Consider the following 56827-nt stretch of genomic DNA (forward strand, 5'->3'; position numbering starts at 1 on the left):
ACCATCCTTCTATTTTAATCAGATGGTCTCCGGGCTGAAGGTAAAGTATCGTTGTGTTCTGAGTTGAAGAAGTCGAAGGTGGAAGTGTAGTGTTAAGTGATCCATTAACAAAAACTTTGTATTGGTCAGGCGCTAGTCCAGAATTTAGCTTGGACCATGTTAGGACGATAGAATCATCCGGTTGAACAGTAGATGTAATTTCGATGGGGTTAACAATAATGGCTAGTGTTGACGCTGTATGAGTAGCTATAGCTAGTACCTTGCCTTTAGACAAAGCCTCCACAGTATAGATGTAGCCAGTACCTGAACGTAAACCAACATCAGAAAAACTAGTCTTCGTTCCTTCATAAACTTGTAAAGTGCCTCTATAAATAATGAATTTATCAGGAATCTTTTTTGAATTAACTAATTGGTAGCTCAAACTTATACTTTTATAGCTGCTAGAGGAGGTGATATTTAAGCTCGTGGTGTTGCTGGCAACCGGTTTTGCTGATGAGACTCCATTTAACATCGTAAATAAAGAAATGATTAATAATAATAAAACGCTAAAACTCTTTTTCAATTTCTCCAACACTCCCTAACTTTGTTTTACTTTTACTTTTAATTTGAAGGATACTTCCAATACGTATTCCCAATTTTTCGGCAGACCCTGCTGGCAGCTCTAAGGTTGAATGTGCTTTCTTTACAGGTTTCGTCATTTTCCAAGGCTGCAAACTATGATGCAGCTCCACAACTTCATTTCGTTCGTTCAGAAGAACGATGTCTAGTGGGAACTTCATAAAGAACATATGAGCCGCATTGCAAGGTACAATCCACAGACCTTCATTCATAATTGGATCCTTTCGAAACATTAATCCCTTGAATCTCTTGAAAAAAGAATCAGCCATTTCAATAGGATAAGGGATAGTAACAGTCCTTCCTTCCATATAAAAACTCCTTTCATAATTTTAGAATGATATCCTGTTCATTATATTAAAAGGGTTGTTCTTTTGAAAGAACAAAATAGTGAGAGAAAAGGAGATATAACGAGAAATAGATAGAGAAATATCTATGTTTTCATTAAAACGAACGAAAATGAACATTTTCAAATCTATTAGTTCGTTATATGATTGATGTAAGTTCTAAGTAAAGAACACCTAAAACCTAATAAATATGAGGAGGAAACAAAATGTTAAAAAAAATTAAAGGTTTATTTATTGAAGAAGAAGGTCAAGGATTATCGGAGTATGGGTTAATTATTGGGTTGGTTGCAATTGCTTGTGTAGTTGCGTTGGGAGCATTAGCAACTGATATTGGGGAACTTCTAGGTAGAGTGGGGGCGGCATTAGATAAAGCTAAATAAACTTATTTATAATATTCCCCTGCTTTTCATCTCTGAGAAGCAGGGGTTATTTATAAGAAAGGAGAAACTCAAAATGGCAAATATTATTTTAGTAATAGTCCTCTGTATTTGTTTTTATACTGATATTAAAACCCGCAAAATCTTCAATTATATTACATTTCCTACTATGCTTTTTGGCTTGTTTTATAACCTCTTAATTTCAGGCGTAGATGGATTACTATTCAGTGGAAAAGGCTTTCTAATTGGTTTAGCCCTTCTATTTATCCCTTATATGTTAGGTGGAATGGGTGCCGGTGATGTTAAACTAATGGCCGCTATTGGGGCATTAATGGGAACTAGCTTCATCTTTTATTCATTTATTTATACGGCCTTGATCGGTGGATTAATCGCATTATTGCTAATTATTAAAACAAAAGGAGTTATTAAAACAATTAAATCTTTCTCCTTTAATTTTACCAATGTAGTATTTTTAAAAAGTAGCCTGGGCTCAATTATTCTATCAAACGAAAAAATAAACAGTATCTCATTCCCTTATGGTGTTGCAATAGTATTAGGAACACTTTGCACATTGGTCTGGGGAGGATTTTAATGAAATCAGAAAGCGGCCAATCTCTCGTTGAATTTGCACTGGTTTTACCGTTACTAGTTGTATTATTGTTTGGAATTATAGATTTTGGGCGAATTTTTCATGCTTATTTAACAATTGATCATGCGGGAAGGGAAGCAGCGCGGGCAGCAAGTATTGGCAAAGATGAAACTAACATTAAAAATGTAGCTGTTACTCAGGGTACGAGCATAGGCTTAACATCAGGACAAGTAAATGTTGCTTCAGGGTCATCTGGAGCGGATGCAACTATAACGATAACTTATCCGATAAATTTTTTAACCCCCGTAATTGGGGATATTGTAGGTTCAATAACCTTAAAAGATACCACAGTAATGAGGGTGGAATAAATGAAGAGATTTTATAGATTGTTAAATCTGCGTGATGAAAGTGGTGGAGCATTAGTAATCGTAGCGATTGCAATGGTTGCTCTTCTAGGCTTCACAGCTTTAGCAATAGATGGCGGTACGCTTTACTTAGAAAAAAGCAAGCTGCAAAAAGCAATGGATGCTGCGGTACTTGCTGGAGCCCACAAACTCTTATTGGTAGATTCTAATGAAAGTGAAGATCAAGCAAAAGTGGTTGCAAAAGAAATATCACAAAAAAATGGTTACTCTCTCTCAGACACAGATATAGAAGCCAAACATAAAAAACATCTTAAAGCTACTAAAAAAGAAAATGTTTCATTAACTTTTGCAAAAGCAATTGGAATTAATACCGCCACTGTTTCGGCCTCGGCTAAAGCGATTGTTGCAGGCTCGCTAAAATCCACTCATGGAATAGCACCAATCGCCATTGAGAAAAGTGCAGTTCCTAATAAAACTACACTTACTTGCGGGGAAGAGGAAAATGAATCTGGAAAGAAAAGCCCGGGGAATTGCGGTTTTATTAGGATTGATGGTAGTGGGGCACCTTTTATAGAAGATGGAATAAAAAATGGGAGCAAAACGAATGTTTCCGAAGGTGATAAAGTATATCCAGAACCAGGGGTAATGAATGGGCCAGTTGATAAGGCAGTAGAATCATCAATTGACTCTATAATTAATAGTGATAAAGACAAACCACATTGTCAGTCTGCGTCTACAGCCGATAACAGCTGTAAAAGGGTAATCTATGTAGCTATTATTAATACATGGGATGGCATTAATGGTTCAAGTAAACCTGTTGAAATAATAGGTTTTGTCCCCTTTTGGGTAAAAGAATACGATAATAATGGTAAACATAAAAACATTAAAGGACAATTTATTACTGCCATAAATTCCGGAGAAACTGGTGGTTCCGAGTATGGATTATACGGCGTGAAGCTTGTGGAGTGATAAATTTTATTAGATTTAGGAGGCTCTTATGAACACTAAAAAAATCTGGATGATTTCATTAATATTAGGTTTATTGGTGACGGGTATTGTTTATATATCAATATTTGCAAAAGACAATATCACTGCTCCCGCTAGTGGTTCAGTTAGTCAGGATCAGAATGATACGAAAGATGGCGTTAAGTCTAAAGAAGAAATAGAAAAAGAAAAACAGGCTGAAAAGGAAAAAGCGCTATTAAGAGAGTTTGCTAATCCAATTGTAGATGTAAGCGCAGGGAAAAGGGCAATCTCGATAGGAGTAGATTTAGCACCAGGAGTTTCAGGGTACATAGCACCAAATTCAATGGTCGATGTAATCGCCTATGAAACAACAAAAGACGATGCAACTAAAAAAGAGTTTAAATCAGCCGTTTTAGTTCTTGAAAATGTAAAGGTCCTAACCTCTGGTAAATCATCAGACCCGAAGGAAAGCGCCCTTAACTATGAAACTGTAACCTTGGAGGTTTCGGTTGAAGAAGGCGTTGTGCTCAGTCTGGCTTCGAAAGATAAAGATGGTTTCTATTTAATGTTAAGAAATACTGAAGATACTGAAACTGGAAAAGCAGGGCTTAAGCATACACGAGAAGTAATCAAAGAGGAGAGTGCCGAGTAATGAAGATAAACTGGATTTATTTTTCTGATACTAATTCCTCTCCTAGTGAAATTAAGACGATTTTGGGAAAGGACAACATCGAGCTAATTACAACTTATCAATTGGAAAGGCTTCATAGTCTCCTAAGGGAGAATAATCAGTCTGTTCTATTTTTAAAAGCCAGTTCTTTGTATAACGTTTATGACCTATCTCAAGAAATTTCAGCACTTTATCCACATGCCTATATCATTCTGATTATGCCTGATAACATGGAGAACCTTAAAAAGGCCATGCAAATGGGGGCATCCGATACTTTGCGGTCTTCCATCGAAAATCAAGATCTCATGGAAGTCATTCAACATGCTCAGAAATTCATGGAGCACCGCTCGAAATTGGATCAAACTATTCTAATACCTCAAAAGGAAGAAAGCAGAGTATTTGCTATCTCCAGCCCAAAGGGTGGTGTTGGAAAAACATCTTTATCCATAAATCTCGCAGTCTCGTTTGCCAAGATGGGAAAGAAGGTTGCGATTCTGGATGGGAACCTTCAATTTGGTGATGTCGCGATGTACTGTAATTTAAAACCGAAAAGGACAATATATGAGTGGGTTAAAGAAGGCTATGGTCGAGATAATTATCCCATCAGCCAATATATGACAAGCTGTGAATACGGTATTTCAATCCTTGCTGCACCCCAGAGACCTGAATTTTTTGAAGGAATCACAGATCACCATATAAAGGCTGCCATCGAAGAAATGAAGAAGCAATTTGATATCGTCTTAATTGATATGTCGACTTATTTATCTGATATTCACTTACGTTGCCTTGATTTAGCAGACGAAATTCTGTTGATTACTACCAATGAACTTTCCGTTATGAGATTAACACAGCTTTATCTTGAAACTTTAGAGACTATTAATATAAAGGATAAGGTTAAGCTTATTTTGAATCGCTTTCAAAAGGGGCAAAGCCTTGAAGTGAAAAAAATCGAAGAAATCTTTGGAATAGATGTCTATCACACTTTTCCAGATCAATCCAATGTTGTAGTGGCTTCGATTAATGCTGGATATCCATATGTCCTATCCAATTCACGCAGCCATATAAGTAAGTCGGTCCTAAAGCTATCAGAGACCCTATTTGCAGAGAAAAATAATGAAATACAAGAAGTTAAAAAGGATAAACGTTGGTATCTACTGGGGAAGTGAGGCGAAGGAAATGTCATTATTTAAACGATTTATAGAAGAAAACACCGAAAAAATTCCTACAAAAACGTCCCAGGACATTCCTGTTATGGAGAAGTCACAAGAATTCTGGGATATTGAGGCAGACCTTCACAATTACCTATTGGAAGAATTGAAAAAATACCCTGGGCAAAATAAACAGCAGGAAAATGAAAAATTAGAGGAGTTAGCTGAAGAATTTTTTGAGCAAGAAGGTACAAGATTGACCTTTGAAGAGAAGAAAGATCTTCTCCATTATGTAAAAGACGAATTACTTGCATATGGACCGATTACCCCTTTGTTGGAGAATCCTTTAGTCAGTGAGGTTATGGTTAATAACTATAATGAAGTTTACTATGAGAAAAACGGTAAGGTTTTCCGCAGTAATGTCCATTTCATTGATAACCAGCATGTGATGAGGGTGATAGAAAGGATTGTTTCCCCAATTGGCCGACGTGTAGACGAAAGCTCACCAATGGTTGACGCCCGTCTTCCAGATGGCTCACGTGTGAATGCGATTATCCCTCCGCTTGCACTCAAGGGACCAAGTTTAACAATCAGAAAATTTTCTGAAAATCCATTTACGATTAATGATTTAACTAGTTTCAAGACCCTGGATGAAAAGATGGCGGAATTCCTTGAGATTTGTGTTAAATCCAAACTCAATATTTTTATTAGCGGTGGTACTGGGTCGGGTAAAACCTCAACATTAAACGTATTATCATCCTTTATTCCCAATGATGAGCGGATTGTAACCATTGAGGATGCAGCAGAACTGAAGCTAGTGCAGGAGCATATTGTTGCGCTTGAATCGCGTCCACCAAACATTGAGGGGAAGGGGCAAATTACCATCCGTGATTTAGTTCGTAATGCGCTACGGATGCGTCCTGACCGTATTGTTGTTGGTGAGGTGCGGGGAGCAGAGGCGTTGGATATGCTTCAGGCAATGAACACGGGCCATGACGGCAGTTTGAGTACAGGGCACGCCAATTCTCCACGAGATATTCTTTCCCGTTTAGAAACAATGGTATTAATGGCAGGATATGAACTTCCTGTAAAAGCAATTCGTGAACAGATTGCAAACGCTATTAACTTAATCGTCCACCAATCTCGGCTGAAGGATGGAACGAGGAAAATTACCCATATTACGGAAGTACTTGGGTTGGAAGGGGAAACTATTGTTCTTCAGGACCTATTTGTTTTTAAGGAAGAACGTGTTTTAGAGGATGGTCGAATTAATGGTAAATTCATGAGTACGGGGATTCGGCCAAAGTTCACAGAGCAACTTGAGCTAAATGGTTTTAAGCTTCCTTCATCATGGTTTATGGGGGAGTGGTAGAAGATGACAACAGTGATAACAGTTCTGCTGCTGTTTATTGCCGCTAGTGGCACCATTTTTCTTCTACTAGTTAGTTATGCTGAAAAACGAAGAATCAAACAGCGGATTACTCAATTTTTCCCTTATCATGAGAAACCAGAAGTACCGAGCGAATCTGTGAAGAAAACATCTGTCAGTAACAAGTTAGTTAATAAAATATCAGCTATCTTTAAGAATGTCCAATTTAATGAAGGTACAGAAAAGTTATTGCTCGAAGCAGGAAGCAAACTGAAACCAGAAGATTTTTTTGCTATTAGGCTTCTCTCTGCTGCAGGCATAGGTTTAGTAGGATTAATTATCGGTCTGCCGTGGTATTTTAATACCCTTGTAGTAATCATTGGCTTTGCACTCCCAAAAATCTTCTTGAAACGAAAGAGAAAAAAACGCTTGGCATTTGTAAACTATCAACTGATTGAAGTGTTAGGAATGATGGCAAACTCAATGCGCGCAGGCTTCAGCTTTATGCAGGCGATGCAGCTGGTTGGAAAAGAGATTCCCGATCCGCTTGGACCTGAATTTGAACGAGTAATCCGCCAAGCGGGTTTAGGTGTTCCCTTGGAGGATGTTTTCGAAGAAATGGAGAAGCGCTTGCCAAATAAAGAACTAGAAGTGGTCATCCGGGCTATCCTTGCTCAGAGAAGGAGCGGAGGCAACTTAGCTGAATTGCTCGAGACAATGGAAGAGACCATTAGGGGAAGAGTTCGGATCTTAGAAGAATTGAACACATTAACCGCACAGGGCAGGATGTCTTCGTGGATCATTACTTTATTGCCTGTGGGGCTAGGTTTATATTTAGCGTTAGTAAACCGTGAATATTTTTCACCTATGCTTGAGCATCCGCTAGGGTGGATGATGATGTTTGTAGCCTCAGTTTCAATCATCATCGGCTGGGTAGTGATTCAGAAAATCATCCGAATCGAGGTGTAATATGCTTGATGTTATTTTATTATTTTTATTAGCAGGTTTTGTAACTTCACTCATAGCAGCAATTTTGCTAACCATTTTTAAAAAGCAAATAGCTTTGAATGAACGGGTAAATAACTATTTTGCTGAAAACCTAAGAAAGCAAGAAGAAGAATACTTAGAGGACAAAAATAAAAAAAGTATAAAAACAACCATGGAGACGTATTGGAGCAAAGGAACCGTAATATTAAACAAAAGGGTTTCAGCAGCCGAAAGAAAAAAATTGGATATGCTACTAAGGGATGCTGGCTATCCATTTAAAACGGCGATTGATTTTAGGTTGTTCCAAATTGTCCTTAGCATTGGATTATGTATACCTATCTTTTTCTTTATTCTCCCGAGTTCTGATAACAAAATGTTAACTTGGATATTAATGTTAACTGTTGCGTTACTTGGGTTTCGACTCCCAATATTTTATCTCGGAAAGAAAAAGACCGCTAGAATCAAAGCCATTAATGTCTCAATGCCAGATTTCTTTGATACCGTAAATCTATTGCTGGAGGCTGGAATGGGCTTAGATCTAGCTTTGCTTGAAGTATCCAAAAAAATTAAAGGACCACTAGCTGATGAGTTCTTTCAAACATTAGAAGATATGAAGCTAGGAAAATCGAGAAGAGAAGCCTTTTATGCCCTTCGAAAGCGTGTGCCATCTGATTCCTTCCAAAGCATTATTACCTCACTAATCCAGGCAGATCAACTCGGTATAGGGATGGCAAAGGTTTTAGGGAATTTGACACTCAGAATTCGAGAACAGCGACGAGAAGCAGCCCGTGAACAGGCGATGAAAGCACCAGTAAAAATGCTATTTCCAATGGTATTTTTCATTTTCCCGTCATTATTTATTGTAATTTTAGGACCGTTGGCAATTACGCTGATCACAAAAGGACTAGGCGGCTGAGTTGGGAGTGATTTGATGGATGGAAGTATACTTAAAATATTGAGAATAGAAAAAGGATTATCTTTAAGCAAACTTAGTGAACAAACGGGTATTTCAAAATCATACTTAAGTTTAATCGAACGGAATATTCAAAGTAACCCAAGTTTAGAGATACTTGAAAAATTAGCAGAAACGCTTGATGTTGCAGTGGAGGAATTAGTTCGGAGAGAAAAAGAGGAGAAACCATTATTATGTAATGGGTCCTTACAAATAAAAAGTAAACTCAAGTTGGAGATTGAATTGTCTGACGATCAATTAACGTCTGAGAAAATAAATCAAATCAAGCAATTAATTGAGGCACTGCATTCTGAATAAAAGTCCGCTCCTAAACAGGGAGCGGATTATTTTATATAGTGAGAGACAGTATCCATTCATGCACCATTGATAGTATGGAAAGGAATGATAAACTGACGATACTTGAAAGGAAAGACTTAAAACGTCTACTGTGAACAAACGGAAAAAGAAAGGAGAATAATAGACCAAACCATCCGATGATAGAAAAGGCAATAAAACAATCAAGAATTAAATGAGATGGTTGTCCTAAATAGAAGAGTCCGCCCAAAAAGACACTCACCAACAGTGGGACTACAAAATCTATGCTGCTGCTTACTACTGATTTACTCTCATAATCAAGCGACTTTTTCGAGAGCAGAGGATATATAAAATAGGGCAAGACGAGACCAAAGGAAATGCCGGTCACCAAACGGCGCAGATTATTCGATTCGAAAAGGTGTGAATAGGAACCAAGTCCATCGATTATTAATGGAATAAGCAATAATAAGAGAAGAAAGCTTATTTTTACAGTAGGTATCGTAATGCACTGCTTCCTTTTTGTAAAATGCAAATAAGTGAATGTAGAAAAAATACCAATATAAATGCCAGTATCCCTAGCACACACAGCAAGTGCCTCTCCGGAAACAAGGAGCGATCGTTCCTCCAATTGATGACATATAGCTCTCCCAAAAAAATGAACTAATTCATGCAGCAAACAAATCACTCCAATTTAGTAGGAACCCAATTCAAAAAGATGAATTGGGTTCTCTCTGGTTAATACGTCATAAATGCCGGGACGATCGACAAGGCAGAAGCGGCAAACCAACAAATACAACTCAGTACAATGGAAACAATACCAACGATTAAACAGGTTTTCCCGATAGCTTTCTTGCCTAAATCTTGATCATTCATCCAAACAATTCCGAGGATAATGCCCACTACAGGTATAATAAAGGACAAAATGTATAAAAGTGCTCTTTGACCTCCCGACAACTAAATCCCCTCCGTTTAAAAAAATGCCATACATATTAAATTCCATGCTCTTTGAATATGTATGATTGGGAGAAGGAGATTTTGCCTGTCTATGTATGAAATTTACTCAAAGTTTCCTGTTACTAAAGTCTGCATTTTTTTCATAAAAGATTGAGACTTAAAAGTAACAATCATGTACTTATTTGTTATAATAAAATTAATACATCGTACTTTAAGACATAAAAATGGGGTTTGGTAAATTCATATGATAAATAAACTAATACAAAGCAGCGGTTTTAAAAGAATTTCTATTTTTGTCTTACTCGCATTAGTTCTATATGCATTAAAAGATATGATCAACTTAATTCTATTTACGTTTATTTTCACCTTTTTAATGGATCGGTTAGTAATATTCTTGAACCGAAAGATACCACTTAATCGAAAATTACTTGTGGTTGCTTCGTATTCCACTATTGTAGGTCTTCTCTCCTACGGTCTTGTGAAGTATTTACCAATGATTGTTGGTGAAATAACGGCATTAATTAAACAAATTACAGCATTCTATACCCAAAAGCATGACAATATCATTTTAAATTATTTGGTTAGCAGACTTGAGGAAATCCAAATTTCGAATTATTTGGAGAGAGGCTTTACCTTTTTAATTGCCTATTTTACAGATATTAGTACCTTTGGTTTGCAAATCCTTATTGCTCTTTTAATGAGCTTATTTTACTTATTAGAAAAACCTCGTTTGATAGAATTTACGAAAAAGTTTAAAACAAGTAAAGTTGCTTCAATCTATGCAGAAATAGAATTCTTTTCACTAAAATTTGTCGGTACGTTTGGGAAGGTAATCGAAGCGCAATTAATTATTGCGGTCGTTAACTGTATTCTGACTACCATTGCATTATGGATTTTTGGCTTCCCGCAATTGGGCGGACTGTCCATCATGATTCTATTCTTAGGATTGATTCCTGTTGCAGGGGTAATTATTTCTTTAATTCCACTCGTTATCATAGGGTATAGCATCGGCGGAATTATGACTGTGTTATATGTATTTATTGCCATTATGATTATCCATGCAATCGAAGCCTATATTTTGAATCCAAATTTAATGTCATCTAAAACAAATTTACCGGTTTTCTATACATTCCTAGTATTAATCTTTTCAGAACATTTCTTCGGGGTTTGGGGCTTAATCATTGGTATTCCAGTCTTTGTTTTCATTTTGGATGTTTTAGAAGTAACAGATCATAAGAAAGTTTAGAAGGTGATGATAATGAGCGAATGCAAACTGGATCATTCACAGGAAGATGTTAGAAACAAGTATGAATCGCAAGAGGCATTTCTTCCTGAAGACATGAAGCTATTATTTGAACAATTTTTCGCCAAGGAACATACACAAGATTTATTAAATGAAGTGTTTCATCTGCTAAAGAAATATGACCTTGCTACCGAAGAAGAGAGAGATGAGAGAAATCACCGATTATATTTTGTTTTGAAAAACGTTTAACAGCTTAAACCTCCAGCAATGGGGGTTTTTTGCTTTGGAAAAATCTGTCTTAATAGGAAAGCGGCTATGTTCATGAAAATCCCTTTTTTTGAAAATAGTAAAGATAACTAAAAATGAAGGGGAAAGAAGGGGTACAATGGGAGAATTATTTAGATTATTAAGAAAAGGTAATAAATCTGCATTGGTTGCTGCGATTGTTAACACGATCATTTCTATTGCTAAAGGTGTTGCATATACGTTTACTGGAAACGTAGCAATGTTTGCTGAAACGATGCATAGTCTGGGCGATGCCGCAAACCAGTTTTTTGTTTTTGTAGGATCTGCCTTAAGCAAAAAGTCACCAACCAATCGCTTCCCAAATGGCTTTGGCCGATTGGTAAACTTAGTCCTATTGGGCGCTGTACTGATTGTTGGTATTATGGCTTTTGAAACCATCCAAGAAGGGTATCATCATATTCTTCACCCTGCTGAATCCGAAGGGTTCTTAATTAATGTAGGTGTTCTCGCATTTGCCCTCATACTGGAGTTATATGTTCTTTATAAGGCAATGAAGGAAGTCATGCATGAAGTTGGTGAACCAGCAAGTGGCCCAAGTGTGTTTTTTAAGAGTTTTGCCCACCTAGGCAGGGCTAAGCCAGCAACAAAATTAGTGTTCCTGGAAGATTTAGTCGCAACAAGCGGGGGCTTACTCGCGATTTTAGCTGTAGTGATTTCTCATTTTACACATATCCATTGGATCGAAGGAGCTGCTTCGATTCTCATTGGTTTAATGATGTTCTTCGTTGTCGGCCGAGTCTTTTTGGATAACGCTGCGGGTGTTCTTGGCAGGGCAGATGAGGAAATGGAAGAAAAGATAGGACAATTAGTGATGTCTGACCCTGATGTTAAGGATATCCAAGATCTTGCTGTCATTAAAGAAGGGGAAGATTTGCATGTGGAATTGGAAATTGAAATTGATCCAAGTCTTACGATAGCGGCTGCAGATGATATCAAAGACCGTCTACAGGAGAAAATTATGGCAGAAAAAGGCGTAGTTGATGTCACGATTGAGTTTGATGAAGAAGATGGAGTAATGACGTGGAACAATGATTCTACGGTGAAAAAATAAAGATAGGCTAGCTAAAATAGCAGCCTATCTTTATTCCCATGGTTTTTCAGTTGTAAAGTAACTCGCAAGTTCTTTACTGTTTTTTCGGTGCTCTTTCCGTTTTTCGGCTCTATCCTTACCTGTTTCAAACAGCTTTTTTTCCTCTTCTGTTTCTGGAATAATACCTGGAACTTTTGTTGGTTTACCATCATCATCCAACGCTACAAAGGTTAAAAAAGCGGTAGCAGCAATTTTTCGATTACCTGTTATTAGATTTTCTGCAATCACTTTGACGAAAACCTCCATTGAACTCGTTCCTGTATAGGTAACGAAAGATTCAATACATACAGAGTCCTGCTGAGTGATCGGACTTAAAAAATCAACAGAATCTGTCGAGGCGGTAACAACTTCTTTCCTTGCGTGTCGGACAGCGGAAATCGAGGCAACCATGTCCATATCACTCATTAACTTGCCCCCGAATAGGGTATTATGATTGTTTACATCATTCGGAAAAATTCTGCCTGTCCGAACGACTCGTGATTCATTACATGTTTTTGCGTCCATTTTTTCCTCCATGACCTAAGATAAATGTATTTTAAACTAGAATTATAATACATAATCATGTAAATGAAAAAGAATAGAGTTTAGAAATAGAGCGAACAATAAGTAATTATGATAAATTACATATATGATACATAGGATGGAGGTTAAATGACTATGCAAAAAGAAATTATGCAGACATTAAATGTGAAACCTGAGATTAATCCAAAAGAAGAGATTCAAACTCGAATCCAATTTCTAAAAAACTATTTGTTAAAAACAAAGGCGAAAGGGTATGTGCTGGGGATTAGCGGTGGACAGGATTCAACGCTTGCTGGACGACTCGTTCAATTAGCAGTCGAAGAACTTCGTCAAGAAGGAAACAATGCAGTATTTATTGCTGTACGTTTACCTTATGGAGTTCAGCAGGATGAAGAGGATGCAAAACGTGCTCTAAACTTCATCCGTGCAGACCGCGAGTATGTATTTAACATTCAAGGTGCGGTGGATGCATTTCAAGCTGAATATAATTCGGTTACGAATGAAGAGCCATTAAGTGATTACCACAAAGGAAATGTGAAGGCAAGAATGAGAATGATTGCGCAATATGCGTTTGGCGGTATGGAAGGCCTGCTTGTCATCGGTACAGACCATGCAGCTGAAGCTGTTACAGGTTTTTATACTAAATATGGTGACGGCGGAGCGGATGTCCTGCCATTAAGCGGATTAACGAAACGCCAAGGCAAAGCTTTGTTAAAAGAACTAGGTGCAGAGGAGAGGCTTTATTTAAAAGTACCTACTGCTGATTTACTCGATAAAAAGCCAGGACAAGCGGATGAGACGGAATTAGGCATTACATATGATGAGCTTGATGATTACCTCGAAGGAAAACCTGTTTCAAAAGACGTAGCTGAAAAAATTGAACAGCGTTATAAGGCAACAGAACATAAGCGTCAGCTGCCAGCCTCTATGTTTGATCAATGGTGGAAGTAAAGAGAAGGGAGTCACCCTTCTTTTTTTTGGCTCAGTTATATCTGGTTATTTCACTGAGCTTGAAAATAAAAGGAAAAAATCCGGCTAAATTAGTGAATACCCATATTTTCATAATAATAAAGGAGGTTTTTCCGTTTATAGTAGCTGAATCTATGAATTTTGACTAAATTAGAGCAGTTAATCGAAATATCTCCGCTAATAACATCTTCTTAGGCTCCACTATATACATTAGCAGGAAATTCTCCGCCTATGCATTCTCAAACCTATACACCAAAATCAACAATCAATAATTACATAGCCTTCTTTTTTAAAAATTCATAAAAATGATACAATTCATCCGATTATTTTTGCAGGCTGGTTTTATAATTATAGATAAAACCATTGCAAAAAGGGTGTGGAAAATATGAGAGCAAACATGACGGAAACGAAATTTCTTATCTATACTGTAGGTGCCATTTTACTATTAATGATGGTTCGTATTTTCCTGTCACAAATGTATACCATCTATGATCAAAAAAACTATGTAGGCATACATTCCCTGTTAGAAATTGTTTGTATAGCGATATCAGTAACTATATTTCTTTATGGTTTAAAAAAGTTTGGTACAACGAGATCCATTCGTATGCTGCTATTGGCATTTACCTTTTTTGTAGTAGGAATGTTTGATTTATTCCACACTCTGTCATTTAAAGGAATGCCTTTTTTTATTACAGCTAGTTCCGTTCAAAAAGCAACCTGGTTTTGGATTATAGGAAGGGTCATTCAGTCGATTTTAATGCTCTCCCTCATACTCATTCCAGAGAGAAAAATAAAAAGGGATTATCGAATCGTATCATTGATTGTAGGGTTTGGCCTGACTAGTATTATTGGGTATATAATCCTTGCATTTGAAAAGGATCTTCCCCTGCTGGTGATTGAAGGAAAAGGGACTACTTTATTAAAGAATGGTTTGGAATATGGTGTAAGCTTCATATTATTTATCTCGTTAACGGTCTCCCTCTATCAGTATTATCTAGAAAAACAAAACGATAACTTATACTTTGCATTGGCCTTTGTCTTCTTACTATTAACAGAATTAATTTTTACCATTTATCAAAGTGTTTTTGATTTAGATAATTTCCTAGGACACATTTATAAAGTTTTTGGTTTTTACTTTATATTGAAGGGCTTTTACTTCACTGAATTTATTCACACCAACGAACAAGAAGTTGAACAGAAATCCATGTCTGATTATCCCGGATTATTCTTTCGGTTAGAGAAGCAAGACAACCAGTATGTTTGTAAAGCCATAGATGGTGAATTGTTGCAGCGAATTTGTTATCACCAAGAAAAAGTCATTGGAAGACCGATATCGGAAATCCTTCCATCCGCGGATGATTCTATAAATAATTATTGTCATTTATCGAAGAAGCTTCAAGAAGGTTTTACCTTTGAAATGGTTTTTCAAGATAAGGAATTGTTAATTTCAATAAGATCTTCTGTTGACGAAAACGGTCAAGAGGTTATACTAGGAACGGCCATAGACTTGACGGGAGTATTTCCGCGAAGGGTCAATCCAAAGCAAAAAAGGCTAGATGAAAATATAAATTTCAAAAAAGTAATGTAATCAACTTAGGATTACCTTGCTTTTTTTTGTTTAAAATAATAATTTGAGATAATTTTTCCATTGACTGTGCGGTATGGGACTCTTATTATTATTACGTTACTATAATAATTATTCGTATTAATCCGCATTACTCGATAGGAGGGTACATCGTGGGGATTTCAAATAAATTAGGCTTTTGGGTATTAACGGCACTTGTCGTTGGAAATATGGTCGGTTCAGGTATTTTTATGCTTCCACGCTCGTTATCGGAGGCAGCAAGCCCAGGCGGAGTTCTGTTAGCTTGGCTTCTTACTGGAATTGGTGTACTAATGATTGCACTTGTTTTCGGCAACTTGGCTATTCGGAAACCGAATTTAACAGGCGGCCCGCAAATTTATGCGAAGGAGCTTTTTAAACCAGATTCGGAGGCCTCTGTACTTTCAGGTTTTATGGCGTCATGGGGTTACTGGATTGGAAACTTAGCCGGAAATGTGGCGATTATTACAACGTTTGCTGGATATTTATCAACGTTTTTTCCGATTTTAACAAGTCAGGCTGATTGGTTCACTATTGGCGGTTTCACGCTTAAGGTTGGAAATGGGTTAACATTTATCGTTTGTACTGTTCTCTTATGGGGTACCCATTTTATTATTTTACGCGGTTTAGAAAGTGCGGGAAAATTAAATTTCGCAGCAACTGCTGCAAAGGTTACTGGGTTTTTGCTATTTATCGTTGTTGGACTCTTTACTTTTGATCAAACAAATATCATGCCGATGGTAGATACAAGAATTAGTGATTCCGGTCAAACAATTCATTTAATGTCACAAGTTAACAATGCAGCATTGGTGACACTTTGGGCATTCCTTGGAGTCGAATCTGCTGTAGTGTTTGCATCACGTGCTAAGAGGAAAATCGATGTAAAACGGGCGACGATTGTCGGGCTATTTATCGCGCTAGGTATCTATATTGGGATCAGCACACTCGTAATGGGCATGCTAGATCAAAACACACTTATCCATTCTGATAAACCATTAATTGACGCAATTTCAGCTGTAATGGGACCAATTGGTGGAAAAGTTTTAGCGGCTATTGGTTTAGTCTGTTTATTTGGTTCCACGATTGGCTGGGTTATGTTAAGTGCTGAAGTACCATATCAGGCTGCAAAGCAAGGATTATTCCTTCCTGCTTTCTTAAAAGAAAACAAAAAAGGACTGCCAATCTTTTCGCTTGTGTTAACCAACGGCATTGCACAGATCTTTATCTTTTCTACTGTTTCGAAGTCAATTTCAGGAGCGTTTGATTTTATTATTACGATTGCAACTTTAGCTTATTTAGTACCTTATTTTATTGCTTCTGTTTATCAGTTGAAATTGGTTATTACAGGGGCATCCTACACGAATTCTAAATCAAGAATGATAGATGGAGTCATTGCAGCAATTGCTACCATCTACTCAGTTTGGGTCATTGTATCAGGAACATCTGACTTAAAGACCTTTGTACTAGGAATTGTGCTTTTATCAAGCGGAATATTCTTTTATTCACCGCTTAAGAAAAAACATGCTGCAGATCAACTAAAAAAAGAATTATTATCAGCTTAATATAAAAATGTAAAACACCTGTCTTTTGAACTTAAAGGTTCACTTTAAGTTTAACTGGCAGGTGTTTTACATTTTTTATGATTCTAATGGGAACGATAAAGTTATATTGTACTTGATTGCCCAGAACTATATAGGAGGTACTTGAATGAGAAAATTAACGTTTTTTTTCGTACTATTACTCAGCACATTTTTAATTCTTTCGGCATGTGGTAAAGATGACAAAGCAAAGGAAGATAAAAAAGAAGACAAAAAGACCGCAGAAAAAGCTGAGGACAAAGATCTATTAGCCAAAGTGAAGGATGATGGAAAACTGTTAATAGGAACAGAAGGTACATATGCTCCATTTACCTTTCATGATGAGAGCGGTAATCTTACCGGATTTGATGTTGAGATAGCAACAGAGGTTGCAAAACGATTAGGGGTAGAACCTGAGTTCAAAGAGACACAGTGGGACGCAATCTTTGCCGGGCTCGATGCCAAGCGATTTGACATGATTGCTAATCAGGTTGGAATCCGTCCTGACCGTCAGGAAAAATATGATTTCTCTGACCCATATACTACTTCAGCGGCAGTTCTGATTGTGCACAAAGAAAATAATGAAATAAAGAATTTTGAGGACATAAAAGGATTAAATGCTGCTCAATCTCTGACGAGTAATTATGGAGAAATGGCAAAAAAGTATGGTGCTAATTTAGTTAGTGTGGAAGGATTTACCCAATCGGTTGAACTCCTTGCTTCTAAACGTGTTGACGTAACGATTAATGATCGAATTTCGTATTTAGATTATACAAAGCATAGACCAGAGGCACCAATAAAAGTTGCTGCGACAAGTGAAGATGCTTCAGCCAGCGGGCTTATGTTTAGAAAAGGCAGCGATACGCTCGTAGCCGAAGTAAATAAAGCTTTAACAGAAATGGTTGAAGACGGCACATACAAAAAAATCTCAGAGAAATGGTTTGGTGAAGATGTACTTAAATAGTATTTTTGCTGATCCAGAGCGAACCGCACGATTAATGGACATAGCACAAAGTTCCTTTCTGCCCCTTCTGAAAGGGGCTATTTTTTATACCATTCCGTTAACCATCATTACGTTTATTGTGGGTTTGGTTTTAGCTATTTTAACTGCCTTGGCTAGAATCTCACATGTGAAGGTCTTTCAAATCATTGCAAGGGTCTATGTTTCTGCGATTCGCGGAACCCCTTTATTAGTACAGCTTTTCATTATTTTTTATGGTCTTCCGAATATCGGGATTATCATTGACTCCTATATCGCAGCCGTAATTGGTTTTTCTCTTAGTGTCGGGGCGTACACTTCTGAAATTATTCGTGCCGCGATTCTTTCCACCCCAAAAGGGCAGTGGGAGGCAGGCTATTCAATAGGAATGAGTTACCCCCAAGTGTTAAGAAGAATTATCCTGCCTCAGGCAGCAAGAGTATCGATTCCTCCACTTTCAAATTCGTTTATTAGTCTCGTGAAGGATACTTCCCTTGCATCCTTAGTGCTAGTATCTGAGATGTTTCGCAAAGCCCAAGAAATAGCTGCAAGCAATTATGAATTTTTATTGGTTTATTCGGAAGCTGCATTGATCTATTGGGCTATTTGCTTTATCCTTTCCATTTTTCAACAATACTTTGAAAAGAAACTCGATCGATACGTGTAATAGAAGGGAGGGCTATCTACGATGATTTCTATACAAGGATTGTACAAGCAATTCGGCAATTTAGAGGTTTTAAAAGGGATCAATTTAGAGGTGGAAAAAGGGAATGTAGTCGTAATTATAGGGCCATCCGGGTCTGGAAAAACCACCATGCTTCGCTGCTTAAATGTATTAGAAACTCCAACGAAAGGTGTCATTTCCATTGAGGGAAACACCCTCGATTTCTCAGGTACTGTACCGAAAAAAAACATTGCTGCCTTTCGCCGATTAACGGGTATGGTTTTTCAAAGCTATAACTTATTCCCTCATAAAACAGCACTAGAAAATGTGATGGAGGGTCCGCTAATCGTAAAGAATGAGAATAAGGATACAGCTCGAAAAAAGGCTCAAATATTATTAGAAAAGGTGGGGCTGGGGGATAAAATCGATTTTTATCCCGCACAGCTCTCAGGCGGGCAGCAGCAGCGGGTTGGCATTGCGAGGGCTTTAGCCATGGAGCCAAAGGTTATGCTGTTTGATGAACCGACTTCAGCACTAGACCCTGAGCTGGTGGGAGAAGTATTAAAGGTGATGAAGGACCTAGCAAACGAAGGTATGACGATGATGGTGGTTACACACGAAATGCGCTTTGCCAGAGAGGCGGCAAATGAGGTTATTTTTATGGATCAAGGGGTAGTAATTGAGAGAAATAATCCAGAAGAAATTTTCACCAATCCAAAAGAAGAGCGGACAAGGAAATTTTTAAATATGATTCAGTAAGGCTATGGCAAAAGTCATAGCCATTTTTATATTATTTAGGTAAAATTTTATTATAAAATTGTGAAACTTTTCCATAACTGGAACGTATTAAAGTTGCATACATAGGGAAGGGAGTGGTGCCGATGGAAGTATTCAATTTGCCATTAGAAACTATTTATCTATATGGGTTAATGGGTGCAGGTATTTTAACCATTTTATATGTGTTTTTTGCAGACGTCGTTCATTTTGACGGGCCAGATTATCTTAACCCCGTAATTATCCTGGCTTTTGTAACCCTTTTTTCCGCAAGCGGGTATTTATTTGAAAAGCTTTCCGAGGTTCATTACTTGGTAATCGCAGGAGTATCAGCCATTATAGCCTTTATCCTGGTTACTTTTTTAAATGTATTTGTTCTTATTCCATTATCGAATGCAGAGGAGTCACTCGTTTATAAAGAAAGTGATTTAAGAGGAAGGATTGGAACCGTGATTACCGCGATTCCGGCTGATGGGTATGGAGAAGTTTTAATTGAAAGTATAAGCGGCAGAATTGCCAAACCAGCAACTAGCTTTGATCGTATTCAGATTGATAACGGCACAAATGTGCTGGTTGTTGATATAAAAGATGGGGTACTTCAAGTAAGTTCCCAACAAGAAATAGAGACATATTTATAGGGAGGTTGGCTAGATGGAATTAGGTTTTTGGATTGTGATTGGGATTGTTGCTTTTATATTAATTGCTTTAATTGGTGTTTTTATTACGAAGTATCGAACAGCGGGGCCTGATGAGGCGCTGATTGTTACCGGCAGTTTCTTAGGAAACGGAAATGTTCATGTGGATGAATCAGGGAATAAAATTAAAATCATCCGCGGCGGCGGTAGTTTCATTTTACCAGTGTTTCAACAAGCAAAACCGCTTAGCTTGCTGTCTAGTAAGTTAGAAGTAACAACACCGGAAGTATATACAGAGCAGGGTGTCCCGGTCATGGCAGATGGTGTTGCCATTATAAAGATCGGCGGTTCGATTAGTGAGATTGCGACTGCTGCTGAACAGTTCCTTGGTAAAGCAAAGGATGATCGTGAAAATGAAGCAAAGGAAGTTCTTGAGGGTCACTTACGTTCTATCCTTGGTTCCATGACGGTGGAAGAAATTTATAAAAATCGTGATAAGTTCTCGCAAGAGGTTCAACGAGTTGCTTCACAGGACTTAGCAAAAATGGGATTAGTGATCGTTTCCTTTACGATAAGGGATGTTCGCGATAAAAACGGATACCTGGATTCCCTTGGTAAACCGCGTATTGCCCAGGTAAAACGGGATGCGGATATTGCTACAGCAGAAGCTGACAAAGAAACGAGAATTAAAAAAGCCGAAGCAGCAAAAGAAGCGAAGCGTTCTGAATTAGAACGGGCAACTGAAATCGCTGAGGCAGAGAAAGTAAATCAGCTAAAAGTTGCTGAGTTCCGTCGTGAACAAGATAGTGCGAAAGCGCGTGCTGACATGGCGTATGAATTGGAAAGTGCCAGGGCGAAGCAGGAAGTAACAGAGCAGGAAATGCAAGTTAAAATCATCGAAAGACAAAAGCAGATTGAACTCGAAGAAAAAGAAATTCTCCGCCGTGAACGTCAATACGATTCAGAAGTAAAGAAAAAGGCCGATGCGGATCGATACTCCGTGGAGCAGGCTGCAGCAGCGAATAAAGCAAAACAAATTGCAGAGGCTGAAGCGAATAAGTATCGTATCGAAGCAATGGCAAAAGCAGAAGCAGAACGCGTTCGCCTAGATGGTTTATCAAAAGCGGAAGCCCAAAAGGCGCAAGGTACGGCAGAGGCTGAAATCATTCGCTTGAAAGGTTTAGCAGAAGCAGAAGCGAAAGAAAAGATTGCAGAAGCATTCGAACAGTTCGGTCAAGCCGCCATCTTGGATATGATCATCAAAATGCTTCCTGAATATGCGAAGCAAGTGGCAAGCCCGCTATCTAATATCGATAAGATTACGGTGGTCGACACTGGGGGTTCCGGAGAGAATGGCGGTGCCAATAAGATTACCGGTTATGCTACAAACCTAATGGCTACTCTTCAAGAATCATTAAAGGCATCGAGCGGAATTGATGTTAAAGAATTAATCGAGAACTATTCCGGAAAAGGAAATGTAAAACGGAGTATTGAGGAATTAACAGATTCTATTAAAAAGACTGATAGCTAAACAAAAAGGTCCTTATCAATTTCTGATAAGGACTTTTTTGTGCAAAAAAATAGGATTCCTCAACGCTTGAGGGAACCCATATGTAAAAAAGAGAGATTAAAATTTGGGAAGCAAGAAGGTTCATTACCTTAGGTGATGAATAGCTCTTTCATTGCTACAGGTACATCTTATCGAGAAATATTGTAGATGTTATGAAGAACTTGTGATGAATTTGTGAAGATGAAAAAAGCGATTCCCCGACATGATATATTATAGCTAAGGGGAGTGAGAACGATGAAAATACTGCTTGTTGATGATGAAAAAAGAATCATAGAAGTTCTCGAAGCCTACCTCGAGAGAGAGGGCTATGAAATTCATTGTGCTGATAACGGTATTGATGCCTTGAAAAAAGCGAAAACGATAAATCCAGATTTGATTATATTAGATTTAATGCTTCCGGATATTTCTGGTGAAGAAGTATGCCGCTTAGTAAGAAAAGAATCAGATGTTCCGATTCTGATGCTGACCGCGAAGTCTGCAGAGGATGACCGGATTAACGGGATTGTCATGGGGGCAGATGATTATTTAACGAAGCCATTTAGCCCGCGGGAAGTAGTGGTGCGCGTACAGGCGATCCTAAGAAGAGTAAAGAAAACAGAGAAAGTAGAACGAATTGAATTCAATAATAAACAGCTGGCCATAGACCTTAGTAAAAAGGAAGTAATAGTTAAAGGGCAGGATGTTATTTTGACACCGATTGAATATAAGCTGTTAACCAATATGGCGCTAAATCCTGGAAGAGTATATAGCCGGATGGACTTACTCGAAAAAATCCAAGATGAAGGTATGTATTACGAAGGCTATGAGCGCAGTGTTGACACGCATATTAAAAACCTTCGAAAGAAAATTGAGTTGGATTCTAGGCAGCCAACGTTTATTCTCACCGTATTTGGGATGGGTTATAAATTTGGAGGGGTGCTAGATGTTTCAAACACTGCGGTCTAGAATTCTCTTTTATTTATTACTCAGCTCGCTGATTGGGATCCTCTTTGTCAGCTTTTTTATGCAGTGGGGATTTGAAGAGAGCTTTACGAAATATCTAGATCGTAATCGTGAAAAAAAGATTGATAGAATTATTACAGAAATTGAAAAGGGCTATCAGAAAAATGGCCATTTTACCAGGGACCCTGTTTTTGGTTTCCTCCACGAGCATGCGATGACCGATCAGCTATATTTCGATTTGTATGATAACCGTGGTCAATTACAAATGGGGACCTCTAATATTGTGGGCTATTTGAACAGCCTTGGATTGACTGAACCAGAACCGAATGATGAAGAGTGGCATTCTGCTTCCTATACGTTAAAAGCAGACAATAAAGTGATTGGTAAACTTGTTGCGATATACCCAATCGGCTTAATCGATGATGAGTATAATTTTTTACAAACCATTCAGTTATACATTTATGCAGCCGTTTGTTTAACGATACTGTTATCCATTCTTCTTAGTATGTTATTCTCGAAAAAAATAACGTCTAGCTTAAATAAAGTTTCCTTTGCAGCCAATGAGCTCCAGCAGCATAATCTTTCAATCCGAATTCCTCTGACGGGATTGCCAACAGAGGTAAAGCAGCTAGCGATATCCTTTAATAATTTAGCAGAATCGTTGGCAAAGGGGGAAATGTTAAGAAAGCAGTTTACTGGCGATTTAGCCCATGAGCTCCGGACACCGCTAGCTACGTTAAGAAGTCAAATTGAAGCCTACCAAGATGGGATTTGGGAGCCAACACCAGCACGATTACAATCCAGTCATGAAGAGCTAATGCGACTAGTGAGATTGGTAAATGAGCTTGAGAAGCTGCTTGCTGCCGAGAACCCACAAATTAAATTGGAAAAAGTAGAAGTAGAAGCTGGTAATGTGCTGGTTGCATTATGGGAAATGTTTGTACCTTTGTTTAAACAAAAGGGTGTCCATCTTCATATTGAAGAGCCTGATCTGGAACTCCTTTTCCCAGCCGACAAGGATCGTTTAATGCAGATTCTCTCAAACGTGTTAAACAATGCCCTTAAATATACACCAGAAGGTAAGAATGTAACCATATCAGTATTAACAGAAAAAGATGGGTATGTAGGCTTTAAGGTCGAAGATGAAGGTTCAGGGATGGCTGAGGAAGATATTCCTCATATATTTGAGCGCTTTTACCGCGGTGATAAATCGCGTGATCGAAAAACCGGCGGAGCTGGAATTGGGCTTTCCATTGTCAAAGCCTTAATGGAAGCACATAAAGGGATTATAAAAGTAAAAAGCAGAAAAAATAAAGGAACAAGCATTATCTTATGGTTTCCAGAAGACGAGGATTAAAAAAGAGCCGCTATCTCATGAGTGATAGCGGCTTTTGCTTGTTAGAATGTAAGGGATAAAATTTTTTCCATTCATTTAGGAAAGGAGAAGTCGCTGAATTGGGGTGTTCAAGGACTCTCTGGGTAGGGCCATACTGCTTAATTTCTCCATTGACAATAATCGCAAGTGAACTTGTTAGATAATTGATTTCCATTAAATCATGACTGACAAAGGCGGTTGTCGTTCCCGAGCCTTCAATAATTCCTTTGAAGTCATCCATTAATTTAATTTTGGTTGGAAAGTCTAATGCTGAAAAAGGTTCATCCAGAAAAAGTATTTCAGGCTCGACAATCATTGCTCTTGCAAGGTTTACACGCTGAGCCTCACCGCCTGAAAGGAAATGGACGTTTTTTTTCGCAAGGTGACTAATTTGAAACTGTTCCATCCATAATGTTACTTTGTCTTTTATGATCGCTTTGGGTACATTTCTTAACTTTAAACCAATTGCAATATTGTTAAAAACAGTTCCTTCTAGTAGCAGAGATTGCTGCAGGGCCACTGAGAATTTTCGCCGCAGTTCAAGGGAGGGAGTTCCATTGGGAACGACTTGCCCACGGTAGAGAATCTCACCACTACTTATTCGATCCAACAAAGCCACTACTTTAAGCAAGCTGCTTTTACCAGCACCATTAGGTCCCATCATCCCAAGGAATTCGCCTGCTTGGATTTGAAAATGTGGAATCGTTAGGATGGTTTTATTATGTGCCTGATAGGTAATGTTTTTAAGCTCAATTAATGGATTCATGATACTCGCTTCCTTTGCTGTAACATGGTTAACGCGGCAGTAATGAGTAACGCAACGGTCAATAAAATGAAAGAAATCGCAAGAGCAACATCAAAGTTACCTTTTGAAACTTCCATAACAATAGAAGTGGTTAGGATACGTGTATCTCCTTGGATATTTCCACCAACCATCATTGCAGCACCAACCTCCGCGATCACACGGCCAAAGCCTGCCATTATGGCAGCAACAATAGCAATTTTGGTTTGTTTGAAGAGTATCATAATGGTTTGTAGTTTCGTTGCACCGAGTGCTTTAATTTGCAAAAGCATTTTATCATTGATTTGTTGAAAAGCAGAGCTTGTTAAGCCTGTGACAATCGGTAAGGAAACCAATACTTGGGCCATAACAATGGCAGTCGGAGAATAGAGCAATTGTAAATGTCCGAGAGGCCCAGAACGCCACAAGAGCATGGTGATCCATAACCCAGCAACAACAGGAGGTAAGCCCATGCCGATATTAATGAAAACAAGTATTAGTTTTCTGCCTTTAAATCTTGTTAGACCTAGAAGCATTCCAAGGGGCAGGCCAATGATGGAACTAATAAGGATAGCCATAAAGCAGACTCTTAATGTTAACCAAGTGATCTCGAAAATCTCTGTATCACCGGTTAGAATCATTTCCACCGCTTTTTTCAGTCCATCGATAATAAGTTCCATCCGGCCTTCTCCTTCCACTTTCCCTAGGTTTATTCGGTATATTTAATAAATAATGACTGTCCAAATTCTTCTTTTCCAAAACTTTCAATGACGTCTTGAGTTTTAGAATCAACCATGAATTCAACAAATTTTTCTGCGTCTGTACTGTTTACCATGTCGTGTTTCTCAGGATTTACCTGCATAACATGGTAAATATTCATTAAATCAGTGCCGCCTTCAACGACAATTTTTAGGTTTGTTAAGTTTTTCTCCTGTGCAAGCCAAGTAGCCCGGTCGGTTAAAATATAGCCATTTTTTTCATTTGCAATTTGTAAGGAAGCACCCATTCCTTGTCCAGTGGAGATATAGGTGTCACCAGTTGGCTGGATATTCGCAGCTGTCCAAATTCCTAGTTCCTTTTTATGGGTACCAGAGTCATCACCGCGAGTAATAAAGTTTGATTTTACTTCAGTGATTTTTTGGAATGCTGCTTTCACGTCATCGCCACTTACGCCTGCAGGATTATCTTTCGGTCCTACTAAAATAAAATCATTGTACATCACGCGTTTACGATTGATGGCGTCACCACTTGTTACTAGTTCTTCCTCTGACTTTGGAGCATGGACTAGAAGGACATCAGCTTCCCCTTTTGTTCCCATCTCTAATGCTTGTCCGGTACCAACGGCAATGGTTTTTACTTTTACATTGTTTTCTTTTTCAAAGATTGGCAGCAATTCATCTAATAAGCCGCTATCCTGAGTGCTTGTAGTAGTGGCTAGGATTAATTCAGTAGGTTCTGCCTTCGGTTCTGACTTTTTCTCCTTAGCATCCGCTGAATCAGTGTTGCTATTTCCGCATGCGGATAGTATGAGAAGCATGAATACAACTAGTGTAGCAAAAAAACGATTCTTCAACATGAAATTTCCTCCATTTTGTTAGTTTGATAGATTACTTTGCCTAATTCTTCAATATCATATCCTTCTAATTCTGTTATACTGCTTTTAAAATGATCGGACTGAAGGTAATGAATCAATTTAACTAGATTTTCTTTGTTCTCGTTTGACAGTCGCAATACAAGATCAAATTGTTCCTTGGCGACTGGAATAAAATCCAATCCTAAATGACTAGCAGCTGAGTGAATCCCAAAGGCAACGTCCGCCACGCCTCTACTGATATAAGAAGCGGTTGATAAATGATTCCATTCTTCATTCTCGTAACCATTTATAGCAGCAGGGTCAATTCCCTGTTTGGATAGCATAGAGTCTAAAAGAAATCTTGTCCCCGCACCTTTTTGGCGATTAACAAATTGAATATCTTTTCTGGTAAGATCCTGAAAGTCCGAAATCCCTTTTGGATTTCCTTTTGCTATGATAAAGCCTTGTTCCCTTGAGGCAAAACGAACCACACAAATGGATTCGTGAACAAATAGCTGATTGATAAATGGGAGATTGTATTCTTGTGATGCTGGATCTAATAAATGGATGGCTGCAATATCGGTTTGGCCTCTATAGAGCATCATCAGACCTTCAAGACTTCCTATGTACGTCGGCTGAATCTGCAGGTGTAAATCCTTCGATGTTTGTTTTACAAAATGTTCTACTAAAAAGTCATGGCTCCCGGATAATCGAATTTGAATGGAAGCAGGGGGTTCAATCTGTTCCGCTTGTATTTTTTTTGCAGGTGCTTTTGTGCTTTCTTTATATCGTTCGATTTCTTCATATTCAATCCTCATTTTGTTGCCAACTTTAAACGCCTGAAGCTCACCTCGCTTAATCAGTTCATAAACCGTATGTTTCGAGATCTGGAACAATTGAGCTACCTCATCTGGTGTGTAAGCCTTTCCAATCATCCGTAATGCCTCCTTTCATTAGCAAAGTAAATATAATACAAATATACTATGGTTCCTGTGACTTTTGTTAAGTTTTGTTAAGTTTCGTTTAGTTTTATTTAGAATTGTCACTTTTTGTTCATGTTTTTTTGAAAAGTTCACACTTTCTTCATAAACTTCACTGATTGTTCATCTGTGAACAAAGCAGATTGATGTACTATATGAATAGATGAAAATTTATATAAAAAGGGATGAAGATGAGATGGCAAAACTTCTATATATTACTGTTAACCCCAAAAATGATATAAAGCTATCAAAGGGTATGCAGCTAGGTGAGGCTTTTTTAGAAGAGTTTAAAAAACAGAAGCCTGATGTTGAAATAGAACATATGCATTTATATGATATGGATATCCCTCAAATAGATATGGACTTACTGTATGCACGTGCAAAATTATCGTTTATGGGTAAAACCTTTGATGAGCTTACAGAGGGTGAGCAAAAACAAATTACGGCTATGCATGCATTGGCAGACCGCTTTATTGCAGCGGATTATTATGTGTTTGTTACACCAATTTGGAACTTTGGATCACCAGCCATTTTAAAAGCATTCCTTGATAATTTATTTATCGTGAACAAGACATTTATTAATACGCATGAAGGAGCAAAAGGGCTGCTAACAAACCGCAAAGCCCTTCATATCCAAACACGCGGCGGAATTTACTCCACGGGTCCAATGGTAGACTTTGAATTTGGAGACCGCTTCTTAACAAAAGTACTTGGATTCTTAGGTATGGAGGTCATGCCGACTGTATATGCAGAAGGTATGGATCACTTTCCAAAACAGGTACCAGAAATCATGGCGAAGGCTAAAGAACAAGTCATCGAAGCGGCTAGAGAAATGGCAAAGGAAACAGTTACAGTTTAATAGAATTAAAAATGCGGCTCGATTATCGAGCCGCATTTTTGTTGAGTTTCTTAGATATCAAATTGGGGGGGTTACAGCTCTTCTTGAGGACAAAACTCTAGCTGTGACGAGAAGATTTGTCCTCAATAGAGGGCCTTGAAGACAAATCTCCGGCTGTGAAAAGAAGATTTGTCCTCAATCGAGTGTCTTGAGGACAAAAATCCAGCTGGGACCAAGAGATTTGTCCCCAATCGGGTGTCTTGAGGACAAAACTTCGGCTACGACGAAAAGATTTGTCCTCAATCGAGTGCCTTGAGGACAAAACTCCGGCTGTGACGAGAAGATTTGTCCTCAATGGGGTGTCTTGAGGACAAAACTCCAGCTGGGATCAAGAGATTTGTCCTCAATCACCATCCAACAGAGGAATCCCTCCAATAAATAGAAGTTTCCCCTCTAAAACTTTCCTGTAAACTGAAAAAATAAAACCGCAAAACCTAGAACCCAGACATAAATGGCAAACGGTTTTAACGAGTGTTTCTTTAAAAATCCTATCATCCACTTTACTGCAACATATCCGAATAGTGCAGAGGAGGCGATCCCAACGATTAATGCAGATAGAGAAATTTCCTCTCCGGCCCCTCCGAATAAATCCATTGACTGCAGTACAACCGCACCGGCGATGGCAGGTGTAGATAAGAGAAAAGAAAAATAGGCTGCAGTTTCGCGGTCTAACTTCCTCCATAGCGCAGCCACAATCGTGAACCCAGAGCGGGAAATCGCAGGAAAAATGGCAGCGGCCTGAAAGGAGCCGATGATGAAAGCATCCGTATAACTAATATCATCCATTTTTTTATAGCCATTTTTTGCGGAATCAGCAATCCAGAGAAACAAACCGGTAACTAAGAACTCCCAGCCAATCGTAACACCTGTCTTCGAAATCTCCTCAAAGTAGTCTTTGAAAAGCAACCCTATCACGACAGCTGGAATGGTTCCGACAATCAACAGAAAGGTCAGCTTACTAAACGGATTTTTAATAATCTTAACAAATTCATCCTTATAGAAGACAAAAACGGCGATCAGGGTACCAATGTGCAGCATGGTATCAAGCAATAGACCAGCTTCTTGTAAACCAAATAAATTCCTTCCTAAATATAAATGTCCTGTAGAGCTTATTGGTAAAAATTCCGTTAATCCCTGGATAATTCCTAATATGAGTGCTTCTAATTTACTTAACATATCCAACCTCTCTTTCTGCACCATTAGCCTGTACATAGTAAAGATATGCAAGTCTCTCAACAAATAAGCAATAAATTTTTTGACCTGATTAAACTTGTCTGTTGTTGTCCGCTCCAAGCTAAATTTTTATATATTACTAAGGCAAAAATAGTGCAAAAGCAGTGAAATCTCCCATAAAATAGAAGTAAGAATTTTGGAGAGGAGCAGCACTTTTGAAAAATCACCATCTACTTTTCAATACATCCATCGGAGTAAAGAAACCAGAAAGTATAAGAAATAAACAGCAGGCATGCCCTTTTTGTGCACGAGAAGAGCTGACTGACCTTATTGAAGTGGATGGACCCATCATATTACTAAAAAATAAATATCCTGTTCTAGAAAATGCCTACCAAACGGTTCTAATTGAAACAGACGATTGTCATGGTGATTTATCTGTCTATGAGCTTCCCTTTCTCCATAGACTCTTACAGTTTGCGATCAGAAATTGGCTTGAATTAGATAGAACTGGAAAATATGAATCAGTTATTTTTTTCAAAAATCATGGTCCGTTGTCAGGGGGGACTATTGCCCATCCTCATATGCAGATAATTGGCTTAAATGATATTAACTATAAGGAAAACATATCTGAAGAAGTGTTTACGGGTATTATAATAGAAGAAAAAGATGGGGTAACGTTTACTCTTTCCACAAAACCAAAGGTAGGCTTTTATGAATTTAATATTCATATGGATGACTCAAGCTATAATGAAACCTTTGGTGTTTATCTTCAAAAAGCCGTGCATTACATTCTGAATAACTTCCCGTTTAAAGCAAGCAGCTATAATCTTTTTTTTCATCATTATAATAAAAGAATATACGTGAAAATTGTGCCTCGATTTGTCACTACGCCACTTTATATCGGCTATGGGATTCCCCAAGTACCAAGTAATTTACATTGGATGGCAGATGATTTAAAAAGTAAATACTTCACCAGTGGGAGCGCCTAACAATAGGAGCTTCCACTTTTTTGCATATGCATATGTAAATTCACCCATTCTTACTTTATAAGTTGTGCTTTGGGCATATAAAAAATATAATGAAATAATGTACAAGTTCCTTTTTGAGACTTTGACATAAAGGAGTGCGAATGATGACATCATCTAAAAATACAACTTCAAAACTTGATTATAGCCTTGTTTTTATCTTACTGTTATTGTTTTTGGCCAGCTGTTTATCGATTTATAGTGCGCAGGCCAGCGGTCAATATGAAAGTAACTTTCTTATAAAGCAGATTATCTTTTATGGAATTGGCTGCGGAATTATTGCTGCCGTTATTAGGCTGGACTCCGACCAGTTAAAAAAATTAACCTGGTATGCTTACGGAGTGGGAATATTTCTACTTATACTATTAATCATAGCGCCAGAAAGCATTGCACCTGTCATCAATGGGGCAAAAAACTGGTTTAAGGTTCCCGGAATCGGCTCACTTCAGCCGTCAGAGTTTGTCAAAATCTTTATTATTTTAGCGCTGGCCAAAGTAATTGAGGCCCATCACCTTAAAAACCCAGTTAAAACCATAGCCTCTGATTTTTGGTTATTAATAAAGCTGGGAGTCGTCACGATGGCACCATTAATATTAATTATTAAACAAGACTTAGGGACGTCGCTCGTATTCATAGCCATCCTATTAGGGATGATATTTATTTCTGGCATAACATGGAAATTATTAGTACCAATCTTTTCAGTTGGAACGGCACTTATTTCAGTTATTTTTTATTTTGTATTGTTAAAGCCTGAGGTTCTTGAAAAATATTTAGGTGTGAAGCAGTATCAATTTAGCCGTATCTACTCTTGGCTCGACCCTTATAACTTCCAAAGCTCAGCAGGATACCAGCTGACACGATCACTCTTAGCGATTGGCTCAGGACAAACTGGAGGTAAGGGATACGGGAATAGGGAAGTATATCTCCCTGAAAGCCATACCGATTTTATCTTTAGTGTCGTTGGAGAAGAGTATGGTTTTATTGGTGCCAGTGTACTAGTAAGTTTATTTTTCTTGTTGATTTATCATATCACCAAGGTTGGAATGGAAACGAAGAACAATTTTTATACGTATATTTGCGTGGGAGTAATTAGTATGATTACCTTCCATGTATTCCAAAATATCGGGATGACGATTGGAGTGCTGCCGATTACGGGTATTCCATTGCCATTCATCAGCTATGGGGGAAGTTCTTTAATGGGGAATATGCTTGGGCTGGGATTAATCTTCTCCATACGCTACCACTATAAAAAATACATGTTTTCAACAAATGCATAAACAAAAAAAAACGCGGGGATTAATATCCTCGCGTTTTTCTATATTATTTCTTTAAAAAGATCTTTTCAACATCATCAAGCATGAGGTTTGCAGCAAGTACACCGCCGGCTGTATTCCAGATGGTATCACTAACTTTGTGTACTTCCCCTTTTTTGGCTACTTCAAGGTTCTTGAACAGCGGGTCAGCAATCCATTCTTTTTCTAACTCAGAACCTTTCCCGTCTCCAGTCTCATAAGTGAAGTAGAAAAGGATATCTCCATCCATGGCTGGAATGCGTTCCTTTGTTACGTTTCTTTCTGCAAAATCGTCAACATTTTGGCTTTCCGGACGAGCAAATCCAAGGTCCCCTAAAATAACACCAGAGAATGTATCTTTATGATAAATACGAACCTCACCGGCCATAAAGCGAACCATTGAAACCTTCATGTTTAATTTGTCGCCAAGCTGTTCTTTTAAATCAGCAACTCGCGTATTGTACTTATCTAATACTTCTTTCCCTTTTTCTTCTTTATTTAATGCTTTCGCATAAAGTTCAAAGTTTACCTTCCAGTCTCCTCGAAGTGTTTCCGCGAAAACTGTCGGTGCAATCGCGTTCAGTTGATCATAAATTTTTTCTTGGCGCATTTTATTACCTATGATTAAATCTGGTTTTAGTGCAGCAATCGCTTCAACATTGACTTCACTCTCAACACCAACCACTTGGGTGTCCTTTAATTGATCAGCAATATGATCATACCAAGGGTCACCTGTAAAGGATTTTACTGCACCAACAGGAGTAACTCCCATTGCTAAGAGGGCTTCGGTACCTTCGTTTGTTAAAATCACAACACGTTCAGGGGTACCTTTAATCGTTGTAGATCCCATTGCATGCTCGACCGTATAGCTTGTTTCCTCTTTTGGTTTTTCCGTTTCTTTCTTTTCCGTTGTCTTCTCCTCGGTACCACCACACGCAGCTAATAACAAAAGTGCGATGATTGAAAAAAGAGTAAATAGTGGTCTTAATCTTTTCATGCGAATATGTATCCTCCTTATTTTCTAATTGTTAATGATAATCATTTTCAATGACAACCTAATAATAAAATGGATATTGAACGTTGTCAACGCTTTATTTTAAAATGAAATCCTTCATTTATTGACAATCTTGTAAACGTATGTCCAAATAACTGAAAATGGTTATCATCCTCATTGACAATCATTATCAATGGGATATAAACTTAAAGATAGAAAACGCATTTATACTATAAATATGGTTAGAAAGGTCTTCAAAAAATGCTTTTAAAAAATAGCGCATTAAGGTGGGTGGGATTACTAACCTCCGTACTTTTACTATTGTTCTTCATGTGTGCCAGTATCGTTTTTGGTTATACAGAAACTACATTCCGTACGGCTATTAATGCCTTTACCCATTATAATGGCTCAAATGAACATATTATTATTCAAACTGTTAGACTTCCAAGAGCGCTCATAGCGGCTGCTGTTGGGGCAAGCCTAGCTATTGCTGGAGTTTTAATGCAGACATTAACCAAAAATCCGCTGGCGTCCCCAGGAATTTTTGGTATCAATGCAGGTGCGGGCTTTGTAGTAGTGGCAGCCGTCACTTTATTTTCTGTTTCAAGTTTGCAGGCATTTAGTGGTCTCGCCTTTTTAGGAGCAGCCATTGCTGCGATAAGTGTATACGCCATTGGCTCAGTCGGTCGGGAAGGTTTAACTCCGATGAAGTTGACTTTAGCTGGAGCAGCCATTGCGGCGATGTTTTCATCATTCACGCAAGGATTACTTGTCATCGACGAGGCAGCACTAGAGCAAGTGCTATTTTGGCTAGCCGGGTCTGTTGCTGGACGCAAGCTGGAGACGCTTGTTTCCGTGTTACCTTACCTCGGTATTGGTTGGATTGCCTCAATTATGATTGCCGGGAAGATGAATATCCTCTCCATGGGAGAAGACGTAGCAAAAGGACTTGGTCTAAAAACCGGATTTGTAAAAATTATGGTCGGCGTGATTGTTATTTTGCTTGCAGGCGGGGCAGTCTCTGTAGCAGGTCCAATTGGATTTGTTGGAATCGTTATTCCGCATATTACTAGGTCTATCATTGGAATTGACCATCGCTGGGTGATTCCATTGTCAGGTATCTTAGGTGCAATTTTGTTAGTAGCGGCAGATATTTCAGCACGATATGTTCTTATGCCCTCCGAGGTGCCAGTCGGGGTTATGACAGCTATCATCGGGACTCCATTCTTTATTTACATAGCAAGAAAGGGGTTCAATGCACGATGAGTAAATATAAAAATATTCGCTTTTTGAATGGGAAGATTTCTTTCTTGCTGGATCGGAAAGCATTGTTAACCACATTCACACTCTTTCTGGCGGCGTTTATTGTTTTTGTTGTCAGTACAGCTAGTGGAGAAATGAAAATAAATCCACTGACTGTTTTAAAAGTATTTACAGGCAGTGGACCTGAAATGGAAACACTAATCATAACATCATTTCGTCTGCCTAGAATTATTATCGCATTGATTGTTGGGATTTCCTTAGCCGTTGCTGGGGGTATCTTACAAGGAATGATCCGGAATCCCCTCGCTTCGCCTGATGTACTTGGTATTACAGGCGGAGCCAGTGCAGCAGTAGTAGCCTTTCTCGCTATATTCAGCGATGAAAGTAATGCTTTAACGGTCAGTATCGCATGGCTGCCATTAGCTGCATTCTTAGGTGCTGGCTTCGTGGCTTTTTTAGTTTACTTCTTGGCTTGGAAAAATGGGGTATCCCCTATAAGGTTAGTCCTAATTGGAATCGGGATTTCTACCTTAATGCAAGCAATAACGACGTTAATGATGATTATGGGCCCTATCTATCAGGCGAGTCAGGCAAACATTTGGATAACAGGTACGGTTTACGGGTCTAATTGGAAAAATGTCGGTACATTACTTCCATGGGCAGTGGTATTTCTTATTATCGCCTTTGCCGCTGCAAGAACCATTAACATACAAGAACTTGGTGACGAGATTGCCACAGGTTTAGGCAGTAAGATTCAAAGACAAAGGTTTTTGTTACTTATGATTAGTACAGCATTAATCGGCGGATCGGTTGCTTTCGCTGGTGGAATTGGTTTTGTTGGATTAATGGCACCGCATATGGCAAGAAGAATGGTGGGTTCTTCGTTTGGAGCATTACTGCCAGTTTCAGCATTAATAGGTGGAATTCTCGTAATGCTGGCAGATTTAATTGGAAGAACGATGTTTTCACCTTTGGAAATACCTGCAGGAGTTTTTACAGCGGGAATCGGTGCACCTTATTTTATATACCTGCTTTTTAAAACAAGAAATGCTTAATCGAAATAAAGCTTAAAGGGGCTGGGAAGATGAAGAGCGCGATTGAAACAAAAAATCTGTCACTTTCATACGGGGAGACACGAATTATTGATGAGTTAGATTTGAAAATTCCTCAAGGTGAAATTACCGTGTTTATTGGGGCAAATGGCTGTGGAAAGTCGACTCTGCTTCGTTCTATTGCCCGACTTCTTAAACCAACGTCTGGTGCTGTTATTTTAGAAGGAAAAGCAATTGCAAAGCTTTCCACAAAAGAGGTGGCAAAAAAGATGGCGATACTGCCACAGTCACCAACTGCACCTGAAGGGTTAACCGTCCTTCAGCTTGTAAAACAAGGGCGTTACCCGCATCAATCATGGCTAAAACAATGGTCAGAAGAAGATGAGAAAAAGGTCAATGAAGCTTTAAAGGCTACAAGACTAGAGGATTTGAAAGAGAGATCCGTTGATTCTCTTTCAGGCGGTCAAAGGCAGCGCGCTTGGATTGCCATGACCTTAGCTCAAGATACAGATGTCATTCTTTTAGATGAGCCCACAACCTATTTAGATATGACACATCAAATTGAAATTCTTGACCTGTTATTTGAACTTAATGAAAAAAGAAAAAGAACGGTGGTAATGGTCCTTCATGATCTTAATCTTGCATGCCGCTATGCACACAATATCGTTGCTCTAAAAGATCAGAAGGTTTATGACCAAGGAAAGCCAGAATATGTGGTCAACCGAAATCTTGTTAAAAATGTTTTTGGCATGGAATGTGAGGTAACAATGGATCCTCTATTTGGAACACCGCTTTGTATTCCTTATGGAAAAGGAAGACGGATCCTTCAAAAGGCGGCTGTGTCCCATGGGTAATATACTTCTAGAAAATGATCTAAGTGCATTACAGAAATATAGGCTCAAATCAATAACAGGCAAATCATTTAATGTGGCAAGTTTAATGGATAAAGCTTTTGCAATCGACTTTATGAGAAAACTAGCTCTTTCAATCGGTTCACCTTCTGAAAAAGCGGCAGCCTCCATATTTATAAAAAGATATGCATTTATTGCTGTTATTTCCCTTTTTGCTATGACGACCGCTAATAAGAAATTGAATCTGTCTTTGGACAATATTGATATGGAAGAAGCTGAACGTGTTACAGACTGGCTGCCAATGATTTCATTAAAGGATACATCCATCGAGGAATGGAATGGTCAGGACCGTGATGAATGGCGAAAAGATGTTTATCGGGACCTGTTTGCTCACAATATTTATCCACTGATTGAGCATTTTGAAAAAACGTTTAGGATATCAAAATTGATTCTGTGGGAAAATATCGCCGTTTATCTTTTCTGGCTTTACGAGACGGAGTTAAAAGATAGCGATGATCAAAACGTGAGAAGTGATTTCAATTACTTAATTAAGGAAGCAGAGGGTAACCTGTTCGGTGATTATCACCTTAATCCAATTCAAAAGTATTATTTTAAGAAGAACTCAGAAGAAGAGATAAGGATAAGAAAAACATGTTGTTTTACCTATCAGCTTGGGTCAAAACGCTGTAAAACATGTCCATGTACTTATAATACTAACAACGGAGTGTGCTTTGATGGAGAAAGTATTTGTGGAGCAGTTTCAAGCGCTACTTGAAAAATATAGTGACTTGCTCGTCGGTGACTCGAGCGAGGAGACAACGGAAAAGGTAAAAGCATGGGCTTTGTATACTCACATTGCGAAATCAATGCCAGCCTTAGCAAAGCACTGGAATGAACTTTATCCAGAAGCAAAGGAAGAAATGAAAACACTCATTAATGAAATCAAACAGTTGAATGAACAGCATAGACAATCTAAATAATATACATAAAGTTGAATATTTATTAATACATTTGGTCGCTTCGATTAACGAGGCGGCCTTTTTTATGCATGTTAAAAGAAAACGCTTTCTTTTAAAGATGCATAAAATATTCAAAAAATTAATAAAAATTGTTGTCAAAATTTAAAATCCGCAATATAATAAATTCAATGTTAGGTAAAGTGACATGAAAACGGGAGGAAAAATAACATGACAGAAGCTATTCTTTCAAATGTAGAAAATCAATCTGTAATTATCGAGCAAATAAAAGAAGAAATAGAGAAAAAGAATGTTGAACTTCTTCACTTACAGTTTGTAGATATAGAAGGAATCTTGAAGCACGTAACCGTAACAAGTGAGCAATTGGAAGATGTAGTTGAAGGAAAAATGATGTTTGATGGCTCCTCAATAAAAGGATTTTCACCGATTAATAAATCTGATTTATATTTACAGCCAGACTTAACAACATTCTCCGTTTTACCATGGACAGTCGAAGAGGGATATTCTGAAGCACGTTTTCTATGTTCCGTTAAAAATCCTGATGGATCATGGTTTGAAGGTGACACAAGAAATGTTTTAAAGAAAACAGTGGAACGTGCTGCGGATAAAGGATACACCATTTCAGTAGGTCCTGAGCTTGAATTTTTCCTATTTAAAACGGACGAAAATGGATATCCAACACAGGAACTTAGTGACAAGGCTGGATATTTTGAACCTTCACCTAAAGATCTAGGAGAGCGTGTTCGGTTAGAAATTTACCGTGCGTTAAAGGCGATGGGTTTCATCATTGAAGCATCTCACCATGAAGTTGCTGAGGGCCAGCACGAAATTAACTTTAAGTATGCTGATGCTCTAGGTGCAGCAGATTCTTCTACTACATATAAGTGGGTTGTAAAAACAATTGCAAAGAAATATGGACTGCATGCAACGTTTATGCCTAAACCGGTATTTGGGATAAATGGTTCTGGGATGCATGTCAACATGTCTTTCTTTAAAGGAAATGAAAATGTCTTCTTTGATCCGGCTGATGATTTGCAACTATCAAATGAGGCTTATCAATTTATTGCAGGACTACTCGAAAATGTAAAAAGTTTTACGGCTATCACAAATCCGCTTGTAAACTCTTATAAGCGTTTAGTGCCTGGATATGAGGCGCCTTGTTATATTGCATGGAGCGCTTCAAACCGTTCCGCATTGATTCGAATTCCGGCAAAAAAAGGGATGGCTACACGTGTCGAACTTAGATGTCCTGATCCATCAGCAAACCCATACTTAACCTTTGCTGTAATTGCCTCTGCTGGATTAGATGGAATTGAGAAAGGATTAGAAGTGCCTTTCCCAATTAATGAAGATATTTTCCATATGAACGAAGAGCGTCGTGGAGAATTGGGTATTGAAAGCCTTCCTGGCAGTTTAGCTGCAGCGGTGAAGGAACTTGAAAATGGAGAGATTGGACGTAATACATTAGGAAACCATGTTTATGATGAGTTTGTTTCTGCGAAGAAAGCAGAATGGGATAGTTATCGCACAGCTGTTCATGCGTGGGAAATTGAGAACTACCAAGCTAAGTTCTAATATAACGTATTTAAGCAGGCTGAATACATGCAGCCTGCTTTTTACATTTCTCAGCAAGTTATCTCAAGGGGGTTCTTATCGTTTAAACTGGTTATTTTGGCTGTTCACTTTGTCTTTTTGTGACCGTTCCCCGCCAGGACCTGCGTTCCCTTGAACGCTAGCAGCGCTTACGCCTGCTTTGGATGGGTTTTTCTTCATTTTACCCATGAATTATCACCTCGTTTTTAGGATGCCCAATTCGAATTTTTTATGTAGAAAGGATAGGAAAATTATTTTATAAAAAATTTAGTTTTTTCCGCTTTTATTTATTGCGCAAATTTTTGAAATATTCTATAGTAGTAGATAGCAGAACTCATTCAAATGTGAATTTTTTTTGACTAAAAAATGAATGAGTATTCATTCAAAGTTGTGAAGGGGGAGACAATGTTGAACCATCTAATTAAAAAAGCAGCTGTTTTAGGTTCCGGAGTCATGGGATCGGGGATTGCTGCCCATCTAGCAAATATCGGTATACCAACTTTATTATTGGATATTGTACCTCGGGAGTTAACGGACGACGAAATAGCAAAAGGGTTGACGTTAGAAGATAAACAGGTCCGTAATCGCATAAGCAGCCAATCAATCCAAAAATTATTAAAGCAAAAACCAGCTCCTCTAGCTTCCAAAAAGAATTTGGCACTCATCGAAGCGGGGAATTTAGAAGATGACCTAGTTCAATTAAAAGATGTGGACTGGGTAATCGAGGTTGTTGTTGAGAATTTAAATGTTAAGAAACAAGTATTTGAAAAAGTGGACCAATACAGAAAACCTGGAAGCATTATCAGCTCCAATACATCGGGAATATCTGTTGAAGCAATGGCAGAAGGAAGGTCAGAGGATTTTAAAAAGCATTTCCTTGGCACCCACTTCTTTAACCCGCCAAGATACTTAAAATTACTTGAAGTGATTCCTACACAATATACTAGCGAAGAAGTCATTTCATTCATGAAAATATTTGGTGAAGATGTTTTAGGAAAAGGTGTTGTTTTGGCAAAAGATACACCAAACTTTATTGCCAACCGCATTGGAACCTATGGTCTCCTTATCACTGTCCAAGAAATGTTAAAAGGGGGTTACAGTGTAGGGGAAGTTGATTCTGTAACCGGTCCATTAGTCGGCCGTCCTTCAAGTGCAACCTTCCGTACGCTAGATGTTGTCGGTTTAGATACATTTGCACATGTAGCGGGAAATGTTCATGAAAAAGTATCTGGTAAAGAAAAGGAAGTATTTGGAGTCCCTGCATTTATGAAAACAATGCTTGAGAAAGGATGGCTCGGAAGTAAATCTGGCCAAGGCTTCTTCTTGAAAAAAGGGAAAGAAATTCTTGAACTTGACCCTGGTACATTAGAATATATTCCTCGTAAAAAGCTTTCAACTGCAGCAACCGAAATGAGCAAACAGGAAAAAGGCACTGCGAATAAATTGAAAGCGCTTGTATATGCGAATGATCGCGCGGGTGAATTACTGTGGAACATCTTTAGTCCCGTTCTAGTATACTCTGCACAGCTTTTAGGAGAAATTGCCGACACGGTGGTCGACATTGATCGGGCGATGAAATGGGGCTTTGGCTGGGAAATGGGTCCTTTTGAAACTTGGGATGCAATTGGAGTAGAAAAATCAGTCGAAAAGATGAAGGAAAATGGATTGGAAATTCCTGCTTGGGTAACAGAAATGCTTGCTAAGGGGCATACATCATTCTATATAGAGGAAAATGGCGAACACTTCTTCTTTAATAATGGTGAATACCGTCTAGTGGAAAGTAATCCTAAAGCAATTGACTTGAAAAAAGTAAAGAAACAAAAAGGTGTTATTAAAAAGAATGGTGGTGCCAGCTTAATCGATTTAGGTGATGGTGTGGCCCTCCTTGAATTCCATTCCCAGAATAACGCAATTGGTCTTGATATTATTCAGATGATTAACTTTGCGATTGACGAAGTAGAGAAAAACTATAAAGGACTTGTAATTGGCAATCAGGGTAAAAACTTCTGTGTCGGCGCAAATCTCGCGATGATGTTGATGGAAGCACAGGATGACAATATCTATGAACTTGAAATGGTAGTCCGTCAGTTCCAGAATGCAATGATGAAGGTAAAATACAGCGCAAAACCAGTTGTAGCAGCACCTTTTGCAATGACACTTGGCGGTGGTGCCGAAGTTTGTTTACCTGCAGCGCACATTCAAGCGTCTGCTGAAACCTATATGGGACTTGTTGAAGTGGGTGTGGGACTGCTTCCTGGCGGCGGCGGAAACAAAGAACTGTATATTAAACATTTAGAAGGTTTGCCAAATGGTGTTCCATTTGATCTTCAAGCCGTTGCTATTAAAGTGTTTGAAACCATCGCTATGGCAAAAGTATCAACTTCTGGTGCAGAAGCACGTGAAAATAATTTCTTAGGAATAGCTGATGGCATTAGTGTAAACGGAGATCACCAATTGTATGACGCAAAGCAGGTCGTTCTTGCATTACATGAACAGGGTTATGTACAAAAAGCACGCAAAAAGGTACCGGTTGCCGGAGAGACAGGTTATGCGACCCTTTTATTAGGAGCACAATCTATGTTTTTATCTGGATATATTTCAGAACATGATTTGAAGATTGCAAAAAAAGTTGCCTATGTGATTGCTGGTGGAAAAGTACCTTACGGAACAGAAGTAGATGAGCAATATTTGTTGGATTTAGAAAGAGAGGCATTCTTAAGTTTAATAAGAGAAGGTAAAACACAACAGCGTATGCAGCACATGCTCGTAAAAGGAAAGCCTTTAAGAAACTAAAATAATAGATTGCAAATATAAGAGGAAAGAGAGGGAACGAAATGAGAGAAGCGGTAATCGTAGCAGGGGCTCGGACCCCGGTTGGTAAAGCGAAGAAAGGAACGCTTGCCCATGTTCGCCCTGATGATTTGGGAGCATTGGTTGTACAAGAAACACTAAAGCGTGCTGGAAATTATGAAGGGAATATTGATGATTTAGTCTTTGGCTGTGCAATGCCGGAAGCGGAGCAAGGGAATAACATGGCTCGTAATATTGGTGCTTTAGCGGGTCTGCCACACACTGTACCGGCGATTACGATTAATCGTTTTTGTTCATCTGGACTGCAGGCAATTGCTTATGCGGCTCAGGGAATTATGCTTGGACATACCGATACTGCAATTGCAGGTGGAGCAGAATCCATGAGTCTAATTCCAATGGCAGGACATGTGGTACGTCCAAACGTCAAATTAGCTGAAACTGCTCCACAATATTATATGGGAATGGGTCATACAGCAGAAGAAGTCGCCAAGAAATATGGTATTTCTCGTGAGGACCAGGACGCTTTTGCAGTTCGCAGTCATCAGAAAGCGGCAAAAGCCCTACAAGAAGGAAAATTTGCTGATGAAATCGTCCCTGTAGATGTTACCATTCGTTCAGTTGGAAAAGACAATAAGCTGACGGAAAGAACTCTCAAGTTTTCACAAGATGAAGGAGTCCGTCCAGATACAAACGTGCAATCGTTATCGAAGCTTCGTCCGGCATTCTCAGTAACAGGTTCTGTTACGGCAGGGAATGCTTCGCAAACAAGTGACGGGGCTGCGGCCTTAATGATCATGGACCGTGAAAAAGCCGAATCACTGGGATTAAAGCCATTAGCTAAATTTAGATCATTTGCCGTTGGAGGCGTACCGCCAGAAATTATGGGAGTAGGTCCTGTGGTGGCAGTACCTAAAGCAGTGAAATTAGCTGGATTAGAAATGTCTGATATTAACCTGTTTGAATTAAACGAAGCATTCGCATCACAGTCCCTTCAAGTTATTCGTGAGCTTGGGTTAGATGAAGAAAAAGTCAACGTAAATGGAGGCGCCATCGCCTTAGGTCATCCGTTAGGATGTACAGGAGCAAAACTCACTTTAACCCTTATCCATGAGTTAAAACGTCGACAGCAGCAATTTGGGGTAGTAACCATGTGTATCGGCGGCGGAATGGGCGCAGCAGGAGTGTTTGAACTTTTATAATAAAACGTTAAAAATTTATTGGTGATATAAGGACCACATTAATTGGAGCGGAAATTACGGCTAAAAATTTAGGGGGGAACAATAATGGCACAACAAACAGAAAAAATTATTAAGGGCGGAAGCTTTTTAATAGATGATATTTCCTATGACCGCATATTAACACCTGAGGATTTTAACGAAGAGCAATTAATGATTGCGAAAACAGCAGAAGACTTCATTGAAAAGGAAGTCCTTCCACAGTTAGAGCATCTCGAAAACCACGAATTTGATCGCACTGTAAAACTTTTAAAGCAAGCTGGTGATCTAGGGCTTTTAGCAGCAGATGTTCCTGAAGAGTATGACGGGCTAGGTCTAGATAAAGTAACCTCATCACTTGTAACGGAAAAAATGTCAAAGGCTGGCGGCTTTTCATTATCATATGGAGCGCATGTCGGTATCGGCTCATTGCCAATCGTTCTATTCGGTAACGAAGAGCAGAAGAAAAAATATTTACCAGCCCTTGCTTCAGGTGAAAAGATTGCAGCATACGCGTTAACGGAGCCAGGTTCAGGTTCAGACGCTCTTGGTGCTAGAACAACGGCAAAATTAAATGCAGAAGGTACCCATTATATTCTTAACGGTGAAAAGCAATGGATTACCAATGCTGGTTTTGCGGATGTATTTGTTGTCTATACAAAAATTGATGGTGAACACTTTACTGCATTTATTGTTGAAAGAGATTTCCCTGGCGTTTCTACAGGGGCGGAAGAAAAGAAAATGGGTATTAAGAGCTCCTCAACACGTACCCTTATTCTAGAAGATGTACCTGTTCCTGTTGAAAACCTATTAGGGGAATATGGAAAAGGGCATGTCATCGCGTTTAATATCTTAAACATCGGGCGCTATAAATTAGCTGTTGGAGGTGTCGGCGGTTCTAAAAATGCATTTGAGCTGGCTGTTAAATATGCAAATGGCCGTAAACAATTTAACACACCGATCTCCCAATTCAATTTGACCAAAGAAAAATTTGGTACGATGGCTTCTAAGATCTATGCTGCAGAAAGCTCTGTTTACCGTACTATTGGGCTTTATGAAGATAATCAAGGAAAGCTTACAACAGAAGAGCAGAAAGACATTAAATTAGTAGCAAATTCTATCGCTGAATATGCGATTGAATGCTCTGTTAATAAATTCTTCTGTAGTGAAGTTTTAGATTATGTTGTTGATGAAGGTGTCCAAATTCATGGCGGATATGGCTTCATGCAAGAGTATACCATCGAAAGAGCATACCGTGATTCACGTATTAATCGTATTTTCGAAGGTACAAATGAAATTAACCGTCTACTAGTGCCCGGCACCTATATTAAGAAGGCGTTTAAAGGAGAACTTCCATTATTCCAAAAAGCCATGACGCTTCAAGAAGAAATCATGATGTTAATGCCTGAAGAGCCGGGTGATGAGCCACTTGCACAAGAGAAACATTTAGTAAGCAATGCGAAGAAAATTGGCTTGCTGGCTGCTGGGTTAGCTGCTCAAAAATTTGGTAAGGCTCTAGAGAAAGAGCAAGAAATCTTATCTAATATTGCAGATATTGTTTCTAATGCTTATGCAATGGAATCTGCACTGTTAAGAACCGAAAAAGCAATAGCCAAGACTGGTCTTGAGAAAAATAAACAAAAGCTTCTTTATACACAAATTTTCTGCCAAGAAGCTTTCAATGAAATTGAGCAGCATGCGAAAGAAACATTAGTTGCAACTGAACAAGGAGATACCCTTCGCATGCTCGTATCAGCACTTCGTAAGTTAACTCGCCATACGCCAATCAATGTTATCGGTAAGAAACGTGAAGCAGCGGATGTTCTGATTGAAGCAGAACGCTATATCGTTTAATTGACCAGCTTTAGGCTCCCAGTGACTTTACGGGAGCCTAAAGTTTTTCTATATGATAGGCAGGATTTTTGCAGAATTAGTCGAAAATTTAAACTGAAGCGTTTTTACTTTTAATCCCGTTATGTTACTATCAAAGTGACGATATATGTCATGAATGTTTTAGAGGAGGGTGGACCGTTGTCGCTTACTTTTTATTGGTATCCAAAATGTGGGACATGTCGAAATGCAAAGAAATGGTTAGATGCACATCATTTATCTTACAAAGAAATACATATTGTTGAAACTCCACCATCTCGCGCTGAACTTCAGGATATCTACGAAAAGAGCAACCTTGAGTTAAAGAAGTTCTTTAATACAAGCGGGCAAAAGTATCGTGAACTGGGTATTAAGGATAAAATACCCACTGCTTCTGAAGATGAGCTGCTAGATCTGTTAGCCTCAGATGGGATGTTAATCAAAAGACCATTAGTAACGGATGGAGAAAAAGTGACTGTTGGCTTTAAAGAAGATGAGTATGAGAAAATGTGGCTGTAAACACAAAAAAAGTAATTAGGGTAGTACCAATCAATATCGATAAACGATATTAGAAAATAATGGAGGGATTTTTAATGACTACACCAAAGGAATTGCGTTATTCTGAAGAACATGAATGGGTAAAAGTTGAAGGAGAAACAGTTCGAGTGGGTATCACCCACTTTGCTCAATCTGAATTAGGAGACATTGTTTTCGTTGAACTTCCTGAAGTGGGCGACGAAGTAACTGCTGATGAGCCATTTGGCAGCGTGGAATCCGTTAAGACAGTTTCGGAATTATATGCACCGGTAAGCGGAAAGGTTGTTGCCGTTAACGAAGATTTAAGTGACAGCCCTGAATTTGTAAATGAATCTCCATATGAAAAGGCATGGATGATTGTCGTTGAGCCTTCTGATAGCAGTGAAATGGAAAAACTTATGACAGCAGAACAATATGAAGCGATGATTAAAGAAGACTAATTTTCGGAACACCTTGTTACGCAAGGTGTTTTTTTTATGGGAAAAATTCGCACCTTGTATATTCTAAAACCAGGAGATACTATAATAAACTTTAAATAAAGGAGCTCTTGGAATGACATTGAAACAGCAAAAGGTTGATGTGACAGATAGAGTAGTTGGAAAAATGAAAAACGGTGAAATGGAATTATTTCTTGATAACACGTCCATCGGTAAAATACAGTTACCAGGGGATATGACTTTTCAGTTAGATCAACAATTTCAAGTAGAACAGCGAAAAATTTACCAAAATGTAACCGTTACGGAACAGCCGGACGCAAAATATACAGATTGTGATGATGGTGGATGGTGTTAAGCATAATCCTAAGCAAACACCTATTATCAAATAAACAATCATGGTATAGTTAATATATTCACACGTAATTAAATTTGTTGAATATGTTAACATCAAACAAATAATTCTCTTTCGTATAGGTGATGAATGATGAATGACACGTATGGTGATAAAGTTCTGATTGTTGAAGGAAAATCAGATAAGAAAAAGGTAAAGAGTATCCTGAAGGAACCGATGGAGATTGTCTGTACCAATGGAACAATCAGTATGACAAAATTGGATGAGTTAATTGATACACTCGAGGATAAAGAGGTTTATATCCTAGTGGACGCGGATGATGCAGGCGAAAAGCTTCGCAAGCAATTAAAAAGGGAATTCCCACAAGCTGAACATATTTATATAGACAGAATGTACCGTGAAGTAGCAACTGCACCAGTGTACCATCTTGCCACAGTCCTTTTAGGTGCAAATATCGATGTTCATTCTGAATTTTTAGAAATGGGTTAAAAAATGAACGATTGGAACCTAGATGAAATATCATCATTCTTAAATAGTCATTCATCTGGACTTATATACTTCTATACGCCTTTATGCGGTACTTGTCAGGTAGCGTCGAGAATGCTTCAAGTTATTGAAAATATGGTTGATGTAAAAATAGGGAAAATGAATCTGAACTTTTATCCGCAGCTGGCAGATAAGTTTCAAATTGAAAGTGTTCCCTGTCTGCTTTTTATTAAGAATGGAGAATTGGTTGAAATGATTTATGCATTCAACTCGGTTCCTTTCCTATATGAGAAAATTAAACAGTTGTTACTATAAAACAGATGCTGACGCGTCTGTTTTTTTAATTGTCATTTAAAGTAGAAATTTGTCGATGAGATTGTAAAGGAATCCGAGCCTGTTTACTTGAATATATAACAGAATGGAGTGTTAATCGGAGTGATGAAAAATGGAGGAAATGATACAGATTTTCATTTCTGCTATCAAGAAACGCGGTCACGTTCTCAAGTTAATAGAAAAATTAGATGGGCTAAAAATAAAGTTGGTATGTGATGGTCAAGAAAACTTCCTCGTTTTTCATGAGGGAGAGGTTACTTTATTCATTGATTATAACAGTAGGGCTGTTACATACGAAATCAGCGGTCAACGTGAGTCCATTTATGGCCTGCTTGAAGGAAAAGAGAAATTAAGAATTCTTATTAACAACGGACAGCTAAAAGTTAGAGCTCCATTTCGTACCATTTTACTTCTCGAATCAATCTTTTATTTAACCAAACCAGAGGAGCGCTATAAAAAATTTATTTCATAAAAATGAAGGAGTGTTAGTATGGGGGAAAATCAAAAGAATTATCGTTTCGAAACATTGAGTGTTCATGGAGGGTTAGCTCCAGATCCAGTAACAGGTGCACGAGCTGTACCTATTTACCAAAATAATGCCTATCAATTTAAAAATACTGAACATGCTGCAAATCTTTTTGCGTTGAAAGAGAGCGGATATATTTATACTCGGATCCACAACCCGACTACAACGGTTTTTGAAGAAAGAGTTGCCTTACTTGAAGGTGGAGTTGGCGCCCTAGCAGTTGCAAGCGGAATGGCTGCCATTACCTTGGCAATTTTAAATATTGCTGAAGCAGGAGATGAAATTGTTTCAGCTTCTAATTTATATGGTGGAACCTACAACCTATTTGCCGTTACTCTTCCGAAATATGGAATAAAGGTAAAGTTTGTAGATCCCGAAGATCCAGAAAATTTCCGTGCGGCTATCACGGATAAAACAAAAGCTGTGTTTGGCGAGACGATTGGTAATCCGTCTTTAAGAATTCTTGATATTGAAAAAGTAGCTGAAATTGCCCATGAAGCAGGAGTTCCATTAATTATTGATAACACTTTTGCTACGCCTTACCTTTGCAGACCGATAGAATATGGTGCTGATATTGTTATTCATTCTGCAACAAAATGGCTTTTGGGTAATGGAACAACAACAGGCGGAATTATTGTTGATGGAGGTAGGTTTGACTGGAATTCTCCGAAATTCCCCGGTTTTACTACTCCTGACCCAAGTTATCATGACTTCGTATATGCGGAAGCACTTGGTGCTGCAGCGTATATCGTTAAAGCACGCGTACAGTTATTACGTGACCTTGGACCTGCATTAAGCCCGCAAAATGCATTTCAATTCACCTTGGGTCTTGAAACACTTCACGTACGGATGAAAGAACATATTGCCAATACGAAAGAAGTTGTTGAATATTTAGTTAATCATCCCGCGGTAGAATGGGTATCATATCCAGGGCACAATTCTCATCCAGATCAAGATTTGGCAAATAAGTATCTGCCAAAAGGCGCAGGTTCTATGATTGTATTTGGAATAAAAGGTGGAAGAGAAGCAGGAGCAAAATTAATTGACTCTATTACACTATTTGCGCACGTAGCGAATGTAGGTGATGCAAAGAGCTTAATTATCCATCCAGCTAGCACCACTCATCAACAGTTGGATGCAGAAGGACTAAAGGCTGCAGGAGTTTCTGAGGACTTAATTCGACTCTCTATAGGCATTGAAAATGTAGAGGACCTAATTGAAGACCTGGAAGCAGCGATTGAGAAGGCTACGGGTGTTGCTTCTTTAAAGGCAAAAGCTTAATAAGTATTATCGAAATTTGTAGAAAATTCCGTTGACACCTTTTTTTATCCATGTTAAGATAATTTTTGTACTAAAATGATTGCTTTAATACATGAACGTATTAATTAAATACTGAATGATATACTCTTATCAAGAGAGGTGGAGGGATGTGCCCGATGAAGCCCGGCAACCGTCAATTTATTGAAATGGTGCCAATTCACACAAAGCGAATGCTTTGGAAGATGGGAGAAAGGTCTTTTATTTATAATGCCTTTCTGCCTATTGCAGAAAGGCTTTTTAATTTTTCTAATATAAGAATGTTTTTCTAAAAACAGTCAAACCCTATACTGAAGCGTTTTGCAATTATTATTTTATTGGATAAGAAGTAGGTGATGAAATGATTTCTATAAAAGATGTCCGAAAAGTTTTTCCTTCTAAACAGGGACAGTTAAAAGCTGTTGATGATGTAAATTTAGACGTTAAAGAGGGAGAAATTTTTGGAGTGATCGGATATAGTGGCGCTGGAAAAAGTACCTTAATCCGAATGCTGAATGGACTAGAGCTGCCGACAGAAGGATCTGTTACCGTTGCTGGCCGTGTTATTTCAAAAATCAAGGGCAGTGAACTTCGAAAAGCACGTCAAGAAATAAGTATGATATTTCAGCATTTTAATTTGCTTTGGTCAAGAACAGTTAGCGAGAATATCGCATTTCCTTTGGAAATAGCAGGTGTAGGCGGATCAGAAAGACAAAAAAGAGTAAAAGAGTTGATTCATTTAGTGGGTCTTGAAGGCCGAGAAAATGCTTACCCCTCCCAGCTAAGCGGAGGTCAAAAACAGCGTGTGGGAATTGCACGGGCACTGGCCAACAATCCAAAAGTACTTCTTTGCGATGAAGCAACTTCCGCCCTAGATCCTCAAACCACGGACTCTATATTGGATTTATTGGTAGATATCAATAAGAGGCTTGGATTAACAATTGTGTTGATTACTCATGAAATGCATGTCATTCGTAAAATATGTCATCGGGTCGCAGTTATGGAAAGTGGTAGAATTGTTGAGCTTGGACAGGTGTTAGAGGTATTTAAAAACCCTCAACAGCAGATTACGAAACGGTTTGTTCAACAAGTTACCGAGCCTGAAGAAACAAAAGAAACAGCTGAACATTTGTTAGAACGCTATCAATCAGGTAAAGTTGTTCAATTATCCTTTATTGGCGATTCAGTCGAGCAACCGTTAATCACGAATTTAATCCGTCAAAATAATGTTACAGTCAATATTTTGCAGGGGAAAATTTCGCAAACGCAAAGTGGTTCATATGGGACTCTCTTTATCCACCTTGATGGCAGTGAACAAGAGGTTAGCAAGGCAGTGGATTACATTCGCTCCCAGCAAGTCGGCGTGGAGGTGATTAGTAATGGCTAACTTTACAGAAATGGTAAAGTGGACTCAATTATTAGAAGCCACTCGTGAAACCCTTTATATGACTACTATCTCAGTCCTTATTACATTTATTTTAGGATTAGTACTAGGTCTGCTGTTATTTCTAACGGATAAAGGTAATTTGTGGGAAAACAGAGGTATAAATGTTCTTATTGCTGGATTTGTAAATATTTTTAGATCCATACCGTTCATTATCTTAATAGTATTATTAATTCCTTTTACTAAATTATTGGTTGGAACCATGCTGGGTGCAAATGCGGCGCTTCCTGCCTTAATTATTGGAGCAGCACCTTTTTACGCTAGAATGGTGGAAATTGCTCTTAGAGAAATCGATAAAGGTGTTATTGAAGCCTCACAATCAATGGGAGCAACACATAGCCAGATTATTTTTAAAGTATTAATTCCAGAATCTTTGCCTGCCTTAATATCAGGGCTAACCGTTACTGCTATTTCGTTAGTAAGTTTCACCGCAATGGCTGGGGTAATTGGAGCAGGGGGACTTGGTCATTTTGCCTACCTAGAAGGTTTTCAGCGCAATAGACCGCTCGTTACGTTAGTTGCAACAATTGCCATTTTAATTTTGGTTTTTATCATCCAATTTATTGGGGATTATTTTACAAAAAAAACAGATAAACGATAACAGGAGGAGTTAGATTATGAAAAAAGCATTTGGTTTAATTATCATTGCGTTAGTAGCACTTGCACTAACAGCTTGCGGTGGTGCTAAAGACGATACTGCTGATAAAGCAGGAGAAGATGGAAACAAAAAATTAGTTGTGGGTGCATCTGCTGTACCGCACGCTGAAGTGTTAGAGGCGGCAAAACCTTTATTAAAGGAAAAAGGGATTGACCTAGAAGTGCAAGTTTTTCAAGATTATATCCTGCCAAACGTAGCGTTAAGGGATAAAGAACTCGACGCAAACTATTTTCAAACACCAGGCTATTTAGAACTGCAAATGGAAGAAAATAAGGATTTTGATTTTGTAAGTGTAGGCGGAGTTCATAAGGAACCGATCGGTATTTATTCTAAGGAATACAAAAACCTTAATGACCTTCCAAAAGGCGCAAAAATTATTATGAGTGATTCACTAAGTGACCATGGACGTATCTTACCTATTTTTGAAAAAGAAGGATTAATTAAGCTTAAAGAAGGCGTTGGAGCAAATGCAAGAGTAGAGGATATTATTGAAAATCCCAAGGAGCTTGATTTCTCAACTCTAATTGAAGCAAAACTATTAGCTTCTTCTTTTGAAAGTGGTGAAGGAGATGCGGTCGTAATTAATACGAACTACGCATTAGAAGGCGGTATTGACATTGGAAAGTACGGAATCGCATTTGAGGGCGATGACGTTGTACCAGCAAACCTTGTAGTGGTTCGCTCAGAGGACAAAGACCGTGAGGAAATTAAAACCCTCGTAGAAGTTCTGCAATCAGATGAAATTAAAAAATTCCTCGAAGAAAAGTACCAAGGTGCTGTAATACCGGGTGAATAAGTTCTAGATTGAAAATTAGTCAAAAACGATACGAAGATAGATGGAGACCGGTGAAGATGTTTCACTGGTTTTCTTTTATCTATCACATTATATACATGAATCGAATGGGATAGGTAAAAATAGGTATCAAATATAATGTCGAAGTCTTGGCAAAATAGAGATAAATACGTTATAGTTTTATTCGTATGTGACTACATAAAGCGTTCACATTATGAATCAGTTTAGAATTATTATGTTACAAGTACATCTTGTCTGATTCTAATTCTCATTTGGAATGTATGGAGTGAAAATAAAATTTCTTTTTCCTTCATATAAAGTTATTACTGTTTATGAGTTGCTAACAGATTCTATTTGTTATAAGATTGTAATGAGAATAAAGTGAGAATAGAATTTTGGGCTAGTGTTTTAGGCTACAAGATACAAAACTATCTTTGCGGAGGTATATATATGGCTGGGTCAACATTAACGATCAAAGATTTACATGTAGAAATTGATGGGAAAGAAATTTTAAAAGGTGTAAACCTCGAGATAAAAGGTGGAGAAATTCACGCAATCATGGGACCAAATGGTACGGGTAAATCCACTTTATCTTCTGCTATCATGGGTCATCCGAAATATGAAGTAACTAGCGGTTCTATTATGTTAGATGATCAGAACGTCCTTGAAATGGAAGTAGATGAGCGCGCACGCGCAGGTCTATTTTTGGCTATGCAGTATCCAAGCGAAATTAACGGTGTAACAAATGCTGATTTCTTACGTTCTGCTTTAAATAGCCGTCTTGGCGAAGGAAATGAAATTTCACTTATGAAGTTCATTCGTAAAATGGATAAGCAAATGGAATTCCTTGAGATGGACCTCGACATGGCACAACGTTATCTAAATGAAGGATTTTCTGGTGGAGAGAAAAAGCGTAATGAAATCCTTCAATTAATGATGCTTGAGCCAAAAATCGCAATTTTAGATGAAATTGACTCTGGATTAGATATCGATGCATTAAAGGTTGTTTCAAAAGGTATTAATCAAATGCGCGGAGAAGGTTTTGGCTGTTTAGTCATTACTCACTATCAACGACTTTTAAATTATATCACTCCTGACTATGTGCACGTTATGATGCAGGGCCGTGTTGTAAAATCAGGCGGACCAGAACTAGCACAACGCTTAGAAGCAGAAGGATATGACTGGATCAAGCAAGAGCTCGGAATCGAAGATGAAACAGTTGGGCAAGAAGCGTAAGAGTTAGCGTTAGGAGGATAATCATGACAACAGAAACGAATTTATCATTTGATAAAGATTTTGTTCGTTCCTTTTCGAAAGAATTGAACGAACCTGCGTGGATGGAAGAATTGCGTGTGAAAGCATTAGAATTGAGTGAATCTCTTCCAATGCCAAGACCGGATAAAACCAAGATTGATAAGTGGAATTTCACTCAATTTGATACAACTACAGTAAAAAGTGAAACTTTTTCATCACTGGCTGAGCTTCCAGAGGAAGTAAAAGCTTTAATTGGTGACGAATCGACAACAAAAAATCTTTATATTCAACGAAATCATACCCCTGCTTACATTTCTTTAACCGAGGAATTAAAGGGTCAAGGCGTCATCTTTACAGATATCTTTACTGCAGTTCGTGAACATAGCGGTCTTGTACAAAAGTACTTGTTAACAGAAGCAGTAAAAACAGATGAACACCGTTTGATTGCCCTCCATGCAGCATTAATGAATGGTGGAGCATTCTTGTACATTCCTAAAAATGTTGAAGTTAAAGAACCAATTCATTCAATTTATTTACATGATTCTGCAGATGCAAACCTTGTAAACCATGTATTAGTTGTTGCTGATGATAATAGTGCGGTTACGTATGTAGAAAATTACCTGTCAACTTTAGAATCTGCTAATGGTGTCTTTAATATCGTAACAGAGGTCATCGCAAAAGCGGGTGCAAAAGTTCAGTATGGTGCTGTGGATACTCTTGCAAAAGGGATCACCACATATGTAAACCGTCGTGGATCAGCGGGAAGAGATGCACGAATTGAATGGGCACTTGGATTAATGAATGAAGGAAATACTATCTCTGAGAACACCACCAACTTAGTTGGGGATGGTGCCTATGGTGATACAAAAACAGTTGTTGTTGGACGTGGAGAACAGATTCAAAACTTTACAACAAAAGTTGTTCACTATGGGAAAAACAGTGAAGGTTATATTTTAAAACATGGTGTCATGAAAGATAGTGCTTCTTCTATTTTTAATGGAATTGGTCATATCTTACATGGTGCTTCTAAATCCAATGCAGAACAGGAATCTCGTGTGCTGATGTTGAGTGAAAAAGCTCGTGGAGATGCAAATCCAATTCTTCTCATTGATGAGGATGATGTAACAGCTGGTCACGCAGCTTCAGTAGGGCGTGTTGACCCTGTTCAACTTTATTATCTAATGAGCCGCGGTATTCCGAAAAAAGAAGCAGAACGTTTAGTTATTCATGGTTTCCTTGCTCCAGTTGTTAACCAGCTGCCGATAGAGGGAGTTAAGGAACAATTAACAGCTGTAATTGAAAGGAAAGTACGATAATGAATGTCCTTGATATTCGTCGTCAATTCCCTATTTTAGATCAGGAAGTAAATGGAAAACCACTCGTTTATCTTGATAGCTCTGCTACATCTCAAAAGCCTATCACGGTTATAGAGACAGTGGAGAGATATTATAAAGAAATCAATTCCAATGTTCATCGGGGTGTTCACACGCTTGGAACTAGAGCAACTGATGCCTATGAAGGAGCAAGGGAAAAGGTTCGTAAGTTTATTAATGCAAAATCAACCCAGGAAGTTATTTTTACTAGAGGTACCACAACTTCTATCAACACTGTTGCACAAAGTTATGCAGCTGCCAATTTAACTGCCGGTGATGAGATTGTTATTACGTATATGGAACATCATAGCAATATCATTCCTTGGCAGCAGGTCGCTAAAAGGACAGGAGCAGTGTTAAAGTACATCCCCCTTCAAGAAGACGGGACGATTTCACTTGAAGATGTTAAAGCAACGGTGACAGCTAATACACGTGTAGTTTCTGTTATGCAGGTATCGAATGTACTTGGTGTTATTAATCCTGTAAAAGAAATTGCCAAAATTGCTCATGAGAATGGTGCGATTATGGTAGTTGACGGGGCACAAAGTGCACCGCATATGAAAATCGATGTTCAAGATCTAGATTGTGATTTTCTAGCTTTTTCAGGACATAAGATGTGCGCACCAACTGGTATCGGCGTTCTTTATGGTAAAAAGCATTTGCTAGAAAACATGGAACCCATTGAATTCGGTGGAGAAATGATTGATTTTGTTCATTTACAGGAATCTACATGGAAAGAGCTCCCATGGAAGTTTGAGGCTGGTACTCCGATCATTGCTGGTGCAATCGGTCTAGGAGCTGCGATTGACTTTTTAAATGAAATTGGCTTAGAAAATATTGCAGAACATGAGCATAAGTTAGCTGCTTATGCGTTAGATAAAATGTCTTCTGTACCTGGAATGACGATCTATGGACCATTAGACGCTGCTAAACGTGCAGGTCTTGTTACCTTTAATATTGAGGATGTACATCCACATGATGTGGCGACTGTACTCGACGCAGAAGGAATTGCTGTTCGTGCCGGACATCATTGCGCACAGCCGTTGATGAAATGGCTGAAGGCTTCAGCAACTGCTCGTGCAAGCTTTTATTTATATAACACTGAAGACGATATTGATAAGCTTGTTGAAGGACTTGTTAAAACAAAGGAGTATTTCAGCGATGTCTTCTAATTTAGATGCACTTTACCGTCAAGTTATTATGGATCACTATAAAAAACCTCGTAACCGTGGTCTATTAGAGGATGGCAGTCATACCATCAATATGAACAACCCTACTTGTGGCGACAGAATCCAACTTACTTTTAAAGTGGAAGATGGTATTGTTAAGGATGTAGGATTTGAAGGCGAAGGCTGTTCTATATCCATGTCCTCTGCCTCAATGATGACACAAGCCATTAAGGGCAAGAAAGTAGAGGAAGCGATCAGGCTTTCAAAGATTTTTTCCGATATGATTCAGGGGAAAGAGTACGATGATGAAGTTGACCTAGGTGATATCGAAGCACTTCAGGGTGTCTCTAAATTCCCTGCCAGAATCAAATGTGCCACACTTGCATGGAAGGCAATGGAAAAAGGGTTGAATGAAGGGGAACAACAATAGAACGAACTAGGGAACTTTCCCTAGTTCGTTATGAAATGGAGGAATACGACGATGGCGAAGAAAATGCCGGAAATCGGTGATTATAAATACGGTTTTGCCGATAAGGACGTTTCCATATTCCGATCAAAACGTGGTCTAACAAGTGATATTGTTAAAGAAATATCAAAGCTTAAAAATGAACCACAATGGATGCTCGATTTCCGTTTAAAATCACTTGAACATTTTTATAACATGCCAATGCCTCAATGGGGCGGAGATTTAGGTTCATTGAATTTTGACGAAATCACTTATTATGTTAAACCATCTGAGAAATCGGAAAAATCATGGGATGAAGTCCCTGAAGAAATTAAAGCAACATTTGACAAACTTGGGATTCCTGAAGCAGAACAAAAGTACCTTGCAGGCGTATCTGCTCAATATGAATCTGAAGTTGTTTACCATAATATGAAGGAAGAACTTGAGGATTTAGGTATCGTCTTTAAAGACACTGATTCTGCTCTTAGAGAGAATGAGGATATCTTCCGTGAGCACTGGGCAAAGGTTATCCCGCCGACAGATAACAAATTTGCTGCCTTGAATTCAGCAGTATGGTCAGGCGGCTCATTTATCTATGTACCACCAGGTGTGAAAGTTGATACTCCATTGCAGGCGTACTTCCGTATTAACTCTGAAAATATGGGACAATTTGAGCGTACGTTAATCATTGTTGATGAAGGCGCACATGTTCATTATGTAGAAGGCTGTACCGCTCCTGTTTATACTACAAACTCACTTCATAGTGCTGTTGTTGAGATTATCATTAAAAAGGACGCTTATTGCCGTTACACAACCATTCAAAACTGGGCGAACAATGTATTTAACTTGGTTACCAAGCGTGCTGTTTGTGAAGCAAATGCAACAATGGAATGGATTGATGGTAACATCGGTTCTAAATTAACAATGAAATACCCAGCTGTTATTTTAAAAGGTGAAGGTGCACGTGGTATGACTTTATCAATTGCCATTGCAGGTAAAGGCCAGCACCAGGATGCAGGGGCAAAAATGATTCACTTAGCTCCTAACACTTCATCAACCATCGTTTCAAAGTCGATTTCAAAGCATGGTGGTAAAGTAACCTACCGTGGTGTTGTTCACTTTGGTCGTAAAGCGGATGGCGCTCGTGCAAATATTGAATGTGATACGTTGATAATGGATAATCAGTCAACTTCTGACACAATTCCTTACAACGAAATCCTTAACGACAACATTTCACTTGAGCACGAAGCAAAGGTTTCTAAAGTATCTGAAGAACAACTCTTCTACCTGATGAGCCGTGGTATCTCAGAACAAGAAGCAACTGAAATGATCGTTATGGGCTTCATTGAGCCATTTACAAAAGAACTACCAATGGAATACGCAGTCGAAATGAACCGCCTAATCAAGTTTGAGATGGAAGGTTCTATCGGTTAATCTTCTTATCATGAGTGATATGCTTTATTAGAGTCCTAATA

Annotated in this window: 62 protein-coding genes and 1 riboswitch (1 of these 63 only partly in view); of the genes, 50 read left to right on the forward strand and 12 right to left on the reverse strand. The window is 38.5% G+C overall.

Annotation, left to right across the window (positions count from 1 at the left end; all coding sequences use genetic code 11):
- Together ACN6MT_RS09645 and ACN6MT_RS09650 are read right to left on the reverse strand one after the other, a co-directional pair.
- On the reverse strand, positions 1 to 562 hold the 5' portion of the coding sequence (locus tag ACN6MT_RS09645; RefSeq protein ID WP_419955710.1) for a hypothetical protein. It extends 149 nt beyond the left edge of the window; only the first 562 of its 711 coding nucleotides appear in the window; it begins with the start codon at positions 560 to 562; the stop codon falls past the left edge of the window.
- Positions 546 to 926, reverse strand: a complete 381-nt coding sequence (locus tag ACN6MT_RS09650; RefSeq protein ID WP_419955711.1) for a DUF192 domain-containing protein — start codon at positions 924 to 926, stop codon at positions 546 to 548. The genes ACN6MT_RS09645 and ACN6MT_RS09650 overlap by 17 nt, the downstream gene beginning before the upstream one ends.
- A gap of 242 nt (positions 927 to 1168) precedes the next feature.
- Between ACN6MT_RS09650 and ACN6MT_RS09655 the strand changes: the two genes are divergently transcribed.
- The 10 genes from ACN6MT_RS09655 (at position 1169) to ACN6MT_RS09700 (ending at position 8703) form a co-directional block, all read left to right on the forward strand.
- Positions 1169 to 1342: a Flp family type IVb pilin gene (locus tag ACN6MT_RS09655; protein ID WP_419955712.1), complete on the forward strand. Its 174-nt coding sequence runs from the start codon at positions 1169 to 1171 to the stop codon at positions 1340 to 1342.
- 73 nt (positions 1343 to 1415) lie between these two features.
- The gene (locus ACN6MT_RS09660) at positions 1416 to 1931 is read left to right on the forward strand and encodes an A24 family peptidase (RefSeq protein ID WP_419955713.1); all 516 of its coding nucleotides are present in this window, start codon (positions 1416 to 1418) and stop codon (positions 1929 to 1931) included.
- A complete protein-coding gene (locus ACN6MT_RS09665) occupies positions 1931 to 2296 on the forward strand; it encodes a TadE/TadG family type IV pilus assembly protein (RefSeq protein ID WP_419955714.1) in 366 nt (121 codons plus the stop codon). The genes ACN6MT_RS09660 and ACN6MT_RS09665 overlap by 1 nt, the downstream gene beginning before the upstream one ends.
- Positions 2297 to 3262: a pilus assembly protein TadG-related protein gene (locus ACN6MT_RS09670; RefSeq protein WP_419955715.1), complete on the forward strand. Its 966-nt coding sequence runs from the start codon at positions 2297 to 2299 to the stop codon at positions 3260 to 3262. It abuts the gene before it with no gap.
- 28 nt (positions 3263 to 3290) lie between these two features.
- The gene (gene cpaB / locus ACN6MT_RS09675) at positions 3291 to 3911 is read left to right on the forward strand and encodes a Flp pilus assembly protein CpaB (RefSeq protein WP_419955716.1); all 621 of its coding nucleotides are present in this window, start codon (positions 3291 to 3293) and stop codon (positions 3909 to 3911) included.
- Positions 3911 to 5095: an AAA family ATPase gene (locus tag ACN6MT_RS09680; protein WP_419955717.1), complete on the forward strand. Its 1185-nt coding sequence runs from the start codon at positions 3911 to 3913 to the stop codon at positions 5093 to 5095. Before cpaB ends, ACN6MT_RS09680 begins: the two co-directional genes overlap by 1 nt.
- Before the next feature lie 10 nt (positions 5096 to 5105).
- On the forward strand, positions 5106 to 6449 hold the full coding sequence (locus ACN6MT_RS09685) for a CpaF family protein (protein ID WP_419956414.1): 1344 nt from the start codon (positions 5106 to 5108) through the stop codon (positions 6447 to 6449).
- A gap of 3 nt (positions 6450 to 6452) precedes the next feature.
- Entirely contained in the window at positions 6453 to 7415 is a 963-nt protein-coding gene (locus ACN6MT_RS09690) for a type II secretion system F family protein (protein ID WP_419955718.1), read from the forward strand.
- A 1-nt stretch (position 7416) separates the two neighbouring features.
- Entirely contained in the window at positions 7417 to 8349 is a 933-nt protein-coding gene (locus ACN6MT_RS09695; RefSeq protein ID WP_419955719.1) for a type II secretion system F family protein, read from the forward strand.
- A 15-nt stretch (positions 8350 to 8364) separates the two neighbouring features.
- On the forward strand, positions 8365 to 8703 hold the full coding sequence (locus tag ACN6MT_RS09700; protein WP_419955720.1) for a helix-turn-helix domain-containing protein: 339 nt from the start codon (positions 8365 to 8367) through the stop codon (positions 8701 to 8703).
- 31 nt (positions 8704 to 8734) lie between these two features.
- Here the strand turns inward: ACN6MT_RS09700 and ACN6MT_RS09705 are convergent, their stop codons facing one another.
- Together ACN6MT_RS09705 and ACN6MT_RS09710 are read right to left on the reverse strand one after the other, a co-directional pair.
- A complete protein-coding gene (locus tag ACN6MT_RS09705; protein ID WP_419955721.1) occupies positions 8735 to 9376 on the reverse strand; it encodes a DUF2085 domain-containing protein in 642 nt (213 codons plus the stop codon).
- 59 nt (positions 9377 to 9435) lie between these two features.
- Complete coding sequence (locus tag ACN6MT_RS09710; RefSeq protein ID WP_034673935.1) at positions 9436 to 9654, reverse strand: hypothetical protein; 219 nt, start codon at positions 9652 to 9654, stop codon at positions 9436 to 9438.
- Between the two features lie 238 nt (positions 9655 to 9892).
- Between ACN6MT_RS09710 and ACN6MT_RS09715 the strand changes: the two genes are divergently transcribed.
- From ACN6MT_RS09715 to ACN6MT_RS09725, 3 genes are all read left to right on the forward strand, one after another.
- The gene (locus ACN6MT_RS09715) at positions 9893 to 10900 is read left to right on the forward strand and encodes an AI-2E family transporter (RefSeq protein WP_419956415.1); all 1008 of its coding nucleotides are present in this window, start codon (positions 9893 to 9895) and stop codon (positions 10898 to 10900) included.
- 12 nt (positions 10901 to 10912) lie between these two features.
- Entirely contained in the window at positions 10913 to 11146 is a 234-nt protein-coding gene (locus ACN6MT_RS09720) for a hypothetical protein (protein ID WP_419955722.1), read from the forward strand.
- Between the two features lie 136 nt (positions 11147 to 11282).
- Positions 11283 to 12254: a cation diffusion facilitator family transporter gene (locus ACN6MT_RS09725; RefSeq protein ID WP_419955723.1), complete on the forward strand. Its 972-nt coding sequence runs from the start codon at positions 11283 to 11285 to the stop codon at positions 12252 to 12254.
- A 30-nt stretch (positions 12255 to 12284) separates the two neighbouring features.
- Here ACN6MT_RS09725 and ACN6MT_RS09730 read toward each other — a convergent pair whose 3' ends face one another.
- On the reverse strand, positions 12285 to 12797 hold the full coding sequence (locus tag ACN6MT_RS09730; RefSeq protein WP_034673931.1) for an acyl-CoA thioesterase: 513 nt from the start codon (positions 12795 to 12797) through the stop codon (positions 12285 to 12287).
- A 147-nt stretch (positions 12798 to 12944) separates the two neighbouring features.
- Between ACN6MT_RS09730 and nadE the strand changes: the two genes are divergently transcribed.
- The 10 genes from nadE to ACN6MT_RS09780 all read left to right on the forward strand — a co-directional run bounded on the left by nadE (position 12945) and on the right by ACN6MT_RS09780 (position 23885).
- A complete protein-coding gene (gene nadE / locus ACN6MT_RS09735) occupies positions 12945 to 13766 on the forward strand; it encodes an ammonia-dependent NAD(+) synthetase (protein ID WP_419955724.1) in 822 nt (273 codons plus the stop codon).
- Between the two features lie 403 nt (positions 13767 to 14169).
- On the forward strand, positions 14170 to 15372 hold the full coding sequence (locus ACN6MT_RS09740) for an MASE3 domain-containing protein (protein WP_419955725.1): 1203 nt from the start codon (positions 14170 to 14172) through the stop codon (positions 15370 to 15372).
- Positions 15373 to 15521: 149 nt separating this feature from the next.
- A complete protein-coding gene (locus ACN6MT_RS09745; protein ID WP_419955726.1) occupies positions 15522 to 16949 on the forward strand; it encodes an amino acid permease in 1428 nt (475 codons plus the stop codon).
- Between the two features lie 145 nt (positions 16950 to 17094).
- Positions 17095 to 17928, forward strand: coding sequence for an amino acid ABC transporter substrate-binding protein (locus ACN6MT_RS09750; RefSeq protein WP_419955727.1), 834 nt, complete (start codon positions 17095 to 17097; stop codon positions 17926 to 17928).
- The gene (locus ACN6MT_RS09755) at positions 17915 to 18610 is read left to right on the forward strand and encodes an amino acid ABC transporter permease (protein ID WP_063252105.1); all 696 of its coding nucleotides are present in this window, start codon (positions 17915 to 17917) and stop codon (positions 18608 to 18610) included. The genes ACN6MT_RS09750 and ACN6MT_RS09755 overlap by 14 nt, the downstream gene beginning before the upstream one ends.
- 21 nt (positions 18611 to 18631) lie before the next feature.
- A complete protein-coding gene (locus ACN6MT_RS09760) occupies positions 18632 to 19366 on the forward strand; it encodes an amino acid ABC transporter ATP-binding protein (RefSeq protein WP_063252106.1) in 735 nt (244 codons plus the stop codon).
- A gap of 122 nt (positions 19367 to 19488) precedes the next feature.
- Positions 19489 to 20019, forward strand: coding sequence for an NfeD family protein (locus ACN6MT_RS09765; protein ID WP_419955728.1), 531 nt, complete (start codon positions 19489 to 19491; stop codon positions 20017 to 20019).
- A gap of 13 nt (positions 20020 to 20032) precedes the next feature.
- Positions 20033 to 21547: a flotillin family protein gene (locus ACN6MT_RS09770; RefSeq protein WP_063252109.1), complete on the forward strand. Its 1515-nt coding sequence runs from the start codon at positions 20033 to 20035 to the stop codon at positions 21545 to 21547.
- Between the two features lie 273 nt (positions 21548 to 21820).
- A complete protein-coding gene (locus ACN6MT_RS09775) occupies positions 21821 to 22531 on the forward strand; it encodes a response regulator transcription factor (RefSeq protein WP_063252111.1) in 711 nt (236 codons plus the stop codon).
- Entirely contained in the window at positions 22509 to 23885 is a 1377-nt protein-coding gene (locus tag ACN6MT_RS09780) for a HAMP domain-containing sensor histidine kinase (protein WP_419955729.1), read from the forward strand. Before ACN6MT_RS09775 ends, ACN6MT_RS09780 begins: the two co-directional genes overlap by 23 nt.
- Positions 23886 to 23895: 10 nt before the next feature.
- On the opposite strand, the gene ACN6MT_RS09785 is transcribed toward ACN6MT_RS09780, so the two are convergent.
- From ACN6MT_RS09785 to ACN6MT_RS09800, 4 genes are read right to left on the reverse strand one after another with little or no spacing between them, the layout of a single operon-like run.
- Complete coding sequence (locus tag ACN6MT_RS09785) at positions 23896 to 24669, reverse strand: ABC transporter ATP-binding protein (RefSeq protein ID WP_419955730.1); 774 nt, start codon at positions 24667 to 24669, stop codon at positions 23896 to 23898.
- Entirely contained in the window at positions 24666 to 25364 is a 699-nt protein-coding gene (locus ACN6MT_RS09790; protein ID WP_419955731.1) for an ABC transporter permease, read from the reverse strand. Before ACN6MT_RS09790 ends, ACN6MT_RS09785 begins: the two co-directional genes overlap by 4 nt.
- 29 nt (positions 25365 to 25393) lie before the next feature.
- Positions 25394 to 26260 (reverse strand): substrate-binding domain-containing protein, encoded by an 867-nt coding sequence (locus tag ACN6MT_RS09795; RefSeq protein ID WP_419955732.1) that lies wholly within the window; start codon positions 26258 to 26260, stop codon positions 25394 to 25396.
- Complete coding sequence (locus ACN6MT_RS09800) at positions 26254 to 27192, reverse strand: substrate-binding domain-containing protein (protein ID WP_419955733.1); 939 nt, start codon at positions 27190 to 27192, stop codon at positions 26254 to 26256. The genes ACN6MT_RS09795 and ACN6MT_RS09800 overlap by 7 nt, the downstream gene beginning before the upstream one ends.
- A gap of 241 nt (positions 27193 to 27433) precedes the next feature.
- On the opposite strand from ACN6MT_RS09800, the gene ACN6MT_RS09805 reads away from it, so the two are divergent.
- Complete coding sequence (locus ACN6MT_RS09805; RefSeq protein ID WP_419955734.1) at positions 27434 to 28096, forward strand: FMN-dependent NADH-azoreductase; 663 nt, start codon at positions 27434 to 27436, stop codon at positions 28094 to 28096.
- 432 nt (positions 28097 to 28528) lie between these two features.
- Here ACN6MT_RS09805 and ACN6MT_RS09810 read toward each other — a convergent pair whose 3' ends face one another.
- Positions 28529 to 29311: an undecaprenyl-diphosphate phosphatase gene (locus ACN6MT_RS09810; protein WP_419955735.1), complete on the reverse strand. Its 783-nt coding sequence runs from the start codon at positions 29309 to 29311 to the stop codon at positions 28529 to 28531.
- 212 nt (positions 29312 to 29523) lie between these two features.
- Between ACN6MT_RS09810 and ACN6MT_RS09815 the strand changes: the two genes are divergently transcribed.
- Positions 29524 to 30297 carry a DUF4931 domain-containing protein gene (locus ACN6MT_RS09815; RefSeq protein ID WP_419955736.1) on the forward strand — a complete coding sequence of 258 codons (774 nt, stop codon included), beginning with the start codon at positions 29524 to 29526 and terminating at the stop codon, positions 30295 to 30297.
- A 143-nt stretch (positions 30298 to 30440) separates the two neighbouring features.
- Positions 30441 to 31610, forward strand: coding sequence for an FtsW/RodA/SpoVE family cell cycle protein (locus ACN6MT_RS09820; protein ID WP_063255081.1), 1170 nt, complete (start codon positions 30441 to 30443; stop codon positions 31608 to 31610).
- 43 nt (positions 31611 to 31653) lie between these two features.
- On the opposite strand, the gene ACN6MT_RS09825 is transcribed toward ACN6MT_RS09820, so the two are convergent.
- Positions 31654 to 32622 carry an ABC transporter substrate-binding protein gene (locus ACN6MT_RS09825; RefSeq protein ID WP_063255082.1) on the reverse strand — a complete coding sequence of 323 codons (969 nt, stop codon included), beginning with the start codon at positions 32620 to 32622 and terminating at the stop codon, positions 31654 to 31656.
- Positions 32623 to 32880: 258 nt separating this feature from the next.
- On the opposite strand from ACN6MT_RS09825, the gene ACN6MT_RS09830 reads away from it, so the two are divergent.
- The 6 genes from ACN6MT_RS09830 (at position 32881) to glnA (ending at position 38337) form a co-directional block, all read left to right on the forward strand.
- On the forward strand, positions 32881 to 33885 hold the full coding sequence (locus tag ACN6MT_RS09830) for a FecCD family ABC transporter permease (protein WP_419955737.1): 1005 nt from the start codon (positions 32881 to 32883) through the stop codon (positions 33883 to 33885).
- On the forward strand, positions 33882 to 34937 hold the full coding sequence (locus tag ACN6MT_RS09835) for a FecCD family ABC transporter permease (RefSeq protein WP_419955738.1): 1056 nt from the start codon (positions 33882 to 33884) through the stop codon (positions 34935 to 34937). The genes ACN6MT_RS09830 and ACN6MT_RS09835 overlap by 4 nt, the downstream gene beginning before the upstream one ends.
- A gap of 29 nt (positions 34938 to 34966) precedes the next feature.
- On the forward strand, positions 34967 to 35788 hold the full coding sequence (locus ACN6MT_RS09840; protein WP_419955739.1) for an ABC transporter ATP-binding protein: 822 nt from the start codon (positions 34967 to 34969) through the stop codon (positions 35786 to 35788).
- Positions 35781 to 36560 (forward strand): IucA/IucC family C-terminal-domain containing protein, encoded by a 780-nt coding sequence (locus ACN6MT_RS09845; RefSeq protein ID WP_419955740.1) that lies wholly within the window; start codon positions 35781 to 35783, stop codon positions 36558 to 36560. The genes ACN6MT_RS09840 and ACN6MT_RS09845 overlap by 8 nt, the downstream gene beginning before the upstream one ends.
- Positions 36520 to 36765: a DUF2573 family protein gene (locus tag ACN6MT_RS09850; RefSeq protein WP_419955741.1), complete on the forward strand. Its 246-nt coding sequence runs from the start codon at positions 36520 to 36522 to the stop codon at positions 36763 to 36765. The genes ACN6MT_RS09845 and ACN6MT_RS09850 overlap by 41 nt, the downstream gene beginning before the upstream one ends.
- Before the next feature lie 207 nt (positions 36766 to 36972).
- A complete protein-coding gene (gene glnA, locus ACN6MT_RS09855; protein ID WP_419955742.1) occupies positions 36973 to 38337 on the forward strand; it encodes a type I glutamate--ammonia ligase in 1365 nt (454 codons plus the stop codon).
- A 75-nt stretch (positions 38338 to 38412) separates the two neighbouring features.
- Here glnA and ACN6MT_RS09860 read toward each other — a convergent pair whose 3' ends face one another.
- A complete protein-coding gene (locus tag ACN6MT_RS09860; RefSeq protein WP_082799668.1) occupies positions 38413 to 38544 on the reverse strand; it encodes a YuzL family protein in 132 nt (43 codons plus the stop codon).
- Positions 38545 to 38760: 216 nt separating this feature from the next.
- Between ACN6MT_RS09860 and ACN6MT_RS09865 the strand changes: the two genes are divergently transcribed.
- The 18 genes from ACN6MT_RS09865 (at position 38761) to sufB (ending at position 56786) form a co-directional block, all read left to right on the forward strand.
- Positions 38761 to 41148: a 3-hydroxyacyl-CoA dehydrogenase NAD-binding domain-containing protein gene (locus ACN6MT_RS09865; protein WP_419955743.1), complete on the forward strand. Its 2388-nt coding sequence runs from the start codon at positions 38761 to 38763 to the stop codon at positions 41146 to 41148.
- A gap of 41 nt (positions 41149 to 41189) precedes the next feature.
- Positions 41190 to 42365: an acetyl-CoA C-acetyltransferase gene (locus ACN6MT_RS09870; protein ID WP_034673686.1), complete on the forward strand. Its 1176-nt coding sequence runs from the start codon at positions 41190 to 41192 to the stop codon at positions 42363 to 42365.
- Positions 42366 to 42449: 84 nt separating this feature from the next.
- Positions 42450 to 44234, forward strand: coding sequence for an acyl-CoA dehydrogenase family protein (locus ACN6MT_RS09875; RefSeq protein ID WP_419955744.1), 1785 nt, complete (start codon positions 42450 to 42452; stop codon positions 44232 to 44234).
- A gap of 177 nt (positions 44235 to 44411) precedes the next feature.
- Positions 44412 to 44768, forward strand: a complete 357-nt coding sequence (locus ACN6MT_RS09880) for an arsenate reductase family protein (RefSeq protein WP_034673682.1) — start codon at positions 44412 to 44414, stop codon at positions 44766 to 44768.
- Between the two features lie 74 nt (positions 44769 to 44842).
- The gene (gene gcvH / locus ACN6MT_RS09885; RefSeq protein WP_034673679.1) at positions 44843 to 45226 is read left to right on the forward strand and encodes a glycine cleavage system protein GcvH; all 384 of its coding nucleotides are present in this window, start codon (positions 44843 to 44845) and stop codon (positions 45224 to 45226) included.
- Positions 45227 to 45338: 112 nt separating this feature from the next.
- Positions 45339 to 45578: a YusG family protein gene (locus ACN6MT_RS09890; protein ID WP_034673677.1), complete on the forward strand. Its 240-nt coding sequence runs from the start codon at positions 45339 to 45341 to the stop codon at positions 45576 to 45578.
- A gap of 129 nt (positions 45579 to 45707) precedes the next feature.
- On the forward strand, positions 45708 to 46064 hold the full coding sequence (locus ACN6MT_RS09895) for a toprim domain-containing protein (RefSeq protein WP_034673676.1): 357 nt from the start codon (positions 45708 to 45710) through the stop codon (positions 46062 to 46064).
- A 3-nt stretch (positions 46065 to 46067) separates the two neighbouring features.
- The gene (locus ACN6MT_RS09900) at positions 46068 to 46376 is read left to right on the forward strand and encodes a thioredoxin family protein (RefSeq protein WP_034673674.1); all 309 of its coding nucleotides are present in this window, start codon (positions 46068 to 46070) and stop codon (positions 46374 to 46376) included.
- 130 nt (positions 46377 to 46506) lie between these two features.
- Positions 46507 to 46866 carry a hypothetical protein gene (locus ACN6MT_RS09905; RefSeq protein WP_034673672.1) on the forward strand — a complete coding sequence of 120 codons (360 nt, stop codon included), beginning with the start codon at positions 46507 to 46509 and terminating at the stop codon, positions 46864 to 46866.
- Positions 46867 to 46884: 18 nt separating this feature from the next.
- Entirely contained in the window at positions 46885 to 48201 is a 1317-nt protein-coding gene (locus tag ACN6MT_RS09910) for an O-acetylhomoserine aminocarboxypropyltransferase/cysteine synthase family protein (RefSeq protein ID WP_419955745.1), read from the forward strand.
- A gap of 123 nt (positions 48202 to 48324) precedes the next feature.
- Positions 48325 to 48429, forward strand: a riboswitch (SAM riboswitch).
- 148 nt (positions 48430 to 48577) lie between these two features.
- Positions 48578 to 49603, forward strand: coding sequence for a methionine ABC transporter ATP-binding protein (locus tag ACN6MT_RS09915; protein ID WP_419955746.1), 1026 nt, complete (start codon positions 48578 to 48580; stop codon positions 49601 to 49603).
- A complete protein-coding gene (locus ACN6MT_RS09920; RefSeq protein WP_419955747.1) occupies positions 49596 to 50261 on the forward strand; it encodes a methionine ABC transporter permease in 666 nt (221 codons plus the stop codon). Before ACN6MT_RS09915 ends, ACN6MT_RS09920 begins: the two co-directional genes overlap by 8 nt.
- Positions 50262 to 50277: 16 nt before the next feature.
- On the forward strand, positions 50278 to 51114 hold the full coding sequence (locus ACN6MT_RS09925) for a MetQ/NlpA family ABC transporter substrate-binding protein (protein WP_034673665.1): 837 nt from the start codon (positions 50278 to 50280) through the stop codon (positions 51112 to 51114).
- A gap of 447 nt (positions 51115 to 51561) precedes the next feature.
- Positions 51562 to 52347 carry a Fe-S cluster assembly ATPase SufC gene (gene sufC, locus ACN6MT_RS09930; protein WP_419955748.1) on the forward strand — a complete coding sequence of 262 codons (786 nt, stop codon included), beginning with the start codon at positions 51562 to 51564 and terminating at the stop codon, positions 52345 to 52347.
- A 23-nt stretch (positions 52348 to 52370) separates the two neighbouring features.
- Positions 52371 to 53681, forward strand: a complete 1311-nt coding sequence (gene sufD, locus ACN6MT_RS09935) for a Fe-S cluster assembly protein SufD (protein WP_419955749.1) — start codon at positions 52371 to 52373, stop codon at positions 53679 to 53681.
- A complete protein-coding gene (locus tag ACN6MT_RS09940) occupies positions 53681 to 54910 on the forward strand; it encodes a cysteine desulfurase (RefSeq protein WP_419955750.1) in 1230 nt (409 codons plus the stop codon). The genes sufD and ACN6MT_RS09940 overlap by 1 nt, the downstream gene beginning before the upstream one ends.
- Positions 54900 to 55337, forward strand: a complete 438-nt coding sequence (sufU, locus tag ACN6MT_RS09945; RefSeq protein WP_034673656.1) for a Fe-S cluster assembly sulfur transfer protein SufU — start codon at positions 54900 to 54902, stop codon at positions 55335 to 55337. Before ACN6MT_RS09940 ends, sufU begins: the two co-directional genes overlap by 11 nt.
- 51 nt (positions 55338 to 55388) lie before the next feature.
- On the forward strand, positions 55389 to 56786 hold the full coding sequence (gene sufB, locus ACN6MT_RS09950; RefSeq protein WP_034673653.1) for a Fe-S cluster assembly protein SufB: 1398 nt from the start codon (positions 55389 to 55391) through the stop codon (positions 56784 to 56786).
- Positions 56787 to 56827: the final 41 nt, after the last annotated feature.

Origin of the sequence: Neobacillus niacini, from assembly GCF_048572935.1 — a bacterium.
Lineage (GTDB): Bacteria > Bacillota > Bacilli > Bacillales > Cytobacillaceae > Neobacillus > Neobacillus niacini.

What these genes read in the sequence shown, in the direction of transcription:
- nadE (WP_419955724.1), top strand. Translation starts at nt 12,945, where the DNA reads ATGACTATGCAAAAAGAAATTATGCAGACATTAAATGTGAAACCTGAG.
- ACN6MT_RS09780 (WP_419955729.1), top strand. Translation starts at nt 22,509, where the DNA reads ATGTTTCAAACACTGCGGTCTAGAATTCTCTTTTATTTATTACTCAGC.
- ACN6MT_RS09875 (WP_419955744.1), top strand. Translation starts at nt 42,450, where the DNA reads ATGGCACAACAAACAGAAAAAATTATTAAGGGCGGAAGCTTTTTAATA.
- ACN6MT_RS09830 (WP_419955737.1), top strand. Translation starts at nt 32,881, where the DNA reads ATGCTTTTAAAAAATAGCGCATTAAGGTGGGTGGGATTACTAACCTCC.
- ACN6MT_RS09920 (WP_419955747.1), top strand. Translation starts at nt 49,596, where the DNA reads ATGGCTAACTTTACAGAAATGGTAAAGTGGACTCAATTATTAGAAGCC.
- ACN6MT_RS09850 (WP_419955741.1), top strand. Translation starts at nt 36,520, where the DNA reads ATGGAGAAAGTATTTGTGGAGCAGTTTCAAGCGCTACTTGAAAAATAT.
- ACN6MT_RS09810 (WP_419955735.1), bottom strand. Translation starts at nt 29,311, where the DNA reads ATGTTAAGTAAATTAGAAGCACTCATATTAGGAATTATCCAGGGATTA.
- ACN6MT_RS09825 (WP_063255082.1), bottom strand. Translation starts at nt 32,622, where the DNA reads ATGAAAAGATTAAGACCACTATTTACTCTTTTTTCAATCATCGCACTT.
- ACN6MT_RS09865 (WP_419955743.1), top strand. Translation starts at nt 38,761, where the DNA reads ATGTTGAACCATCTAATTAAAAAAGCAGCTGTTTTAGGTTCCGGAGTC.
- ACN6MT_RS09800 (WP_419955733.1), bottom strand. Translation starts at nt 27,192, where the DNA reads ATGATTGGAAAGGCTTACACACCAGATGAGGTAGCTCAATTGTTCCAG.
- ACN6MT_RS09695 (WP_419955719.1), top strand. Translation starts at nt 7,417, where the DNA reads ATGCTTGATGTTATTTTATTATTTTTATTAGCAGGTTTTGTAACTTCA.
- ACN6MT_RS09895 (WP_034673676.1), top strand. Translation starts at nt 45,708, where the DNA reads ATGAATGACACGTATGGTGATAAAGTTCTGATTGTTGAAGGAAAATCA.
- ACN6MT_RS09650 (WP_419955711.1), bottom strand. Translation starts at nt 926, where the DNA reads ATGGAAGGAAGGACTGTTACTATCCCTTATCCTATTGAAATGGCTGAT.
- ACN6MT_RS09910 (WP_419955745.1), top strand. Translation starts at nt 46,885, where the DNA reads ATGGGGGAAAATCAAAAGAATTATCGTTTCGAAACATTGAGTGTTCAT.
- ACN6MT_RS09915 (WP_419955746.1), top strand. Translation starts at nt 48,578, where the DNA reads ATGATTTCTATAAAAGATGTCCGAAAAGTTTTTCCTTCTAAACAGGGA.
- ACN6MT_RS09720 (WP_419955722.1), top strand. Translation starts at nt 10,913, where the DNA reads ATGAGCGAATGCAAACTGGATCATTCACAGGAAGATGTTAGAAACAAG.
- ACN6MT_RS09835 (WP_419955738.1), top strand. Translation starts at nt 33,882, where the DNA reads ATGAGTAAATATAAAAATATTCGCTTTTTGAATGGGAAGATTTCTTTC.
- ACN6MT_RS09820 (WP_063255081.1), top strand. Translation starts at nt 30,441, where the DNA reads ATGACATCATCTAAAAATACAACTTCAAAACTTGATTATAGCCTTGTT.
- ACN6MT_RS09670 (WP_419955715.1), top strand. Translation starts at nt 2,297, where the DNA reads ATGAAGAGATTTTATAGATTGTTAAATCTGCGTGATGAAAGTGGTGGA.
- ACN6MT_RS09655 (WP_419955712.1), top strand. Translation starts at nt 1,169, where the DNA reads ATGTTAAAAAAAATTAAAGGTTTATTTATTGAAGAAGAAGGTCAAGGA.
- ACN6MT_RS09680 (WP_419955717.1), top strand. Translation starts at nt 3,911, where the DNA reads ATGAAGATAAACTGGATTTATTTTTCTGATACTAATTCCTCTCCTAGT.
- ACN6MT_RS09660 (WP_419955713.1), top strand. Translation starts at nt 1,416, where the DNA reads ATGGCAAATATTATTTTAGTAATAGTCCTCTGTATTTGTTTTTATACT.
- glnA (WP_419955742.1), top strand. Translation starts at nt 36,973, where the DNA reads ATGACAGAAGCTATTCTTTCAAATGTAGAAAATCAATCTGTAATTATC.
- ACN6MT_RS09925 (WP_034673665.1), top strand. Translation starts at nt 50,278, where the DNA reads ATGAAAAAAGCATTTGGTTTAATTATCATTGCGTTAGTAGCACTTGCA.
- ACN6MT_RS09685 (WP_419956414.1), top strand. Translation starts at nt 5,106, where the DNA reads ATGTCATTATTTAAACGATTTATAGAAGAAAACACCGAAAAAATTCCT.
- ACN6MT_RS09890 (WP_034673677.1), top strand. Translation starts at nt 45,339, where the DNA reads ATGACATTGAAACAGCAAAAGGTTGATGTGACAGATAGAGTAGTTGGA.
- sufU (WP_034673656.1), top strand. Translation starts at nt 54,900, where the DNA reads ATGTCTTCTAATTTAGATGCACTTTACCGTCAAGTTATTATGGATCAC.
- ACN6MT_RS09700 (WP_419955720.1), top strand. Translation starts at nt 8,365, where the DNA reads ATGGATGGAAGTATACTTAAAATATTGAGAATAGAAAAAGGATTATCT.
- ACN6MT_RS09795 (WP_419955732.1), bottom strand. Translation starts at nt 26,260, where the DNA reads ATGTTGAAGAATCGTTTTTTTGCTACACTAGTTGTATTCATGCTTCTC.
- gcvH (WP_034673679.1), top strand. Translation starts at nt 44,843, where the DNA reads ATGACTACACCAAAGGAATTGCGTTATTCTGAAGAACATGAATGGGTA.
- ACN6MT_RS09690 (WP_419955718.1), top strand. Translation starts at nt 6,453, where the DNA reads ATGACAACAGTGATAACAGTTCTGCTGCTGTTTATTGCCGCTAGTGGC.
- ACN6MT_RS09905 (WP_034673672.1), top strand. Translation starts at nt 46,507, where the DNA reads ATGGAGGAAATGATACAGATTTTCATTTCTGCTATCAAGAAACGCGGT.
- ACN6MT_RS09725 (WP_419955723.1), top strand. Translation starts at nt 11,283, where the DNA reads ATGGGAGAATTATTTAGATTATTAAGAAAAGGTAATAAATCTGCATTG.
- ACN6MT_RS09770 (WP_063252109.1), top strand. Translation starts at nt 20,033, where the DNA reads ATGGAATTAGGTTTTTGGATTGTGATTGGGATTGTTGCTTTTATATTA.
- sufB (WP_034673653.1), top strand. Translation starts at nt 55,389, where the DNA reads ATGGCGAAGAAAATGCCGGAAATCGGTGATTATAAATACGGTTTTGCC.
- ACN6MT_RS09760 (WP_063252106.1), top strand. Translation starts at nt 18,632, where the DNA reads ATGATTTCTATACAAGGATTGTACAAGCAATTCGGCAATTTAGAGGTT.
- ACN6MT_RS09840 (WP_419955739.1), top strand. Translation starts at nt 34,967, where the DNA reads ATGAAGAGCGCGATTGAAACAAAAAATCTGTCACTTTCATACGGGGAG.
- ACN6MT_RS09845 (WP_419955740.1), top strand. Translation starts at nt 35,781, where the DNA reads ATGGGTAATATACTTCTAGAAAATGATCTAAGTGCATTACAGAAATAT.
- ACN6MT_RS09940 (WP_419955750.1), top strand. Translation starts at nt 53,681, where the DNA reads ATGAATGTCCTTGATATTCGTCGTCAATTCCCTATTTTAGATCAGGAA.
- ACN6MT_RS09785 (WP_419955730.1), bottom strand. Translation starts at nt 24,669, where the DNA reads ATGAATCCATTAATTGAGCTTAAAAACATTACCTATCAGGCACATAAT.
- ACN6MT_RS09750 (WP_419955727.1), top strand. Translation starts at nt 17,095, where the DNA reads ATGAGAAAATTAACGTTTTTTTTCGTACTATTACTCAGCACATTTTTA.
- sufC (WP_419955748.1), top strand. Translation starts at nt 51,562, where the DNA reads ATGGCTGGGTCAACATTAACGATCAAAGATTTACATGTAGAAATTGAT.
- ACN6MT_RS09790 (WP_419955731.1), bottom strand. Translation starts at nt 25,364, where the DNA reads ATGGAACTTATTATCGATGGACTGAAAAAAGCGGTGGAAATGATTCTA.
- ACN6MT_RS09740 (WP_419955725.1), top strand. Translation starts at nt 14,170, where the DNA reads ATGAGAGCAAACATGACGGAAACGAAATTTCTTATCTATACTGTAGGT.
- ACN6MT_RS09755 (WP_063252105.1), top strand. Translation starts at nt 17,915, where the DNA reads ATGTACTTAAATAGTATTTTTGCTGATCCAGAGCGAACCGCACGATTA.
- ACN6MT_RS09665 (WP_419955714.1), top strand. Translation starts at nt 1,931, where the DNA reads ATGAAATCAGAAAGCGGCCAATCTCTCGTTGAATTTGCACTGGTTTTA.
- cpaB (WP_419955716.1), top strand. Translation starts at nt 3,291, where the DNA reads ATGAACACTAAAAAAATCTGGATGATTTCATTAATATTAGGTTTATTG.
- ACN6MT_RS09765 (WP_419955728.1), top strand. Translation starts at nt 19,489, where the DNA reads ATGGAAGTATTCAATTTGCCATTAGAAACTATTTATCTATATGGGTTA.
- ACN6MT_RS09870 (WP_034673686.1), top strand. Translation starts at nt 41,190, where the DNA reads ATGAGAGAAGCGGTAATCGTAGCAGGGGCTCGGACCCCGGTTGGTAAA.
- ACN6MT_RS09775 (WP_063252111.1), top strand. Translation starts at nt 21,821, where the DNA reads ATGAAAATACTGCTTGTTGATGATGAAAAAAGAATCATAGAAGTTCTC.
- ACN6MT_RS09730 (WP_034673931.1), bottom strand. Translation starts at nt 12,797, where the DNA reads ATGGACGCAAAAACATGTAATGAATCACGAGTCGTTCGGACAGGCAGA.
- sufD (WP_419955749.1), top strand. Translation starts at nt 52,371, where the DNA reads ATGACAACAGAAACGAATTTATCATTTGATAAAGATTTTGTTCGTTCC.
- ACN6MT_RS09805 (WP_419955734.1), top strand. Translation starts at nt 27,434, where the DNA reads ATGGCAAAACTTCTATATATTACTGTTAACCCCAAAAATGATATAAAG.
- ACN6MT_RS09900 (WP_034673674.1), top strand. Translation starts at nt 46,068, where the DNA reads ATGAACGATTGGAACCTAGATGAAATATCATCATTCTTAAATAGTCAT.
- ACN6MT_RS09860 (WP_082799668.1), bottom strand. Translation starts at nt 38,544, where the DNA reads ATGGGTAAAATGAAGAAAAACCCATCCAAAGCAGGCGTAAGCGCTGCT.